At 73.4% G+C, this 57082-nt stretch carries 46 protein-coding genes and 1 pseudogene (1 of these 47 cut by a window edge); 22 read left to right on the plus strand and 25 right to left on the minus strand.

Going from position 1 to position 57082, the window contains the following annotated elements; translation table 11 throughout:
• A partial coding sequence (locus tag AQJ66_RS12505) for a TetR/AcrR family transcriptional regulator (protein WP_061920240.1) occupies window positions 1-587 on the minus strand: 587 nt, incomplete at its 3' end.
• A 144-nt stretch (window positions 588-731) separates the two neighbouring features.
• On the opposite strand from AQJ66_RS12505, the gene AQJ66_RS12510 reads away from it, so the two are divergent.
• Window positions 732-1751, plus strand: coding sequence for an aldo/keto reductase (locus tag AQJ66_RS12510; RefSeq protein ID WP_061920241.1), 1020 nt, complete (start codon window positions 732-734; stop codon window positions 1749-1751).
• Between the two features lie 107 nt (window positions 1752-1858).
• Window positions 1859-3181, plus strand: a complete 1323-nt coding sequence (locus AQJ66_RS12515; RefSeq protein ID WP_061920244.1) for a DUF1266 domain-containing protein — start codon at window positions 1859-1861, stop codon at window positions 3179-3181.
• Window positions 3182-3232: 51 nt separating this feature from the next.
• On the opposite strand, the gene AQJ66_RS12520 is transcribed toward AQJ66_RS12515, so the two are convergent.
• The 9 genes from AQJ66_RS12520 to AQJ66_RS12555 form a co-directional block, all read right to left on the minus strand.
• A complete protein-coding gene (locus AQJ66_RS12520; RefSeq protein WP_061920862.1) occupies window positions 3233-3631 on the minus strand; it encodes a MarR family winged helix-turn-helix transcriptional regulator in 399 nt (132 codons plus the stop codon).
• A gap of 527 nt (window positions 3632-4158) precedes the next feature.
• On the minus strand, window positions 4159-4908 hold the full coding sequence (locus tag AQJ66_RS12525) for a glucose 1-dehydrogenase (RefSeq protein ID WP_061920865.1): 750 nt from the start codon (window positions 4906-4908) through the stop codon (window positions 4159-4161).
• Window positions 4909-5401: 493 nt separating this feature from the next.
• Complete coding sequence (locus tag AQJ66_RS38815; RefSeq protein WP_159052556.1) at window positions 5402-5545, minus strand: hypothetical protein; 144 nt, start codon at window positions 5543-5545, stop codon at window positions 5402-5404.
• 104 nt (window positions 5546-5649) lie between these two features.
• Window positions 5650-6171 (minus strand): hypothetical protein, encoded by a 522-nt coding sequence (locus AQJ66_RS12530; protein WP_061920245.1) that lies wholly within the window; start codon window positions 6169-6171, stop codon window positions 5650-5652.
• Between the two features lie 81 nt (window positions 6172-6252).
• Window positions 6253-7818, minus strand: a complete 1566-nt coding sequence (locus AQJ66_RS12535) for an AAA family ATPase (protein ID WP_061920247.1) — start codon at window positions 7816-7818, stop codon at window positions 6253-6255.
• A 76-nt stretch (window positions 7819-7894) separates the two neighbouring features.
• A complete protein-coding gene (locus tag AQJ66_RS12540; RefSeq protein ID WP_061920249.1) occupies window positions 7895-8446 on the minus strand; it encodes a hypothetical protein in 552 nt (183 codons plus the stop codon).
• Complete coding sequence (locus AQJ66_RS12545; protein WP_061920251.1) at window positions 8443-8946, minus strand: hypothetical protein; 504 nt, start codon at window positions 8944-8946, stop codon at window positions 8443-8445. Before AQJ66_RS12545 ends, AQJ66_RS12540 begins: the two co-directional genes overlap by 4 nt.
• Window positions 8943-11012, minus strand: coding sequence for a hypothetical protein (locus AQJ66_RS12550; RefSeq protein ID WP_244162810.1), 2070 nt, complete (start codon window positions 11010-11012; stop codon window positions 8943-8945). The genes AQJ66_RS12545 and AQJ66_RS12550 overlap by 4 nt, the downstream gene beginning before the upstream one ends.
• A gap of 102 nt (window positions 11013-11114) precedes the next feature.
• Complete coding sequence (locus AQJ66_RS12555; RefSeq protein ID WP_061920253.1) at window positions 11115-11651, minus strand: hypothetical protein; 537 nt, start codon at window positions 11649-11651, stop codon at window positions 11115-11117.
• A 130-nt stretch (window positions 11652-11781) separates the two neighbouring features.
• Here AQJ66_RS12555 and AQJ66_RS12560 point away from each other — a divergent pair, with 130 nt between their 5' ends.
• Window positions 11782-13572 (plus strand): caspase family protein, encoded by a 1791-nt coding sequence (locus AQJ66_RS12560; protein WP_061920255.1) that lies wholly within the window; start codon window positions 11782-11784, stop codon window positions 13570-13572.
• 21 nt (window positions 13573-13593) lie between these two features.
• Here AQJ66_RS12560 and AQJ66_RS40615 read toward each other — a convergent pair whose 3' ends face one another.
• The gene (locus AQJ66_RS40615; protein WP_061920257.1) at window positions 13594-18447 is read right to left on the minus strand and encodes a CHAT domain-containing protein; all 4854 of its coding nucleotides are present in this window, start codon (window positions 18445-18447) and stop codon (window positions 13594-13596) included.
• A gap of 131 nt (window positions 18448-18578) precedes the next feature.
• Between AQJ66_RS40615 and AQJ66_RS12570 the strand changes: the two genes are divergently transcribed.
• The gene (locus tag AQJ66_RS12570; RefSeq protein ID WP_061920259.1) at window positions 18579-19856 is read left to right on the plus strand and encodes an alanine racemase; all 1278 of its coding nucleotides are present in this window, start codon (window positions 18579-18581) and stop codon (window positions 19854-19856) included.
• A gap of 14 nt (window positions 19857-19870) precedes the next feature.
• Window positions 19871-21481 carry an N-acyl-D-amino-acid deacylase family protein gene (locus AQJ66_RS12575; RefSeq protein WP_061920261.1) on the plus strand — a complete coding sequence of 537 codons (1611 nt, stop codon included), beginning with the start codon at window positions 19871-19873 and terminating at the stop codon, window positions 21479-21481.
• Between the two features lie 39 nt (window positions 21482-21520).
• Here AQJ66_RS12575 and AQJ66_RS12580 read toward each other — a convergent pair whose 3' ends face one another.
• Together AQJ66_RS12580 and AQJ66_RS38820 are read right to left on the minus strand one after the other, a co-directional pair.
• Entirely contained in the window at window positions 21521-22366 is an 846-nt protein-coding gene (locus tag AQJ66_RS12580) for a S1 family peptidase (RefSeq protein WP_061920263.1), read from the minus strand.
• Window positions 22367-22566: 200 nt separating this feature from the next.
• Entirely contained in the window at window positions 22567-23184 is a 618-nt protein-coding gene (locus tag AQJ66_RS38820; RefSeq protein WP_061920265.1) for a hypothetical protein, read from the minus strand.
• 256 nt (window positions 23185-23440) lie between these two features.
• Here AQJ66_RS38820 and AQJ66_RS12590 point away from each other — a divergent pair, with 256 nt between their 5' ends.
• Window positions 23441-24652 carry a pyridoxal phosphate-dependent aminotransferase gene (locus AQJ66_RS12590; protein ID WP_061920267.1) on the plus strand — a complete coding sequence of 404 codons (1212 nt, stop codon included), beginning with the start codon at window positions 23441-23443 and terminating at the stop codon, window positions 24650-24652.
• 117 nt (window positions 24653-24769) lie between these two features.
• Complete coding sequence (locus AQJ66_RS12595; RefSeq protein ID WP_061920269.1) at window positions 24770-25189, plus strand: SCO4983 family protein; 420 nt, start codon at window positions 24770-24772, stop codon at window positions 25187-25189.
• Between the two features lie 375 nt (window positions 25190-25564).
• On the opposite strand, the gene AQJ66_RS12605 is transcribed toward AQJ66_RS12595, so the two are convergent.
• Window positions 25565-27376, minus strand: coding sequence for a phosphoenolpyruvate carboxykinase (GTP) (locus tag AQJ66_RS12605; RefSeq protein ID WP_061920273.1), 1812 nt, complete (start codon window positions 27374-27376; stop codon window positions 25565-25567).
• A gap of 326 nt (window positions 27377-27702) precedes the next feature.
• Here AQJ66_RS12605 and trhA point away from each other — a divergent pair, with 326 nt between their 5' ends.
• The 3 genes from trhA to AQJ66_RS12620 all read left to right on the plus strand — a co-directional run bounded on the left by trhA (window position 27703) and on the right by AQJ66_RS12620 (window position 29919).
• Entirely contained in the window at window positions 27703-28413 is a 711-nt protein-coding gene (gene trhA, locus AQJ66_RS12610) for a PAQR family membrane homeostasis protein TrhA (RefSeq protein WP_061920274.1), read from the plus strand.
• A 108-nt stretch (window positions 28414-28521) separates the two neighbouring features.
• Entirely contained in the window at window positions 28522-29154 is a 633-nt protein-coding gene (locus tag AQJ66_RS12615; protein WP_079060197.1) for a TetR family transcriptional regulator, read from the plus strand.
• A 33-nt stretch (window positions 29155-29187) separates the two neighbouring features.
• On the plus strand, window positions 29188-29919 hold the full coding sequence (locus AQJ66_RS12620) for a Mut7-C RNAse domain-containing protein (RefSeq protein ID WP_061920278.1): 732 nt from the start codon (window positions 29188-29190) through the stop codon (window positions 29917-29919).
• Here the strand turns inward: AQJ66_RS12620 and AQJ66_RS12625 are convergent.
• Together AQJ66_RS12625 and AQJ66_RS12630 are read right to left on the minus strand one after the other, a co-directional pair.
• On the minus strand, window positions 29916-32324 hold the full coding sequence (locus tag AQJ66_RS12625; protein ID WP_061920280.1) for a galactose oxidase early set domain-containing protein: 2409 nt from the start codon (window positions 32322-32324) through the stop codon (window positions 29916-29918). The genes AQJ66_RS12620 and AQJ66_RS12625 overlap by 4 nt on opposite strands.
• Window positions 32325-32654: 330 nt before the next feature.
• Window positions 32655-34708: pseudogene (locus AQJ66_RS12630) on the minus strand (thioredoxin domain-containing protein).
• A 223-nt stretch (window positions 34709-34931) separates the two neighbouring features.
• Here AQJ66_RS12630 and AQJ66_RS12635 point away from each other — a divergent pair.
• Together AQJ66_RS12635 and AQJ66_RS12640 are read left to right on the plus strand one after the other, a co-directional pair.
• Window positions 34932-36191, plus strand: coding sequence for a glycosyltransferase family 4 protein (locus AQJ66_RS12635; RefSeq protein WP_079060199.1), 1260 nt, complete (start codon window positions 34932-34934; stop codon window positions 36189-36191).
• Window positions 36188-36787: a phosphatase PAP2 family protein gene (locus AQJ66_RS12640; RefSeq protein ID WP_063804040.1), complete on the plus strand. Its 600-nt coding sequence runs from the start codon at window positions 36188-36190 to the stop codon at window positions 36785-36787. Before AQJ66_RS12635 ends, AQJ66_RS12640 begins: the two co-directional genes overlap by 4 nt.
• Before the next feature lie 36 nt (window positions 36788-36823).
• Here AQJ66_RS12640 and AQJ66_RS39685 read toward each other — a convergent pair whose 3' ends face one another.
• Window positions 36824-37519 (minus strand): ArsR/SmtB family transcription factor, encoded by a 696-nt coding sequence (locus AQJ66_RS39685; RefSeq protein ID WP_061920286.1) that lies wholly within the window; start codon window positions 37517-37519, stop codon window positions 36824-36826.
• Window positions 37520-37655: 136 nt separating this feature from the next.
• Between AQJ66_RS39685 and AQJ66_RS38830 the strand changes: the two genes are divergently transcribed.
• Window positions 37656-38036, plus strand: coding sequence for a hypothetical protein (locus AQJ66_RS38830; protein ID WP_061920288.1), 381 nt, complete (start codon window positions 37656-37658; stop codon window positions 38034-38036).
• Between the two features lie 77 nt (window positions 38037-38113).
• Window positions 38114-41317: a tetratricopeptide repeat protein gene (locus AQJ66_RS12655; protein ID WP_061920291.1), complete on the plus strand. Its 3204-nt coding sequence runs from the start codon at window positions 38114-38116 to the stop codon at window positions 41315-41317.
• 11 nt (window positions 41318-41328) lie between these two features.
• Here the strand turns inward: AQJ66_RS12655 and AQJ66_RS12660 are convergent, their stop codons facing one another.
• Both AQJ66_RS12660 and mca read right to left on the minus strand, forming a co-directional pair.
• Window positions 41329-41592 (minus strand): hypothetical protein, encoded by a 264-nt coding sequence (locus AQJ66_RS12660; protein ID WP_079060202.1) that lies wholly within the window; start codon window positions 41590-41592, stop codon window positions 41329-41331.
• Window positions 41585-42466, minus strand: a complete 882-nt coding sequence (mca, locus tag AQJ66_RS12665) for a mycothiol conjugate amidase Mca (RefSeq protein WP_061920294.1) — start codon at window positions 42464-42466, stop codon at window positions 41585-41587. The genes AQJ66_RS12660 and mca overlap by 8 nt, the downstream gene beginning before the upstream one ends.
• A 156-nt stretch (window positions 42467-42622) precedes the next feature.
• Between mca and AQJ66_RS12670 the strand changes: the two genes are divergently transcribed.
• Entirely contained in the window at window positions 42623-43021 is a 399-nt protein-coding gene (locus tag AQJ66_RS12670) for a DUF4307 domain-containing protein (protein ID WP_061920297.1), read from the plus strand.
• Window positions 43022-43193: 172 nt separating this feature from the next.
• Complete coding sequence (gene greA / locus AQJ66_RS12675) at window positions 43194-43694, plus strand: transcription elongation factor GreA (RefSeq protein ID WP_061920299.1); 501 nt, start codon at window positions 43194-43196, stop codon at window positions 43692-43694.
• 91 nt (window positions 43695-43785) lie between these two features.
• On the opposite strand, the gene AQJ66_RS12680 is transcribed toward greA, so the two are convergent.
• From AQJ66_RS12680 to ilvA, 3 genes are all read right to left on the minus strand, one after another.
• Window positions 43786-44652 (minus strand): ABC transporter permease, encoded by an 867-nt coding sequence (locus AQJ66_RS12680; RefSeq protein WP_061920301.1) that lies wholly within the window; start codon window positions 44650-44652, stop codon window positions 43786-43788.
• The gene (locus AQJ66_RS12685) at window positions 44649-45641 is read right to left on the minus strand and encodes an ATP-binding cassette domain-containing protein (protein ID WP_061920303.1); all 993 of its coding nucleotides are present in this window, start codon (window positions 45639-45641) and stop codon (window positions 44649-44651) included. Before AQJ66_RS12685 ends, AQJ66_RS12680 begins: the two co-directional genes overlap by 4 nt.
• A 185-nt stretch (window positions 45642-45826) precedes the next feature.
• Window positions 45827-47056 carry a threonine ammonia-lyase gene (gene ilvA, locus AQJ66_RS12690; RefSeq protein ID WP_061920305.1) on the minus strand — a complete coding sequence of 410 codons (1230 nt, stop codon included), beginning with the start codon at window positions 47054-47056 and terminating at the stop codon, window positions 45827-45829.
• 161 nt (window positions 47057-47217) lie between these two features.
• Here ilvA and AQJ66_RS12695 point away from each other — a divergent pair, with 161 nt between their 5' ends.
• From AQJ66_RS12695 to AQJ66_RS12705, 3 genes are all read left to right on the plus strand, one after another.
• Window positions 47218-47727, plus strand: a complete 510-nt coding sequence (locus tag AQJ66_RS12695; RefSeq protein WP_208611362.1) for a MarR family winged helix-turn-helix transcriptional regulator — start codon at window positions 47218-47220, stop codon at window positions 47725-47727.
• 132 nt (window positions 47728-47859) lie between these two features.
• Window positions 47860-48363, plus strand: a complete 504-nt coding sequence (locus AQJ66_RS12700; protein ID WP_061920308.1) for a sigma factor-like helix-turn-helix DNA-binding protein — start codon at window positions 47860-47862, stop codon at window positions 48361-48363.
• A gap of 25 nt (window positions 48364-48388) precedes the next feature.
• Window positions 48389-48637 carry a hypothetical protein gene (locus AQJ66_RS12705; RefSeq protein WP_061920310.1) on the plus strand — a complete coding sequence of 83 codons (249 nt, stop codon included), beginning with the start codon at window positions 48389-48391 and terminating at the stop codon, window positions 48635-48637.
• Window positions 48638-48643: 6 nt separating this feature from the next.
• Here AQJ66_RS12705 and AQJ66_RS12710 read toward each other — a convergent pair whose 3' ends face one another.
• Window positions 48644-49804 (minus strand): cystathionine gamma-synthase, encoded by a 1161-nt coding sequence (locus AQJ66_RS12710; RefSeq protein WP_061920871.1) that lies wholly within the window; start codon window positions 49802-49804, stop codon window positions 48644-48646.
• A gap of 141 nt (window positions 49805-49945) precedes the next feature.
• Here AQJ66_RS12710 and AQJ66_RS12715 point away from each other — a divergent pair, with 141 nt between their 5' ends.
• Both AQJ66_RS12715 and AQJ66_RS12720 read left to right on the plus strand, forming a co-directional pair.
• Window positions 49946-51064, plus strand: coding sequence for a hypothetical protein (locus AQJ66_RS12715; protein WP_061920312.1), 1119 nt, complete (start codon window positions 49946-49948; stop codon window positions 51062-51064).
• A 129-nt stretch (window positions 51065-51193) separates the two neighbouring features.
• Window positions 51194-51937, plus strand: coding sequence for a type 1 glutamine amidotransferase family protein (locus AQJ66_RS12720; protein WP_061920314.1), 744 nt, complete (start codon window positions 51194-51196; stop codon window positions 51935-51937).
• Between the two features lie 71 nt (window positions 51938-52008).
• Here AQJ66_RS12720 and AQJ66_RS12725 read toward each other — a convergent pair whose 3' ends face one another.
• Complete coding sequence (locus AQJ66_RS12725; RefSeq protein ID WP_061920315.1) at window positions 52009-53052, minus strand: NAD(P)-dependent alcohol dehydrogenase; 1044 nt, start codon at window positions 53050-53052, stop codon at window positions 52009-52011.
• A gap of 172 nt (window positions 53053-53224) precedes the next feature.
• On the opposite strand from AQJ66_RS12725, the gene AQJ66_RS12730 reads away from it, so the two are divergent.
• A complete protein-coding gene (locus AQJ66_RS12730; protein WP_061920317.1) occupies window positions 53225-54127 on the plus strand; it encodes a helix-turn-helix domain-containing protein in 903 nt (300 codons plus the stop codon).
• A gap of 81 nt (window positions 54128-54208) precedes the next feature.
• Here AQJ66_RS12730 and AQJ66_RS12735 read toward each other — a convergent pair whose 3' ends face one another.
• A protein-coding gene (locus tag AQJ66_RS12735) for a S8 family peptidase (RefSeq protein ID WP_061920319.1) crosses the window boundary here: on the minus strand, window positions 54209-57082 show its 3' portion. The gene runs 366 nt beyond the window's last position; the window shows 2874 of its 3240 coding nt (coding positions 367-3240); the start codon falls outside the window, past its right edge — the gene reads right to left on this strand; the stop codon is at window positions 54209-54211.

The raw sequence follows: 57082 nt of genomic DNA on the forward strand, positions 1-57082 counted from the left end.
TCCAGGCGCCGCAGCCCCGCGACCAGCAGTTCCACCAGCCGGCGCGCGTCGTAGCGGGGGTCGCTCTCCGCGCCGACGCACAGGTTCCCGACGCCGCGCATCAGCTCGTACGCCGTCAGGTCGGAGCGGATCTCGCCGGCGGCGGCCGCGGCGTCCAGGAGGTCGGTGCAGACGGGGACCAGGCGGTCGAGGAAGTAGGCGTGCAGTGTCTCGAAGCCGGCGTTGTCGGACTGCAGTACGGCCGCGAGGCCGTGCTTGGTGACCAGGAAGTCGACGAACCGGTTGATCCACTCTCCCAGCGCGGCGCAGGGGGACGCGCTGGTCTCCAGCAGGGCCGGGCCCGCCTCGGCGCAGGCGTCGACCTGGTGCCGGTAGACGGCGATGATGAGGTCCGCCCGCGTCGGGAAGTGGCGGTAGATCGTGCCCAGGCCGACGCCCGCCCGGGCCGCGATGTCGCGCACCGGCGCCTCCACGCCCGACGCGACGAAGACCGCGGCGGCCGCGTCGAGCAGGGCCTCCTTGTTGCGCTGGGCGTCCTTCCGCCGGGACGGGGCAGCGCGCCCGGTGCCCTCCTCGCTGTCCTTCACCGCACATCTCCTTCCACTGACCCGCTGACCGCCGACTCGCTTGCCAAAGCGGAACAGTGTTCCGTATCGTCTTTTCCGGAACGGCGTTCCGCTTTCTCATCATGTCATCCCACCCCGCTCCACTCGCAACGAGGAGACACGGTCATGCAGTACCGCACTTTGGGCCGCACCGGTGTGCAGGTCAGCACCCTCGCGCTCGGCGCGATGAACTTCGGCCGGATCGGACGTACCACCCAGGACGAGGCCACCGCCCTCGTCGACGCCGCCCTGGAGGCGGGGGTCAACCTCATCGACACCGCCGACGTGTACAGCGGCGGCGAGTCGGAGGAGATGGTCGGCAAGGCCGTCGCCGGCCGCCGCGACGACATCGTGCTGGCGACGAAGGCGACCATGCCGATGGGCGACGAGCGCAACCACCGCGGCAGTTCGCGGCGCTGGCTGGTCACCGCGCTGGACGACAGCCTGCGCCGGCTCGGCGTCGACCACGTCGATCTCTACCAGATCCACCGCTGGGACCCGCGGACCAGCGACGAGGAGACCCTGTCGGCCCTGACCGACCTGCAACGGGCGGGCAAGATCCGCTACTTCGGCTCCTCGACCTTCCCCGCCCACCGCATCGTGCAGGCCCAGTGGGCCGCCCGCGAGCACCGGCTGGGCCGCTACGTCACCGAGCAGCCCAGCTACTCGATCCTCCAGCGCGGGATCGAGACCCACGTCCTGCCCGTGACCGAGGAGTACGGACTCGGTGTGCTGGCGTGGAGCCCGCTGGCCTCCGGCTGGCTGTCGGGCGCGATCCGCGCGGGTCGGGACATCACCACCAGCCGCTCGACGTTCATGCCGGACCGCTTCGACATCAGCCTCCCCGCCAACCGGGCCCGGCTCGACGCCGTGGAGCGGCTGGCCGGGATCGCCGACGAGGCCGGCCTGACGATGATCCAGCTCGCCCTGGGCTTCGTGACCGCGCATCCCGCGGTGACCAGTGCGCTCATCGGCCCCCGCACGCCGGACCACCTGCGCGCGCAGCTCGCCGCCGCCGACACCGTGCTCTCCGCCGACGTACTCGACGCGATCGACGCCGTCGTCGCGCCGGGCACCGACCTGGCCGCGCACGAGAAGCACGACACCCCGCCGTCGCTGCTCGACCCGGCACTGCGGCGCCGCTGAGCGGACCGGAAGGTGGGCGGCCCCGCCCGACGGGTTCTCGCCCGGTCGCATAACATGATCAGGCGAGTCAAGTTGCCTCAGACGGCCACAAGTTGAAAAGGGCAAACATGTCGTTCGGTCCTCCGCCCGCAGGGTTCGGGCCCGCGATTCCGCCGCCTCCGACGCCGTCTGCCGCGACACCCCCGGCCCCCGCTCCCCCCGCCGCCACGCCACCGCCGCCTGTCTGGACTCCCCCGACCGGCGTCGAGCAGGCCCTGCTGGAGGCCAGGACGCGCGAGGACTGGACGGGCTACTTCGACGTCCTCGCCGACAGCCGCCTGTACTTCGAGATACGGCGCGACGCGGCGGACGCCCGGCCGAGCAAGATCGTTCCCCTCTTCGGGTACGACCCCCGGGTGGCCGGCGGCCGGATCTGGGCCGTGTACACGGAGGGCATGCTGCCGGCGCCGGAGCCGCAGCGGGTGTTCGACTGGCAGAAGCTCGACTGGTTCGCGCGGGTGTGGGCGCCGAGCGATCCGGCCGTGATCGTGGTCAACCCGGGCACGCCGTGCGAGGCGTTCCTGCCCGGCGCGCCGCCGCACTCCGCCGCCTGGGCGCGGCACGGCGAGCGGGCGAAGGCTCCGCTGAACCGGACGCGGGTGCGCACGCTCCGGCTCGGCGGGCCGCTGGAGGGACCCGTCGCGCGCGGACTGGCCTGCGGCGCGCCGCTGTTCGTGCGGTACGGGCAGCCGTGGAACGCCATGGCGTACCACGGCAACGGGTATCCGGCGGAACGTCAGCAGTTGCGCGAGTGGTGGGGGGTCACCGGCCGGGAGGAGTGGCAGGAACAGCAGCGGGCCCTGCTCGACCCCGACGGTGCCAACCCCGTCTGGGAGTTCGCCCTCGGGCTGCGCCGGACGATCGCCCGCGACTTCGGCGGCCACGTCGACACCACCTACTGGCGTGACGCGGTCGCCCGGGTGCTGCGCGGCCGCGCGGGCGGGGAGACCGTCATCACGCCCGACGGGGTCACCACCACTCCCACCGCGCCGGAGGCCGAGACCGAGGCGCGCATCAAGGGCGTCCAGCACCTCGTGGGGCGCATCACGCGGTACGAGGCCCGCTTCCGGGCCGACGGCATCCTCGACGAGAACCGGTTCGTCACCTCCGTGGACGCCTGGAACTTCGGGCGCGCCTCCGGCATGGCCCGCTGGGGACTGGGCGCCCGGTACTGCTCGCTGCCGGAGGCCGAGTCCGCCGTCGTCGAGGCCGGCCGGGCCGCCGCACGGTCGTACAAGTCCTGGCAGGACTTCGCCGCCGGGTACATCCTCGGGCGGTGCCTGCACTTCGACGACGAGGAGTTCGGGAGCTGGTACACGGACATGGTCGACGTACACCGGGTCCTGATGTCCGAACCCGACAGTCCTTGGCTCACCGTCGCGTTCCAGTGAGCGGCCGGACCGCCTCGGTCACTGCGGTACCGCGGCGGTTTCGCCGGAGTGCTACTGCGGGTCGATCTTCTCGATGACCGTGTCGGTGATCTCCGCCAGCAGGGCGGTCTGAGCGGGCGTGAGGTGGTCCAGGAACAGGCGGCGGACGTCCTCGACGTGGCGTGGCGCCGCCGCCCTCATGGCCGCGCACCCGGCCTCGGTGACCACGACGTACGCCCCCCGTCGGTCATCGGCGCAGTCCTCGCGGGTGACGATTCCGCGCTTCACCATGCGCGCGAGATGGTGCGACAACCTGCTCTTCTCCCACCCCAGTACCTGGGCGAGGTCGCCCATGCGCAGGCGGTCGTCCGGCGCACGGGTGAGCTCGGCCAGGACGGTGTAGTCGGCGGCGGACAGGCCGAACCGGCTCTGCAGTGACCGCCCGGCCTGCTGGACCAGGAGATCGTGCATGCGCAGGATGCCGCGCCACGCCCGTTCCTCGACGGGAGTGAGCCAGCGGGGTGCCTCAGTCATGCGTCCACCCTAGGGAATGGTTGACGCTTCAGTCATCTTCCGGACATCCCCGGTCCGGCCGTCGGCGGCGCGGAACCGGGCCCTGCCCCGCCGTCGTCAGCGGGCCGGCGGGACGGGCTCCCGCACACTGCGTGCGCGGCAGTCCCTCGTCGGAGCCGATGGCGTGCAGGGCGACGTGGGTGGCGCCGGCGTCGAGGCGGGCCTGGACGCGCTCGCCGATGGTGTCGACGGTGCCCCGGGCGACGAGGGCGTCGGCGGTCCCTGCCGCCGTCGGCGATGTCGTCCTGCGCGAAGCCCTGGCGCAGCAGGCTCTTCGCGTAGTGCCCCACGCCGAGGAACGGGCCGACGCCGCTGCGGCGAGTGGCGCCAGATACGCGGGGGTCGAGTCGCTCGTGTCGAGTGCCGGTGGCGGGGCCGCGTGCCGGGTGCCGCGGCCCCTTCGCCGCCGGTGCGGGTGGTGCGGGTCAGACCTGGTTGGCGCCGCCGTCGACGAAGATCTCGGTGCCGGTGATGAAGCTGGACGCGTCGGTGGCGAGGAAGAGCGCGACGGAGGCGACTTCCTCGGGCCGGCCCATGCGGCCGAGCGGGACGGTGCCGACCAGCGTGTCGCGCAACTGTGCGGCCTGCTCGTCGTCGGGGGCGAGTCCGTTGAGCCCGGGCGTGGTGATGGGTCCGGGGGCGATGGCGTTGACTCGGATGTTGCGGGTGCGCAGTTCGTTGGCCCAGGTGCGGGCGAAGGAGCGGATGGCGGCCTTGGAGGCGCCGTAGACGCCGAAGGCCTCGTTGCCGACGCTGCCCGCGGTGGAGCCGGTGAGGATGACGGAGGAGCCGTCGTTGAGCAGGGGCAGGGCCTTCTGGACGGTGAAGAGGACACCCTTGACGTTGGTGTCGAAGGTGCTGTCGAAGTGCTCCTCGGTCACCTGCTCGAGAGTGGCGAACTCGCCTCCGCCGGCGTTGGCGAAGAGGACGTCGACGCGGTGGCCGTGTGCGGCGATGGTGGCGTACAGGCGGTCGAGGTCGGCCAGGTCGGCGCTGTCCGCCTGTACGGGGGTGACGTTTCCGCCGATCTCCTCGGCGGCCCTGGCGAGGGTTTCCTTGCGGCGCCCGGTGATGTAGACGTGGGCGCCCTCCTCGCGGAAGCGGCGGGCCGCGGCCAGTCCGATGCCGCTGGTGCCTCCGGTGACGACGACCGTCTTGCCGTCCAGCTGTCCCATGATCTTCTCCTTGATCGGGTGGCCTCGCGGGACCACCATTCTTTCTGTTCAACTTTCAATGACCGTACATTCAGATAGGTGATGTGTCAACTACTTGCCCGGGGTGCCCCGCCGTGAACGTCATGCGGGGTGCCGGCCATGTCGAAATCTTGGACGAGGCCGTCGAACGTCGGGCTCCTCGACACGCTCCGCCCGCTCACCGAACGACCCGGTACGGCGGAAGCGCCCGCAGGGGACAGGTGAGGGGGCCGTCAAGAAACCCACGAGGGCAAGCAGCGTCCGGCCGGTCCGATCGGACGGGGGCGGAACAGGCGGACAAGAACCTCGTCCACTTCAGCGCCGGACACCGCCGCGCTCTTCGTGGAGGAGTGAGTCACGGGCGTACGCCCGGCTCGTCGGGTGAGGGGCACCGGCCGCGCCCGCGCTCACATCGACGTGATGGGCAGCGAGTTGTACGGGCCGCCCTGGCAGACGTACACGCGGGGAGCCGTGTTCACCACGTCACCACCGTGATCCACGCACTGCTGCCGGCCGATGCGGGGACGGGCGGCCCCTGGGACGCGGCGGCGTCGGCGAACCCGCGCCCGCCGAGGGCGGCCGCGGTGAGGACGGCGGCGGGGACGCGGCGCATGGACATGACACTGCTCCTTGCGGCGCTCGATCAAGCGTTCCTGGAGTCCCCTTCCCCAGGTTCACCCGGACGGCCTACACCCGCGTCCCGGGCCGCACCCGCCCCACGTCCTAGGCGGAGCCCTCCTCGAAGTACGCGTCCAGCACCGCGTCCAGCTCCGACTCCCACTGCTTGAAGCTGCTGCGGGCCGGGGCCTCGATCTCGATCGGGTACCAGCGGCGCTCCGGGGTGTGGACCGTGATCGTGAAGCGCTTGCCGAAGCGGGGGGACTCCGTTTCGACCGCCGCGATCTCGTCCCAGCCGAACTCGCAGGACTCCTCGTCGAGGCTGAGGCGGACGCCGCGGTGGTCGGCGGCGAACTTGGCGCGGCGGTCGCCGGCTTCGAAGACCGGGCCCTCGGGGGGCGTCGCCGCCAGGTCCGCCGGCTCGTCGGTCGCCGCCTCGGCCGTCGGGTCGCCCGGTGTCCCGGTGGCCGGCTCCGGCGCGTCCTGCGGCACGGCATCCTGCGGTCCGGCGTCCCGCGGCTGAGCCGCCGGGGCCGTCAGGCCGGGAATGTAGGCCGGGTCGAAACCGGCGCCCTTGACGGGCTCGCCCTTCAGGGGCTCGCTGCTCGATCCTATGCGCTGCTCCACGGCGGCAGTATGGACGACGTTCCTGTGTCGGAACCAGTCCGACCACCGATCCCCGGGGCCACTTGCGTCACTTGTCTCGCGTCACTCGTCCATGAAGACGATGCGGCGGGTGCGGCCGCCGTCGCCGGGTACCGGGGTCACCGCCGCGCGGCCCGCCGGCACCGCGCGCTCGCGGCCCCAGGCGCGGATCTCCTCGATCTGCTCGGGGTTGCTCACGCTCAGCGGGCGCACCTGGGCGAAGGTGTCCATGACGTAGGAGTCCTTCAACCGGTCGATGCCCCCGCGGCGGACCACCTCCTCGCCCACGTCGTGCAGCGCGGCCTCGATGTCGGAGCCGGCGAAGCCCTCGGAGAGGTCGACCAGGCGGTCGAGCTGCTCGGGGTCGGGGTGGGCCTGGAGGTAGCGGTGGTGGTAGATGCGGATGATCTCCTTGCGGTCCTGGGCGTCGGGCAGGTCGACGAAGAACAGCTCGTCGAAGCGGCCCTTGCGCAGCAGTTCGGGCGGCAGGCTGCGGATGTCGTTGGCCGTGGCGACGACGAACGCGCGCGACTGCGACTCCTGGAGCCAGTAGAGGAACTGGCCGATGATGCGCTGCGGGACGCCGGACATGTCGTCGCGGCCCGCCAGGCCCTTCTCGATCTCGTCGATCCACAGGACGCAGGGAGCCACCCGGTCGGCCATGGCGAGGGCCTCGCGGAAGCGGCCCTCGGACTCGCCGAGGTACTTGCCGTGGATGCTGGCCATGTCCAGCCGGTAGAGCGGCAGTTGCCAGTCGTGGGCGATCGCCTTGGCGGACAGGGACTTGCCGCAGCCGGGAACGCCCACCAGCAGGACGCCGCGCGGCGGACGCAGGGCCGTGTGGCGCAGGTCGCGCGAGATCATGTCGTGCTTGCGTTCGAGCCAGGTGCGCAGGCCCGTCAGGCCGCCGATGGCGTAGTCGCTCTGCTTGAGGTGGACCCGCTCCAGGCCGGTGAGGTCGCTGAAGATGCGGTCCTTGGCCTGGGCGAGGCCGAGGACGTCCTCGCGGCGGATGGCGCCCTTGGCGGCGATGGTCGCCATCAGGTTGACGCACTCGGCCTCGGTGACGCCGCTGAGGAACTCGGCCGCGCGGCGGGCGTCCTCCTCGGTCCACTCGATGGGGATGTGGCCGTGGTGGTCGCCGAGGAAGCCGCTGAGGATGCCGTACATCTCCTCGGAGTCGGGCAGGTCCAGGCGCAGGCTCATGCCGAGGCGCTGCAGGCCGCTCCAGATGGGGGTGTCGGTGATCAGGACGATGCTGCCCATGTTGCTGTCCGCCAGGCGGGCCAGTTCGGCGAAGTGGCGGGTGACCGGGGTGTCCGACTCGAGTTCGTCGGGGTCCACGAACACGATCGTGGCGTTGGGGCGGCTGCCGAACTGGGCGGCGGCGAAGTCCATCGCGCCGGCGAGGGAGCGGTCGTCCTGGACCGGCGCGTTGGTGCGCAGGTCGCGCAGGCCGGTGGCCCGGGTGTAGATCCAGAACGGCATGCTGCTGCGCCGGGACTGGGTGGCCGCCTCGCGCAGCAGGCGCAGGGCGCGCTGCTGCTCGATGGTGCGCATCGCGATGACCGGGACGCGGGCGGAGATGTAGCTGTCGAGGTGGCTGAGGCTCTCGGCGTAGTTCGACATTCGGGGTACGGGCCTTCTCGGGCTGCGGGGAGGGTGGGTGCGGGGCGCTGTGCGGGCGGCGGGGCCCGCGTCGGCCTCACTCGGGCACGATGCGCCGTCTCGGGGGCGCGGCGGGGTCATAGGCCCACGCGTCCGGGGCCGGGCGCACCGTGAAGGTCGCGGTCAGGTCGTTGTCCCGCAGGGTGCGGCGGCGGCGCTCGACGAGGCGGGGGTCGGTGCCGCGCCGGATCTCGTCCTCCAGGTTCCGCTCCAGCTGGGCCTGCACCTGGGTGATCTGGTCGTCGACGAGTTCGGCGAGGCGGCCGCGCAGGGACTCCGGGAGGCCGGGGTGGGCGGCGAGGGCGCGGACGGTGTGCAGGCCGGTGCGGGCCTGGGCCAGCTCGCGGCCCCAGCTGAACTCGTCCCGCGTCCCGTTCAGGGCGCGCACGAGGTGCTCGGCCCAGGTGACCAGGCGGGTGTTCAGGGCGCTGGTGAGGTGTTCGGTCAGCCGGACCCAGGTGTCGCTGTCGTACTGCTCCTCCCGCAGGGCGGGCAGGCCGGCCGGGTCGGCGGGTTCCAGGGCCGCCCAGCGGCGCAGGAAACCGACCCAGGCCTGGTAGGGGCCGCCGTCGCCCCAGAGGCCGGTCATACGGTGCTGCCCGGCCGTCGGACGAGGGTCTCGCCGGGCGGCAGCGGCTCCCAGTCGGGCAGCCCCTCCACGACCCGCCGGAGCCTGCTGGTGACCCGCTCCTGCTGCGGACGGCGCTGCGCGGCCCAGGGGGAGGCCTGCGCGCGGGACGCGTCCGCGGAGGCGGCCCAGGGGGAGGCCGCCGACCGGGGGGCGGGCTGCCGGGGCGCGGCGGGCTGGGGCGTGGCCGGCTGGGGCTGGGGGGCGGGCTGCGGGGCCGCCGCGGCCCACGGGTTCTGCGAAGGCTGCGGGGCGGCGGGTGCGGCCTGCCCGGGCGGGGGCGCCCACGGGGACGAGGGGTCCGCGACCGGTCCGGCCGCCGCCTGCGGCGGAACGGTGGCTCCGGTGGCCCCGGCCTGCTGCGCCGCGGCCGCCCCCGGGTTCCCGTCCGGTGCCGCGCCGGGCGCCTGCGGGGCGGTGTCGTGGGCAGGCTGGTGGGCGGGCGGTGGTGGCGTGCTCATCGGGCGCTGTCCTCCTGGGTCTCGGGCGCGGTCTTGGTCTCCTCGGCGTCCTGGGCCGGGATCCAGGGCTGCTTGGCGTCCTGGGCGGCGGCCGGGACCCGGGGCTCCTCGACGCCGTGGGGCTCAGCCGGGACCCGGGGCTCCTCGGCGTCCTGCGGCTCGGTCGCGGGCTCCTTGGGGGCCCGGTCCCCGGGGACGAACGTCCCGCCGTCCGCCGCGTCACCCGTGGGCCTCCGGCCGGCCGGCGACTCGCCTGCGGGCTCCCAGCCGCCCCGCGGCCCGGTCGGCGCCCCGGCCCCGGCGGCAGCCTCCTTGCGTACCACCCGGCCCTCGAACGGCGACGCCCCGCCCCCGGCCGTCGGCAGGGTGGCGATCAGTTCGCGGACCTTCGCCTCCGCCTTGTCGGCGGCGGTGAACTTCTCGTACCAGTCGGTCAGTTCGGCGGACGCGCCGCGCAGCTGGTGCAGGGACTCGGTCTTGGCGCGATCCAGCAGTTCGCGGGCCGCGTCCTGGGCGCGCTTGGCGGTCTGGGCCTGCTGGCGCAGGACCAGGCCCCAGACGAGGCCGACGATCGCGGCGGAGCCCAGCGCCAGGAAGGGCCAGTTGCCGACGAGGAAGAGCAGGATCGCGGCGACGACGCCGACGAGCGGGGCCACCTTCTTCAGCCAGGGGAAGGCGAGCGCGTCGACGAAGGGGCCGATGTGGTGGTCCCAGTGGTCGCTCAGCGACTTCTCCAGCGCGGCGAGCGGCTGGGTGAAGGAGCCGACCCAGCCGGGCAGCTGGAACAGGCGCGAGCCGACGGAGTGCGAGGTGGCGAACTGGGCCTGCACGTCCTGGGGCACGGCGGCCCGGTAGTCGCGGGTGTGGGCGGCGTGCGCCTGCTGGAACCACTCGTGGCAGGCGGCGACGGACAGCCGCTGGGTGGCCGGTGAGGTGCCGATGGCGCCCGGGTTCAGCGCGGCCGTGGTCTGCACGGTGAGGTAGTCCAGCGTCTCCTCGTACGAGGCCGCGTCCGCGTCGGCGGTCCGGCGGGCGGCGACGAGGTCGCCGTCGTGGTCGACCACCGCCTGGTTGAAGGCGAGGTCGCGGCGCAGCGGCAGCTCCTCGTTGTCGTACTCGGAGACCAGCCGGTCGAGGATGTCGTCGACGGCGTCCTCGATGCGCTCGGACGGCTGGAACTCCCGTTCCATGATGGCGCGGTACTTGTCCAGGACGGCCTGCTGGCCGCGTGCGGAGGACAGGACGCCGTCGAGGGTGACCCACTGCGGGGAGACGGCGGCCAGCCGCGGGAACTCGGCCGGCTGCGAGGGCGCGCGCAGGGACTCAAGCTCCTCGCGCCAGCGCCGGACCTGCCGGGCCTGGGCGTCGGCGCTGTCCATCAGCTGGGAGCGCCACCCGGCGAGCGTGCGGTCCAGCAGCTCGCGGCCGACCGGGCCGAAGGCGCCCTGGGCGATGGCCTCCAGGATGACCGCGAACTCGCGGCCGAGGGCGGCCGGGTCCTGGTTCAGCAGGTAGTGGCGCAGCCAGCGGACGGCGGCCTCGGAGCGGCCCTGGCGGCGCAGGACGAGGGCGAAGAAGAGCGAGGTGCGGTCGGGTGAGCGGCGGAACGCCTCGTCGACGGCGCGCTCGCACAGGCCGGGGTCGTCGGCGGACCAGGAGGCGAGGGCGACCAGGGCGGGCGCGAGCCAGTAGCGGGGGGTCTGGAGCATCAGCTGGTCGCCGACCATCCGGACGTTGTCCTCCGACACCAGGCCGACGTCGAAGGCCTGCAGCATGCCGACCGCGGTGCGGCGGACCGTCTTGTGGTGGCCGTACTCGTGGTCGATCTTGTCCTCGATGACGCCGATGCGGGTCTCGGCGCGCTGCACGTTCGCGGTGGCCTGCGCCTGCTGGGCGAAGGCGAGGAACTCGTCGCGCAGCTGCTGGAGTTCGGTTCGGGTCTGCTGCTGGTTGGCCTCGACGGTGGCGACCTGGCCGGAGACGGAGCCGACCCTCTCGCTGAGTCTGATGACGAGGTTGCTGACCTCCTGCACCTGCCGGCGCAGTGTGTAGTCGACCTCGGACATGCGGAACTCCGTTCGCGTGCTGCGTACATGGCGGGCTGCGGATGGACGGGCTGCGGGATGACGGGCGCTGGGGGACGACGGGCCGCGGCCGGGGACCGGGTGTCAGGGGCGGACGACGGTGCCGTCGTCCAGGACGGGCAGGAGGAGGCCGTCCTCGTAGACCTCGACGCAGGCGTAGCCGCCGGAGCGGGCGAGCATGCGGGCGGCCGAGAACGGCTCCGGCATCGGTTCGGCGGGAGGGAAGTGCCGGACGATGACGTGGAACAGGTTCAGCTGGTGGTCGACGTAGGGCGGGCCGAGGTAGCAGCGGGCGACGAAGCCGAGCGGGACGGCGCCGTACGACGTCGCGTACTCCTCGCGGACCCAGTCGGCCAGCGCACCGCAGGCCCGCTCGTCGAGGCCGGCGTCGAGCCGTCCCACCGCGTCGAGCAGCTTCCGGGAGCGGGGCGCGTACCGCTCCGGGCCGACGGCGGCGGACGGCGGGCGGGCGGCCGCGCCGGCTGCCGGGTTCGGCGGTGCCGTGCCCGGGCGGGCGGCCGGGCCCTGCCACGGCGCGGGCCCCGGCGCGGGCCCCGGCCGGACGACCGGGCCGGGCTGGGCCGGCCCCACGATGCGGCGCGGCCGTTCGGTGTACCCCATGTGTCCCCCGAGAGTCATGGGTGGTGAGCGGTTGTGCGATGCACGGAAGACAAGGTTAGTGACGCTACGTCAAGAGTGCGACGCGTAACGCCGATTCGTCATCTGGTTTGCCTTTGGCAAACTCTGGGGCATGGCGAGAATCAAGGCGCTCCTGGTGGGCATCGACGACTATCCGGCCTCCGTGGCGCAGCCGTTGGGCGGCTGCCGCAACGACGTCGCCGAGGCGCACCGGCTGCTGACCGACCTCGCCGGTGAGCGGGCCGACGTGCGCGTGCTGCTGGACGCCGAGGCGACGGTGGGCGCGGTGACGGACGCGGTGCTGAACCATCTGGGCGCGGCGGGCGAGGGCGACGTGGCGCTGCTGTGGTTCTCCGGGCACGGCACCCAGGAGGTGGCCACCGGCGGCGACCTGCTGATCGAGGCGACGGGGCTGAACCAGGCGCTGGTGTGCGTGGACGGTCCGCTGCCCGACAAGCGGCTGGGCGCGCTGCTGGACCGGGTGGCGGCGGGCGGTGCGCAGGTCACGGCGGTGCTGGACTGCTGCCACTCCGGGGGCGCGACGCGGGAGGCGGAGCTGACCGCGCGGTACGCGCCGCCCCGGCCCGGCTGGGACCTGAGCGGCGCGCGGGCGGCCGGCGGGCCGGCCCGGCACGTGCTGCTCGCCGCGAGCCGGCTGGACGAGCCGTCGTACGAGGGCTGGTTCGACGGGCGCCGGCACGGGGCGTTCACACACGCGCTGATCGGCGCGGTGCGCGCGGCGGGGCCGGCCGCCACCTGCCGGGAGCTGCTGGCGGGGGCGGCGGCGCGGGTGCAGCGGGCGGGCAGCACCCAGCATCCGGTGCTGTGGCCGGACCTGCCGGGCGGCGGCGCGGACCGTCCGCTGCTGGGCGGCGGCGGTACGGTCCGGGAGGCGGCGCTCCCGCACCTGCTGCGGTGCGGCGCCGACGGCTGGGAGGTGGACTGCGGTGCCGTCCACGGGCTGCGGGAGGGTGCCGCGGGGGCCGAGGGCACCGCGTTCGCGGTGCTGGACGAGGGGCCCGGGCGGGGTGTCGTCCGGGCGCTGGAGGTGTCGGCCGCGCGGACGCTGGTGGTGCCGGTGGACTGGGAGCCGGAGCCGGAGCGGGTGTACCCGGTCGCGCTGTCGGCGGTCGCCCTGCCGCCGGCCAGCGTGACGGTGGACGGCTCCCCTCAGGACGTGGCGGCGCTGGCGGCGGCGCTGGGGCCGCTGGTACGGCTGGTGGAGGGGCCGCAGGAGGCGCGGGGGCTGCACTTCCGGGTGCGGGTGCGCGACGGGTGGGCGCGGGTGCTGCGGCGCGACGGTACGGAGTTCACGCCGGCGCTTCCGCTGCGCGCGCCGGTGGACGCCGAACGGGTCGCGGACTGCCTGGACCATCTCACCCACTGGCACCAGCTGCGCGACCTGACTCCGCGGCCGTCGCTGCTGGACGGGCTGGTGGAGCTGGAGATCCGCCGGTGGGACTCGGGCGAGCCGCTGCGGCCGGACGCCGCCGGGGAGATCGTCTGCCCGTACGGCGCCGACGGGCGCCCGCCGTGGGTGTCGATCCGGCTGCACAACCGCTCCCCCGACCGCACCCTGTGGTGCGTCCTGCTGGACCTGACGGACGGTTACGCCGCCGACCCGGTGCTGTTCCCCGGCCACTTCATCGGGCCCGGGCACACGGGGTACGCGCTGGACGGGGACCCGGTGCGACTGTCCCTGCCCGCCTCCCGGCCGGCGGTGCCGGGGGCCGAGGCGCGGGACTGGCTGAAACTGGTCGTGGCAGACCGGGAGCTGAACACCCGGCCGTTCCGGCTGCCGCCCTGGCAGGCGGCCACCGGCCGCCGGATCCTGGGCCCGGTGCTGGGCGCGGCGGGCCGCTGGACGACGGTGACGGTGCCGGTGCGGACGCTGGTGCCGTAGGGGTCTCCTCCTGTCCGGGGGTCAGCGGCCGAGGTGGGTGAAGCCGGCCCAGGAGCTCAGGTCGTGCGGGTCGATGCGGCGGGCCCGCTCGGCGAGGAACTCCGGCATCTCGGAAGGCAGTTCGCGGTCGGGGTTGAGCATCCACAGCTGGGCGCGGCGCAGGGCGCGGGCCGGGGGTTCGCCGTGGGTGCGCAGGAAGTGGTGGGTGAGGAACATCAGCACCGAGGTCGCCTCGTCCGGGACCGGCCACAGGGAGCCGACGACCGAGCGGGCGCCGGCGGTGAGGAAGGCCGTGGCGAGGCTGTAGGCCTCGTTGTGGCCCCGGCCCGAGACGTGGCTGCGGCAGGCGGCCAGCAGGACCAGGCCGAGGCGGTCGCCGCCCGCCCCGGTGATCTCCTCGGCCGCGAGCGGGCCGTCGTGCAGGGCGAGGTAGGCGCTGCGGCGGGCGTTCTCGGCGACGGACGCGTGGCAGGCGAGGTGCAGCACCGCCCCGTCGTACGGCGTCTCGCGCAGCCAGCGCAGCACCTCGCCGGGGGTGCCCGGGCCGTCGGTGGGGCCGGTGGTGCGGCGGCCCAGGTAGCGGGCCTCGGGGTAGAAGGCGCGCTGGACGGCGTCGGCCTCCTCACCGGCGTGGCGCAGGTCGCCGGTGGGGTTGCCGACGATCAGGGCGGCGCCGGTGTGCTCGGCGGCGGGCCGGGCGGCCACCTGGCAGAGCAGGCGGGCGGAGGCGGCGTAGGAGATCTCGGCGGCCTGCAGCGCGTACTGCCGGCCGCGCGGCCCGCCCGGCTGCCACGCCGCGTGCCAGGGCACGAGCCCCAGCTTCCCCATCGGCACCAGCACCAGCCTCGGCAGCCGCCCCGCCGGCATCTCGAACGCCTCCAGCAGCGGCCGCATCGCCGCGTACCAGGCCCAGCCGCAGAGCCGGTCCAACTGGGCCCGCAGCGAGTGCGGCACGGCGGGCCGCAGCCCGGGGACGGGGCCGAGGTCACGCCCTGGGCCGGCGAAGACGGTGCCGTCCGGGTCGGCTCCCGTCGACCGGTCCGCGCCGACGGCCTCGTCCTCGCCCGGCCGCCCCGCGGGGGCGTCCCCGCCCGGCCGCCCGCCGCGTTCCGCGGGCACACCGTCCTCCCCCTGCCGCCCGCCCCGACCCCCGAGAGCGCCGTCCGACGGACCAGGAGCCGCCCACGAACGACCGCCACCGGAAACCGGCCCCCCGAGAGATCCCCCCGCCGGGGCCTGCGACGGACGACCAGTGACGACGGCCTCGTCCTCCCCCTGCCGCCCGCCCCGACCCGCGAGGGCGCCGTCCGACGGACCAGGAGCCGCCCACGAACGACCGCCACCGGAAACCGGCCCCCCGAGAGATCCCCCCGCCGGGGCCTGCGACGGACGACCAGTGACGACGGCCTCGTCCTCCCCCTGCCGCCCGCCCCGACCCCCGAGAGCGCCGTCCGACGGACCAGGAGCCGCCCACGAACGACCGCCACCGGAAACCGGCCCGCCGAGGGATTCCCCCGCCGGGGCCTGCGACGGACGACCGGTGACGACGGCCTCGTCCTGGCCCTGTCGCCTGGTCCGGGCCGCTGGGAAGCCATCCGACGGACCGGTGCCCGAGTTCAGGCCGCCCAGTGAGCCGCCGCTCAGGGCGCCCTGTGCCGGCCCGTCGTCGCCGGGGGTCGCGCCCGGCGGGGCGGCCGCCGCCGGCGTGGTCCGGGACGGTCCCTCCGCCGGGCCGTACTCGCGCAGGGGGGCCGCCTCCTCCGTCAGGGTCGGCAGGGGGATGGCGTGGACCGTGGCGCCGGAGGTGACGACGAGGGCGGTGCCGGGGGTGTCCTCCGTGGCGGGCAGGAGGTAGACGAGGGCGTCCTTGGTGAGGGTGCGCAGGGCCTCGGCGATCTCCTCGGGGCTCGGCGGGTCCAGCAGGCGGGCCTGGTGGGGGGCGTCGGTGCCGGTGAGGGCGGCCAGGACGCGGCGGCGCAGGGCGCTGGGGACGGTGAGCGGGGCGCTGACGGCGCTGAGCGGGTCCGCGGGTTCCTCCGCCCCGGCGGAGCGCCACTCGGCGGCCAGCGCGGTGTTCCCGGTCGCGGTGAGCAGGTCGGGGACGGTCACGGAGGTGAGGGCGGCGTGCAGGACCAGGCCCCGGCAGGCGTCCAGCGCCTGGAGGGCCTCCTCGGGGCGGTCGTCCTTCAGGCACCAGCCGGCCACCTCCAGCGCGGCCCCGGTGGCCTGCGCCGCGGCGACGGTGGCGTGGTCGGTGCCGGACTGCAGCAGCGCGGCCCAGGCGTGGCCGCGCAGCGACTTCAGGCCGAGGGCGCGGGCCGTGGCCCGGTCCCGGCGGTGCAGGTCGTCGCGGGAGCGGTGGGCGCGGGCGAGGGCCAGGCCGGTGTCGGCGTAGAGGCGGTGTTCGGGGCCGCCTGCCTCGGCGAAGGCGCCCTCCAGCAGGGTGATGCCCTTGGCCAGCCGCTCGCGTCGGCGCACCCGGTCGATCTCCAGCTCGGACAGGGCGCAGTGGGCGATGCCCAGGCTGTTGGCGTAGCGCAGCCGGCTGTCGCTGCCCGGCTCGCACAGCTCGTGGGCCTCGCGGAGCAGGCCGATGGCGGCCGCGATGCCCGGCCCGTCCCGGTGCTCGACGGCGCGTACGAAGCGGGTCATGCCCATGTCGCCGAGCACCCAGGCCCGGTGGTCGCGCGGCAGCCGGCGTGCGTGGCGGCGCAGTTCGTCGGTGCCGGGGCGGCCGGTGAGCGGGGGCAGCGGGGGGACGCCGAGGTGCCGGGCGAGGTTGTCGCGGCCCATGCGGGCGTTCTCCAGCAGGACCAGGATCTCGATGCGGGAGGGGTCCTCGTCGCTGAGCGCCGCGTGCCCCTCGGTGAGCGTGGCGATGTTCCGGTCGGCGTCGGCCAGGTCGCCGCGCCGGACGGCGGAGTGCGCGTCGAAGCCGGCCTGCTGGAGGTCGACCATGCGGCGCAGGTGGGCGGGCATCGCCGGGTCGGAGCGCAGCCGCCGCCAGGTCGCGGCGCCGGCCTCCATGTCGTCGCCGGCGCCGCCGGTCTGGCCGCGCTGGGTCTGGGCCATGAACCGGGCGAGGGTGAGGCTGTACTCGTTCGGCGCGCTGCCGAGGCCGCCGCCGTCCTCCGCCCGGTCGAAGTGGGCGAGCACCTCGTCGAGTCCGGCGCCGGAGCCGGCGCTCATCTCCTCGTGCAGCCGGGCCATGCCGGTGACGGCGTGCGCCCTGCCCCGCCAGGCCGGGTCCGACTCGGCCCGCTCGAGCACCGCCTGCATCAGCTCCTGCCGGTGCTCGGCGGTGACGAAGGCGCCCTCCGGGTCCACGAGGACCAGGTTGCCCAGCATCATCGTGGCCAGTTCGGCCCGGCCGGGGCTGCCCGGTTCGAGGGCGCGCAGCCGGGCCAGCGACTGCTCGAAGCTCTGGATGCGCCGGTGCTGTCCGGTCATGTCCCGGCCCATGCCGCGCAGGAACTCCTCCTCGCCGAAGTCGACGTAGGCGCGGCCCGCGTGGAAGTCGTCCAGGATGGCCGTCAGGGTCTGCCTGAGCCGCTCGGTGTCGAGTCCTTCGGGGTGTCCGTCGGTCCTGGGCAGGACACCGTGGTCGGCGAGGGTGTAGCGGGCCCAGCCGTCGAGCATGCGGGCGGACTGCGCGAGGCCGTGCGGGTCGTCGGCGGCGGCGAGGATCAGCCCGGTGGCCCGCAGGACGTCCTGGGCGCGGGCGGGATCGGGGTCGTCGTGGTGGCGGGCCTGCTGGAAGACGGCGAGGAACATCGCGGTGGGGGCGGGGTCGCCGTCGTGCTCCGTCTCCCACTGGTCGAGGGCCCGGCGCAGCAGGGCGATGCCCCGGTCCCGGCCTTCCGCGTCGTCGCGGGCGGCGGCCCGCTCGTAGAGCAGGCGCCCGAACATGTCCAGGTGCTGCGTCAGCAGCCGTTCCTCGGCGCCGGGCCGCGCCAGCAGGCCGCGCACCTCGACCTCGGCGGCGAGGCTCTGGCCGAGGTCGTGCCAGGTGGCCCAGACGAGGGTGCGTATGAAGACGGCGTTGGCCTCGGCCTCGAACGCCCAGTCGGGTTCGGGGCCGCCGGCCCGGCGCAGCTCGGTGAGGGCGGTGCCGAAGGCGTCCCGGGCGGCTTCCAGTTCCTCGCGGTCGGCGCGGGCACGTCCGTGCACCATGGTGGCGAGGCCGAGGCTGAAGTGCAGCTGCGGGAGGTCGCCGGGCGGGGCGGTGCCGAGGAGGGCGCGGTAGTGGCGGGCGGATTCCTCGGCGGCGTCGGCGTCGCCGTGGCGCAGGGCCCGCTGGAGGTGCAGGTAGCCCGCTCCGGCCCGCAGGTCGGCCTCCTCCCCGCTGCCGGGCTCGGCGTGCCGGAGGGCGTCCGCGTGCCGCCGCAGGGCCTCCTGGAGCAGCTCGGCGGAGTCCGGGGCGGCGAGGCTGCGCAGTTTGGCGCACAGGGCGACGACGTACCGCCCGAACTCCCGCTCCCACGCGAAGTCGGGGTCGCCGCCGGGCAGGCCGCGCTCACCCTCGACCAGTAACTCCCACGAGAGTTGCAGCAGTTGCTCGCCCCCGCCGGCCTCGTACTGCACGCCCCGCAGGTGGCCGTACCGGATCCGCCAGGACGCCCACAGCGGATCGTCGCCGGGCGAGCGGAAGGCGTGCTCGAACGCCTCGACGGCGAGCGCGAGTTCGTCGTCCCGGCCGGTGTCGTCGCGCAGCAGGTAGAGCCGGTGGCTCAGCTCACCGGCGTACCCGCACAGCTCGGCGGCCTCCGGGTCGCCGGCGGAGAGCTGCGCCAACCGGTCGAGCACGGCGTCCCGTTCGGCGGTGAGTTCGTCGAGGAGGCGGTCCGGCTGGGCGGAGAGGTCGGAGGAGGTCACGTCCCCATAGTGCCCGCGGACCAGCGGCGTTTCCGCCGAGTTCGGCGAGCACGGCGGGCACGGCGATCAAGCCGGGTGGCGGATGTGCCCGGACCGTTGCACCATGCCTACGTTCCGATCAGGAGGTCCCCATGCTCCATGCCGGCGGTACCGGACCGCTCGACCGTCTCGCCGAGGAGCGGGTCGACCACCGCTTCAAGGGGCTGCCGCCGGACGCCGCGGGGCTGACCGTCGGCGAGCTGGCCGGGCAGCGGCGCAACCTCTTCGACGGCGGCTTCACCACGCCCGTCCTCGCCCTGTCCGCCGAGCGGCTGGAGCACAACCTCGCGCTGATGGAGGCGTACGCCGCACGGCACGGTCTGGCGTTCGCGCCGCACGGGAAGACCTCCATGGCTCCGCAGCTCTTCCACCGCCAGATCGAGCACGGCGCCTGGGGCATCACCCTCGCCGTCCCCCACCAGGTGTGGGTGGCGCGGGCCTTCGGGATCCGGCGGATCTTCCTGGCCAACGAGCTGGTCGACCCGGCGGCCCTGCGCCGGATCGCCGCCGACCTGGCGGCCGACGCCGGCTTCCGCTTCGTCTGCCACGTCGACTCGGTGCGCGGGGTCGAGCTGATGGACGCGGCCCTGCGCGGCGCCGCCCGCCCGGTGGACGTGGTCGTGGAGCTGGCCGCGGGCGAGGGCGCGCGGACCGGCGTGCGCACCGAGGCGCAGGCCCGGGCCGTCGCCGACGCCGTGGCGGGCGTCGGGACACTGCGGCTGGCCGGTGTGGCGGGCTACGAGGCGCAGGTGCCCGGCGCCTCCCCGGAGCGGGTGCGGGAGTGGCTGGAGCGGCTGGTGGCGCTCGCCGTGGAGTTCGACGGGGCCGGGCGATTCGCGGACGCCGGGGAGATCGTCGTGAGCGCCGGCGGCAGCGAGTGGTTCGACGCGGTCGCCGCCGTCTTCGCCGCGATCCCGGACCTGTCCCTGCCGGTGCTCAAGCTGCTGCGCTCCGGGGCGTACGTCTCGCACGACGACGTGCACTACAGCCGGCTGACCCCGTTCAACCGGGTGCCCGAGGAGGGCGCGCTGGAGCCCGCCTTCCGGTTGTGGGCGCAGGTGGTCTCCCGGCCCACCGCGACGGAGGCGTTCGTCAACGCCGGCAAGCGGGACGCCCCCCACGACCTCGACCTGCCGGTGGCCCGGGCGGTACGCCGGGACGGCGCCGAGCGCCCGGCGGCCGGCATCGAGGTGACCGCCCTGTCCGACCAGCACCTGTGGCTGCGCACCGCCGCGGAGGCGGACGTCGAGGTCGGCGACTGGATCGGCTTCGGCCTGTCCCACCCGTGCACGACCTTCGACAAGTGGCCGCTGATCCCGGTCGCGGAGGCGGACGGCACGGTGGTCGACTACATCCGTACGTTCTTCTAGCCGGCGGGGGCGCCATGGAGGAGCTGGTCATCCGGGACGCGGACGTCGTCGACGGCAGCGGCGCGGACTCCTACCGCGCCGACGTGGTGGTGGACCGCGGACGGATCGTCTCGATCGTCAAGGAGGCCGCCGCGGCAGGCTGCCAGCGGCCGCGCGCCAGGCGGGAGCTGGACGCGGAGGGGCTCGTGCTCTCCCCCGGCTTCGTCGACATGCACGCCCACTCCGACCTCGCCCTGCTGCGCGACCCGGACCACAGCGCGAAGCTGGCGCAGGGGGTCACGCTGGAGGTGATCGGCCAGGACGGGCTGTCGTACGCGCCGGTGGACGACCGCACCCTGGAGGAGGTCCGCCGGGCGATCACCGGGTGGAACGGGTACGGCGAGGACGTCGACGTCGACTGGCGGACGGTCGGCGAGTACCTGGACCGGCTGGACCGCGGGATCGCCGTGAACGCGGCCTACCTCGTCCCGCAGGGCACGGTCCGCGCGCTCGCCGTCGGCTGGGAGGACCGCCCGGCCACGCCCGGGGAGCTGGACCGGATGCGGCGGCTGGTCGCGGAGGGCCTGGAGCAGGGCGCGGTGGGGCTGTCCTCCGGGCTCACCTACCCGCCGGGGATGTACGCCGACGACGCCGAACTGACCGAGCTGTGCCGGGTGGTGGCCCGCTACGGCGGCTACTACTGCCCGCACCACCGCTCCTACGGCGCCGGCGCCCTGGGGGCCTACGCCGGGATGGTGGCCGTGGCCCGGGAGGCGGGCTGCCCGCTGCACCTGGCGCACGCGACGATGAACTTCGGCGTGAACGAGAGCCGCGCGCCCGAGCTGCTGGCCCTCCTCGACCGGGCGCTCGACTCCGGGGTGGACCTCACGCTGGACAGCTACCCGTACACCCCGGGCAGCACCACCCTGGCCGCGCTGCTGCCGGGCTGGGCGAGCGCGGGCGGCCCGGAGGCGGTCCTGGCCCGGCTCGCCGACCCGGCGACCGCCGAGCGGATCCGGCGGGAGCTGGAGGTGACCGGCTCGGACGGCTGCCACGGGGTGCCGGTGGAGTGGGCGACGGTCGAGGTGTCCGGGGTGGCCGACCCGGCCCTCGCGGACCACGTGGGCCGTACCGTCCGCGAGCTGGCGGACCGGCGGGGCGAGACGCCCTGGGCGGTGGCCCGCCGGCTGCTGGTGGCGGACCGGCTCGGCACGACCGTCCTCCAGCACGTCGGGCACGAGGAGAACGTCCGCGCGATCATGCGGCACCGGGCCCACACCGGCGGCTCCGACGGCATCCTGCGGGGCGCCCGGCCGCACCCGCGCGCCTACGGCACGTTCCCCCGCTACCTCGGCACCTACGTCCGGGAGTTGGGGGTGCTGACGCTGGAAGAGTGCGTCGCCCACCTGACCGGGCGGCCCGCGGCCCGGCTGCGGCTGCCGGACCGCGGTCTGGTGCGCGAGGGGTACCGGGCCGACCTGGTGCTCTTCGACCCGGCGACGGTGGCGGCCCGCGCGACCCTCGCCGAGCCCCGCGCCCTGCCGGCCGGGATCCCTTACGTCCTGGTCGACGGCCGTTTCGCCGTCGAGGACGGCCGCCGCACGGACGTACTGGCCGGCCGGGCGGTCCGCCGCACACCGGTGTGACCGCCCGGTCCGGCGGGACGGCGGACCGCGGGCCGCGGGTTACGGCTTGGGCAGGGTGCAGCCGGACGCGGCGAGGTTCAGCTTGTTGCCGGTGGTGAAGCAGGCCGGGATGTTGTACGTCTCCTCGGCGTAGTTGATGCCCTGACGGACGGTCACGTTGCCGCTCTCGTCGACCTCGCAGGGGTTGTTCTCGGTGCAGCGCTCGCCGTCCTCGTTGCCCGTGTTGTTGACGGCGACGACCTTGCCGGTGGCGGTGTCGATCACGGGCGAGCCCGAGGTGCCGCCGATGGTGTTGCAGGAGGAGGTGTAGCGGACCGAGTCCTTCCAGGTCCAGTCGCCCTCCTTCAGCCGGTACACGAAGCCGTCGACGTCGCAGCTGTAGGTCCGCTTCCAGTACCCGGAGACGACCTTGATGGCGGTGCCGGCCACCGGGTGGGTGTCCTGCACGGTGAGCGGGCTGATGCCGTACGTGCTCCTGATCGCCGCGTACGTGGTGGTGGTGCGGTAGATGGTGACGTCCGTGTCCGTCATGGTCGAGTAGACGACCTGGTTGGCGCGGAGCGTGCCCACCCGGGAGCCGGACGCGTTCAGCAGGCCGAAGCTGCGGCTGGACGACTGGCCGGTGATGACCTCGCCGGGTGCCGGGAAACCGGTCTCCAGGCAGTGGCCGTTGGTCAGCACGAGCGCGGGGTCGCTGTCCGCGGAGCCCGGGAAGCGGATGACCGAGCCGGAGCAGTTGCTGAGCGAGACGGTCCCGGCGAAGTTCACGGTCACCGCGGCGGCCTTGGCGCTGTGCGGCGCGCTGTGCGGCGCGGCGACCGCGGGGGCCGCACCCACCCCGGCGATGGCCAGGGAGGAGATAGCGGCCAGGAGAGGCTTGTTCATGTGGGGGTCCCCTCTTACGACTTGGGCGACCGGAGATCTTCCGGTCACCGCGCGTCTTTGTCATGGACATTCTCATGAGAGGGGCGTGCGGGGGCAAGGAGTCGTATGCGACAGCCACGGCGCGCAGGGGCATACGTGCCCCCTGCCGGGCGGCGCACACCAACGCACCGCCTGTTGGGCCCATTTGAGGTGGTACGCGGCTACCTGGGCCGCTTCGTCGCCCCGTGGCCGTGCCCCCGGCCGCTCGGGAGGCTCTCGTTCCCGGAGGCCGTCGGGCTGGGCGCCGGCGCGGAGGTGGCCGGCGCCGTGGCGGCCGGGGAGGTGGGCGCGTCGGTGGCCGCCGCGCGGGTGGTGCGGGCGGCCGTCGAGGGGGTCGCGGCGGGGGTGGGGGCGGCGGCGGACGCCGCCGCGGGGAGGCCGGCCGTGGTGGCCGGGGCGGCCGTCGTGGGGTCGTGGGAGTCCGCGGAGCTGCTGTTGGTGCCGGGGGCGCGGGCGGGCCCGTCACCGGCGGGACCGGACGGGGAGGCGTCCGGCCAGGCGAGAGCGGCGATCAGCGCGACCGCGCCGGCCGTGCCGAGCCCCCCGGCGAGGACCGCCGTGCGGCGGCGGGTACCGCGCCTGCGCTCCTCGCGCCGCCCCCTGCGGCCGCCGTCCGGCCGGACGGCGGGTGGCTCGTGCGGGTCGGGCGGGCCCTGCGGATCGGCGGCCGCGGCCGGCAGCTCGCGCGTCTCGTCGTAGGCGTTCTCCCAGCCGTGCGCGGCCGCCGGATCGGCGTACTCCGCGTACGAGGGGGCAGGGGGCGGCTGCGGGAGGTACACGTTCGGGCGAACCTCCGGCTCGCCGCCTCCACCGTGCGCGTCGTACAACCCCGCTCGCCCCTTCGCATCGCCTTCCCCGGCGCCGCACCCCTCCGCACCAGGGAAGTCAGCAGACCGGACGGAGCGGCACCGCCGCGCATTCTAGGTACGCAAGTGGCCGGTGAGACAGCTACGGGCGATATCGAGGCAAACCACGCCGTCTCACGTGGCGGAAAACACGAGCCAGGAGCCGTTACCGGGCCGTAAGCTCACGGACATGCAGGTGATCCAGTCGACGAAGCTCGCCAACGTCTGTTACGAGATCCGGGGCCCGGTTCTCGAGGAGGCGATGCGCCTCGAAGCGGCCGGTCACCGCATCCTGAAGCTCAACACGGGCAACCCGGCCGCCTTCGGCTTCGAGTGCCCCCCGGAGATCCTGGAGGACATCCTCCGCAACGTCTCCTCCGCGCACGGCTACGGCGACGCCAAGGGCCTGCTGGCCGCCCGCCGCGCGGTCGTGATGCACAACCAGACCCTCGGCATCGAGACGGACGTCGAGCACGTCTTCGTCGGCAACGGCGTGTCCGAGCTGATCGTGATGGCCATGCAGGGGCTCCTCGACGACGGGGACGAGGTCCTCGTCCCGGCGCCGGACTACCCGCTGTGGACGGCGGCCGTCTCCCTCTCCGGCGGTACGGCGGTGCACTACCGCTGCGACGAGCAGTCCGACTGGATGCCGGACCTCGCCGACGTCGAGCGCAAGGTCACCGACCGCACCAAGGCGATCGTCATCATCAACCCGAACAACCCCACCGGCGCGGTCTACGACGAGACCGTGCTCAAGGGGCTGACGGACATCGCCCGCCGGCACAACCTGCTGGTCTGCTCCGACGAGATCTACGACAAGATCCTGTACGACGACGCCACGCACACCCCGACCGCGAAGATCGCCCCCGACCTGCTGACCCTCACCTTCAACGGCATGTCCAAGGCCTACCGGGTGGCCGGCTATCGGGTGGGGTGGATGTCGATCTCCGGTCCGCGCGCCCACGCCGACTCCTACATCGAGGGCCTGACGATCCTGGCGAACATGCGGCTGTGCGCCAACATGCCGGGCCAGCACGGCGTGGTGGCCGCGCTCAGCGGACGCCAGACGATCAACGACCTGGTGCTGCCGGGCGGGCGGCTCAAGGAGCAGATGGACACCGCCTACGACCTGCTCACCCAGATCCCCGGCGTGAGCTGCGTACGGCCCCGGGGCGCGCTGTACCTCTTCCCGCGCCTCGACCCGCAGGTGTTCAAGATCAGGGACGACCGGCAGATGGTCCTGGACCTGCTGCGCCAGGAGAAGATCATGGTCGTCCAGGGCACCGGCTTCAACTGGCCCGAGCCGGACCACTTCCGGGTGGTGACCCTGCCGACGGTCGGCGACCTGCGGGACGCGGTCACCCGGATCGGCACCTTCCTGGACGGGTACGGCCAGCCGTGACGGGCGGCGGGCCGGTCGCGGACCGGGACCGGCGGACCGCAGTCCGTGACTCGGCTCAACTTTAGACGAAATCCAAGCTAGGATGGCTTCCTGTCAGAGCACAGGAGGCCGTCCCCCATGTACGAACCGATCCGCACCAAGTCGGTCCACAGTCCGGTGGCCGGCACCTCCTCCGACTTCCCGCACCGGTCGCGCGAGGAGGAGCTGGACATCCAGCTCGCCGGGCACCTCGCCGCCCTGCTCGCCGTCACCGACGACCTGCGCGGGCTGGCCCCGTCCGAGGACCTGGACGCGGCCGCCGAACGCCTCGCCGGGCAGGTGACCCGGCTGCGCGGCGGACATGCTCCGCTGCGGGCGGCGCCGGCCGCGTCCGGGGCGCCGGAGCCGCTGCACCGGCGGGCGCACGCCCTCGCCGGCCGCGCGCTGGTGGTCGCCGCCTCCCGGGCGGACACCGCCGCCGCGATCCTCGCGGCCGAGCGGATGGACGCCCACGCCGCCGCGCTGGCCGGCCCGAAGGAGCTGAGCAGCGCACACTGACCCCGCCCCCCGGAGGTCGTCCCACGATCGGCCCCGGTCCGCGTGCACCCGCGGTGACGCGCGGACCGGGCGCCACACACCGCATGGCCGGAGGTGCGTGGCCGCGGCACGCGTCAGATGAAGACGAAGAACAGAATCAGGATCACGGCCGCGATGACGAGCCACCAGATCCACGTGTGCCGGTGACCGGTCCGCGGCCGGTCCTCGAAACCACCGCCACGGGGCCGGTCCTCGGCCGGTTTCGGGTTCTCCGGCCACGCACGGCGAAGGCCCCGCACGTCGTCGTGCGGGGCCCTCGACGCCGTCACCGCGGCCGGTCGTGACGATCGCTGGTCAGGGCACGGCGACCGGCCGCGGAGTCCTCGGGGTGGCGGCTCAGCCCAGGCGCTCCACCAGCGCCCGGTACTGGTCCCACAGCTCCTTCGGGGTGTGGTCGCCGAAGGTGTTCAGGTGGTCGGGCACCAGGGCGGCCTCCTCGCGCCAGACCTCCTTGTCGACGGTCAGCAGGAAGTCGAGGTCCGAGTCGGACAGGTCGAGGCCGTTCGTGTCCAGGGCCTCCTTGGTCGGCAGGATGCCGATCGGGGTCTCCACGCCCTCGGCCTTGCCCTCCAGCCGCTCCACGATCCACTTCAGGACGCGGCCGTTCTCACCGAAGCCGGGCCAGACGAACTTGCCCTCGTCGTTCTTGCGGAACCAGTTGACGTAGTAGATCTTCGGCAGCTTGGACTGGTCCTTGTCCTTGGCCACGTCGACCCAGTGACCCATGTAGTCGCCCATGTTGTAGCCGCAGAACGGCAGCATGGCGAACGGGTCCCGGCGCAGCTCGCCGACCTTGCCCTCGGCGGCGGCGGTCTTCTCGGAGGCCACGTTGGCGCCGAGGAAGACGCCGTGGTTCCAGTCGAAGGACTCGGTGACCAGCGGCACCGCGCTGGCCCGGCGGCCGCCGAAGAGGATCGCCGAGATCGGCACGCCCCGCGGGTCCTCCCACTCGGGCGCGATGATCGGGCACTGGGCGGCCGGGGTGGTGAAGCGGGCGTTGGGGTGCGCGGCGGGCTCGGGCGACTCGGGGGTCCAGTCGCGGCCCTTCCAGTCGGTCAGGTGGGCCGGGGTCTCCTCCGTCATGCCCTCCCACCACACGTCGCCGTCGTCGGTGAGGGCGACGTTGGTGAAGACCGAGTTGCCCCACAGCGTCTTCATCGCGTTGGCGTTGGTGTGCTCACCGGTGCCGGGCGCGACGCCGAAGAAGCCGGCCTCGGGGTTGATCGCGTACAGCCGGCCGTCCTCGCCGAAGCGCATCCAGGCGATGTCGTCGCCGATGGTCTCCACGGTCCAGCCGGAGATGGTCGGCTCCAGCATGGCGAGGTTGGTCTTGCCGCAGGCGCTCGGGAAGGCGGCGGCGACGTACTTGGACTCACCGGTGGGCGGCGTGAGCTTGAGGATCAGCATGTGCTCGGCCAGCCAGCCCTCGTCGCGGGCCATGACGGAGGCGATGCGCAGGGCGTAGCACTTCTTGCCGAGCAGCGCGTTGCCGCCGTAGCCGGAGCCGTAGGACCAGATCTCGCGGCCCTCGGGGAAGTGCGAGATGTACTTGGTGGAGTTGCAGGGCCACGGCACGTCCTCCTGGCCCGGCTCCAGCGGGGCGCCGAGGGAGTGGACGGCCTTGACGAAGAAGCCGCTGTCGCCGAGCTCGTCCAGGACCGGCTGTCCCATGCGGGTCATGGTGCGCATGGAGACGGCGACGTAGGCGGAGTCGGTGATCTCCACGCCTATCGCGGACAGCGGGGAGCCGAGCGGGCCCATGCAGAACGGCACCACGTACATGGTGCGGCCCTTCATCGCGCCGCGGAACAGGCCGTCCTCGCCGCTGAAGATCTCCCGCATCTCGGCGGGGGCCTTCCAGTGGTTGGTGGGACCGGCGTCCTCCTCCTTCTCGGAGCAGATGAAGGTCCGGTCCTCGACGCGGGCGACGTCGGTGGGGTCCGAGGCCGCGTAGTAGGAGTTGGGGCGCTTGATCGGGTCGAGTTTCCGGAAGGTGCCCTTCCGGACGAGCTCTTCGCACAGCCGCTCGTACTCGGCCTCGGATCCGTCACACCAGACCACGCTGTCCGGCTGGGTCAGTTCGGCGATCTCGTTGACCCACGAGATCAGTTCCTGGTGGTTGGTGGGAGCCGAGATGTCGCGCGCCACGGTTGCTCCTAAATGAAGGGTTTTTTGTCCTTGCCGCCCCGTGGGGGCTGCGACCCGGATGCTTCCTGCCGCTCATCCGGTGCCGACTGCACTCATTTGATCATCCGACGTAGGCGCCCATCTGTCCAGAGGGCCTCACAAGTGAGCGACGTGAGGAATACCACGGTTTTCCAGGCGGCTTTACGTCTCTTTTGCGGGCACCTTGAGTTCGCCTGACGGACTCTTTGCGTCCGACTCGGCACCCCTCCGTGAGACGATGACCACTCTCCGGCCGTCGGGCGCCGTACTGACGCGTAACTTACGGTTCCGTAGGTACCATGCGGGCCATGACTGCGTCCGTCCCCGATGCGCCCACGGACCCGCCGGCCGCCGGCCTCGGCCCCGTCGCGCGCACCCTGCACCCGGTCAAGCCCCGGCTCCGCGGCTGGCTGCACCTCGGCATGTTCCCGGCCGTACTCATCGCGGGCCTCGTACTCACCGCCCTGGCCGACTCCACCAGAGGCCGCATCGCCTGCGGGATCTACGTCCTGACGGCCTGCCTGCTCTTCGGTGTGAGCGCCCTCTACCACCGGGGCGACTGGGGCCCCCGCATGGACGGTGTCCTGCGCCGCCTCGACCACGCCAACATCTTCCTGATCATCGCCGGCACCTACACCCCGCTGACCCTGCTGCTCCTGCCCGGCAGCAAGGGCCGGTGGCTGCTGTGGGGCATCTGGGGGGCGGCCGCGGCGGGCATCGTCTTCCGGGTCTTCTGGGTCGGCGCCCCGCGCTGGCTCTACACCCCCTGCTACATCGCGATGGGCTGGGCGGCCGTCTTCTTCCTGCCCGACTTCATGCGCACCGGCGGCATCGCCGTCCTGGTCCTCGTCGTCGTCGGCGGCCTGCTCTACAGCGCCGGGGGCGTGGTCTACGGCATCAAGCGCCCGAACCCCTCACCGCGCTGGTTCGGCTTCCACGAGGTGTTCCACCTGCTCACCCTGGCCGCGTTCGTCGTCCACTACGTCGGCATCTCGCTGGTGGCGTACCAGCACGCCTGAGACCCGTCCGTCCCGCCTTCCGGCCACGGCTCACGAGCCGTGGCCGTTTCCTCGTGCGCCGGCCGGCTGGTTGGCGACCCGTACGGCCGATGCCGGACAATGACCCGCATGACGGCCGCACGCTCCCCCTCCTCCCCCGCCGACCGCCCACGACCGGGACTGCGGGAGCGGAAGAAGACCAGGACGCGTGAGGCGATCCGCGCCGCGACCTACGCGCTGGTCGAGGAGCAGGGGTACGACGCCACGACGATCGAGCAGATCGCCGACCGGGCCGAGGTGTCGCCGTCCACCGTCTTCCGGTACTTCCCGACCAAGGAGGACATCGTCCTCACCGGCGCGTACGCGCCGCTCCTGCTGGAGGAGCTGCGCGCCCGGCCCGCGGACGAGCCGTGGCTGGACTCCGTCCGGCACGTGCTGGGCGAGGCCCTCGAACGGAGCGGGCGGGAGGACCCCGAGGTGCTCCGGCTGCGCGCGCGCCTCGGCGCCGAGGTACCCGCCGTCCGCTCCCGGATGTTCGAGAGCATGGCGGAGACCGGGCTGCTGCTCCGCCGGGCCGTGGCGGACCGCACCGGCCGCGACCCGGAGAGCCTGGACGTCCGCGTCTTCGCGATGTCCCTCGCCGGCGCCCTGACGGAGGTCTCCCTGTACTGGGCGGAGAACGGCTTCACGGGCGACCCGGGCGAGCTCGTGGGGCGGGCGCTGGACGTCGTGGAGCACGGCCTCCCCCGCGAAAACCACTGAGGTACGCGGCACCGCCCGTGCCATCCTGACCGGGTGAACGGTCCCGAGATCCGCGTCGACGTCGCCCCCGGCCTGCACCTGTTCGTGCCACCCGCCCGGCGCGCCGGCGCCACCGCCCTCACCACGGACGGCGCCGCCACGCTCGGCCATGTGATCGAGTCCCTGGGCGTCCCGCTCACCGAGGTCGGCGCCCTCGTCGTCGACGGCCGCGAGGTGCCGCCGTCCCACATCCCGGCGGCGGGCGAGCACGTCGCCGTGCGGGCCGTGACACGCCCCCAGCGGGTCCCAGGAGCCCCCTTGCGCTTCCTCCTCGACGTCCACCTCGGCACCCTGGCCCGCCGGCTGCGCCTGCTCGGCGTGGACACGGCGTACGAGTCGACCGACATCGGCGACCCGGCGCTCGCCGCCCGCTCGGCCGCCGAGAAGCGGGTCATGCTCAGCCGTGACCGCGGCCTGCTGCGCCGCCGTGAACTGTGGGCCGGCGCCTTCGTCTACAGCACCCGCCCGGAGGAGCAGCTCCGCGACGTCCTGGACCGCTTCGCCCCCGAGCTGCACCCCTGGACCCGCTGCACCGCCTGCAACGGCCTGCTCCGCCGGGCCACGAAGGACGAGGTCGCCGACCAGCTCGAGCACGGCACCCGGCGCACGTACGACGTCTTCGCCCGGTGCACGGCCTGCGGCCGCGCCTACTGGAAGGGCGCGCACCACGACCAGCTGGAGGCCATCGTGGAACGCGCCCTGTCCGGGTCCGCCGAGCGCGGCTAGCGCCTGCTCACGTCACCCTTCCCGCAGGCGGTCCCGTCGCGGTCGCGATCCAGGCCGAGCGGGTCGTCGCCGCCGTTGACCTCCAGCCGGCCGTAGTGGTTCTGCCTCAGCCAGCGGCAGCGGGCGGCGGCCGTCTTCCCCACCTGCGGCGGGAAGACCGTGGGCACGCACACGTTGATCGAGCCGTAGTGCCGGTCGCAGCCGGAGAGGGTCGGGCCGACCTGCTGCGCGGCGCGCTTCTCGCCGGGTCCGGAGACCTTGCCCCGCAGGGATCCGGCGAAGGCGTGGATGTGCGGGGAGGCGGTGCCGCTCAGGGCCGCCGGTCCCGTCAGGTGCACCCACTTGGCCACCGACGGCACCCCGTTGGCGTCCACCGTGAACAGCATGTACCAGCCGGGCGGGGCCAGGTTCGGGTTGCTGGTCACGTCGAGGTCGACGTTGTTGCCGGAGACGCTCAGCGGCAGGTCCACGAACCGCTGGTTCGGGTCCGAGGAGTGGGTGACCGCGGCCGGGCGGATCAGCTCGGCCTTCGCGATGGGCCGGTCGACGGTGATCCGCTGCGTGTCGCCGTACTTCCACTCCTGGTTGATCAGCGAGGTGATCTTCGGGCGGCTGCTCCGGTAGACGTAGGGCGGGCTGTAGATCGACACGTTGTGGTTCCAGGTGCCGTTGCCCGGGTTGTCGCCGGTGGCCATCACCCGGCCGTCGGGCAGCAGGAACGCCGAGGAGTGGTACCCGCGGGACTCGGGGTCGGCGGCGACGGGGTCGAAGGTGTTGGTGCCGGGGTCGTAGAGCGAGGACTCGTACACCGGGTCGGCGCGGTTGTGCAGGGCGCCGCCGGTCTCGAGGACCTTGCCGTCGGGCAGCAGGACGGCGGAGACGTACATCTTGCCCTGGCCGCCGGTCTCGGCGACCTTGCCGGCCCCGAGGTCGACCGTGCCCTGCGGGATCGGCGGCCCGGCGACGTACGACGGGTTCGCCTGCTTGAGGTCGATCAGGTCGGTCAGGCGGTTCGCGTCCGGGTTGGAGTCGATGTTGCCGCCGCCGATGGTGAGGACCCGCTGGCTCTGGGCGGGGGGCAGCAGCACGCTCGCCGACTGGTCCCGCTCGTCCTTGTTCTGCAGGCCGGGTATCTGCGTGATGGTGTTGGCGTCGTAGTCGTAGACCGCCGAGCCCGTGCCGGGGATGTTGTTGCCGAAGACGTGGCTGCCCGTGTAGAAGAGACGGCCGTCCTGCATCAGGATCATCGACGGGTACAGGCCCCAGTACGACCAGGTCTGGTGGACCTGCGACACCGGCAGCCACTGGTTCTGCGCGGCACTGAACCTCTCGGCCGTCACCGACCCGGTGGAGTCCTCGCGCAGCCCGCCGAAGCTGACGACGTCGCCGTTGCCGAGTTCGGTCGCCGACGGGTACCAGTGGCCGTCGTTGAGGTCGTTGGTCTTGGTGTAGGTCTCGGTCTTCGGGTCGAAGACGTAGGAGTCCTTGAACCCCTCGTAGCCGTGCCCGCCGGCGACGGGGTAGGCCTTCATGCCGCTCATCACCAGGACCCGGCCGTCCTGCAGCTGCACGTGCCCCCCGCAGAACAGGTCCTTCGGCGTCGGGATCACCTTGTACGTGCCCTTCACGGGGTCGTACACCGCGGAGGTGAACGTGCCCGCGTTGAACTGCTCCTCGCTGTTGCCGGAGCCGGCTATCAGCAGCACCTTGCCGTTGTTGAGCACCACCGAGTGCATGGAGCGGACCGGGTTCTGCGTCGGCAGCACCGACCAGCTGCCGTCGGCGCACTGGTCCTTCGTGCCGGTGCACCAGACCGGCCAGCGGGTGTGCGGGACCTGCCTCATGGTGTAGTCGTCGGTGGTCGCCGACCCGGTGCCGTACACCGACACGCCCCAGGAGACGCGGTCGGTGTGGGCCGGGACCGCCGGGGTGCGCACCGTCGCCCGCGTCCAGGCCGACGCCATGGACAGCGTCTTCAGGTCGGTCCAGTACTGCCAGCCGGCGGTGGTGTCGTGCCGGAAGAGGGTGATGCCGGCGTCGGGTGTCGTGGTCTTGTACCAGAGCCCGAGGTCGTACTGCCTGCCGACGCCCACCGCGGGAGCGCAGGAGCTCGACTCGGTGATCAGCGCCTTGCGGTCGCCGTCCACCCGGCGCGTCAGCGTGACCCGCATGGCCTTGCTGCCGGAGTGCGCGCCCGGGACGGTGGCGAAGCTGAAGTCGTTGTCGCCGCCGCCGGACTTCTCCCAGCAGGACGGCATGCCGTTGGTCCCCGCGGTCTCGAAGCCAGGGTTCTTCACCAGGTTGGCGATCGTGGCGGACTCGGCGGACTCGGGGGCGGACAGGAGCAGACCGGCGGTCAGGGCTCCCACCCCGACCAGCGCGATGCGTCTGCGGCGTCTGTTCACACGGCTCTCCTCGTGGTCGTACGGCTGCTGCGGCGGCGCGGGAGGCGGACCGGCGCTCCGGTCCCCGCGCGCCCGTGCCGAACCGGCCCACCGGCAGGGCGACCACTGGGATGCGCAGCGAGTTCCGGCACGACCCTGGAGCCGAGCGGCCCGAGGACGACGGCTCCGGCAGCCGCCGGCGAGTCCGGCCCGGCGGCGCCCTCGACGGACCCCCTGTGCACGCGACGGTGTGTCACCGTGGCGCGCCACCGTGCAGAGATTAGGGGGGATCTGTGAAAAGTGGGAGCTGTTCCGATAAAGAGCTGGTATCGGAACGGCGGTGGGGCCCGCTCAGCGGGTTCCCACCACCGTGCCCAGCCGTTCCGGATCCGTCGTCGGGGCGTCACAGGTGAAGTCGCGGCAGACGTACGCCGCCGCTCCACCGCCGACGAGCGGGCGGCCGGCGAGCAGCGGGAACTCGTCGCTGTCCACGGTCCCCACGGCGACGACCGCTCCCGGGGCGGTGCCCAGAAGTGCCGTACGGTGCAGGGCGGTTGTCCGCTCCTCACCGAGCGCGGGGCCGACGACCGCGATCTCCCTGGGGCCGTCGAGCAGCGCCTCGGCGACCGCCAGCCCCCACCCGATGAACCGGGGCACCCGCGGCCCGAGCGCCTTCACGACGCCCAACGCCCGCTCGGCGGCGGTCCGGTGGGCCTCGGAGCCGGTGTGCGCGGCGTAGCTCAGCAGCGCGCCGGCCGCCGCCGTCCAGCCGGACGGGGTGGCGTTGTCGGTGGGGTCCTGGGGACGGCGGATGAGCCGCTCGGCGTCGGAGGCGGTGTCGTACAGGGCGCCGCTGCCGGGGTCGGTGAAGCGGTTCAGCACGTGGTCGAGGAGCAGGCCGGCGAAGTCCAGCCACACGCCCTCGCCGGTGACGGACGCGAGCGCCAGGAAGCCCTCGGCGACGTCGGCGTAGTCCTCCAGCACCCCGGCGTTGGGGCCGGTCCGGCCGTCCCGGCTGGTGCGCGCGAGCCGGGCGTGCTCGTCGAGGTGCACCCGGACGAGGAGGTCGGCGGCCCCGACGGCGGCCTCGACCAGGTCGGGCCGGCCGAAGTAGGCGCCGGTCTCGGCGAGCGCGGCGATCGCGAGCCCGTTCCAGGCGGCGACGACCTTGTCGTCCCGGCCGGGTTCGGGGCGCTGCGCGCGCCGCGCCAGCAGGCGGTCCTTGACGGACGCGATCCGCTCGGCGTCGAAGGCCCCTTCGCCCTGCGGGAGTTGCAGCACCGACCGGCCGTGCTCGAAGGTGCCCTCCTCGGTGACGCCGAAGTACTGGGCGGCGAGGGCCGCGTCCTGCTCCCCGAGGGTCTCGCGGAGCTCGGCGGGGGTCCACACGTAGTACGCGCCCTCGACGTGCCGGCCGGTGCCGTCGTCGCTGTCGGCGTCGAGCGCGGAGGAGAACCCGCCCTGGGCGGTGCCCAGTTCGCGGACCATGAAGTCGGCGGTCTCCAGGGCGACCCGGCGCGCTAGGTCCGACCCCGTGGCCCGCCACAGGTGGGCGTAGACCCGGCACAGCAGGGCGTTGTCGTACAGCATCTTCTCGAAGTGCGGCACGATCCAGTCGCGGTCGACGGAGTAGCGGGCGAACCCGCCGCCGAGCTGGTCGTAGATGCCGCCCCGGGCCATCCGCTCACAGGTGTCCCGGGCCATCTGCAGGGCGCCCTCGGCGCCGGTGCGGGCGTGGTGCCGCAGCAGGAACTCCAGCACCATGGACGGCGGGAACTTGGGCGCGCCGGCGAATCCGCCGCGCTGCGGGTCGTACTCGCGGGTGAGGCCGAGCAGCGCCTGCGCGAGCTCCTGCTCGCCGGGCGGCTGGGCGCCCTGGTGGGCGATCTCCCGCTGGGCGAGGTCGCGCACGATCTTCCCGGCGACCTCCCCGACCTCCGCGCGCCGGTCCGCCCAGGCCTGCCGGACCCCCTCCAGCACCTGCCGGAACGAGGGCAGGCCGTGCCGGGGACTCGGCGGGAAGTACGTGCCGAAGTAGAAGGGCTCGGCGTCCGGGGTCAGGAACACGGTCATGGGCCAGCCGCCCTGCCCGGTGGCCGCCTGGACGGCCTCCATGTACACGGCGTCGACGTCGGGGCGTTCCTCCCGGTCGACCTTGACGCTGACGAAGTGTTCGTTGAGGTAGTCGGCGGTGGCCCGGTCCTCGAAGGACTCGGCGGCCATGACGTGGCACCAGTGGATCAGCGGAAGCCTAAGTGACAGGACGCATAGCCCACACTCAGGAGAATGGGCACGTCCCGCCGCTTCGCTTCCGTCATCGCCTCCTCTCCCCATGGCCACCAATCCACCGGATTGGAGGCGTGCTGGAGCAGGTAGGGCGACTGGGAATCGGCCAGTCGGTTCATACCGGCATCGTCGCACGGCCGGGTCCGTCCGGCCCAACCGCCCGGCCGGGCACGCGGGGAACCGAACCTTCATGGTCCCTTCATCCGTCTTCCCTAGCGTGCGAAGCGTCGGAGGGTCCGCGGGGCTGAGGGCCGAGACCGCCAACCGGGCCGAGCCCGGACCGGACGCGCACCGTATCTCCTCTCAGCACCGCGCTGTGAAAGACGAATGGGAGCCCGCCGGGTGAAGATCACGTTCCTGATACACAACGTCTACGGAATCGGCGGCACCATCCGCACGACGCTCAATCTCGCCGCGGCCCTGGCCGACCGCCACGAGGTGACGATCGTCTCCATGCTGCGCCAGCGGGCCCGGCCCCGGTTCGCCGTCGACCCGCGGGTGCGGATCGTGCCCCTGGTCGACCTGCGCGAGGGCTCGGCCGACACGGCGGATCCCCTGCTGGGCCGGCCCGCCGAGGTCTTCCCCGCCGCCGAGAAGCGGTACCGGCAGTACAGCCGGCTCACCGACCGGCGGGCCGAGGAGTACCTGCGTGCCTGCGACGCGGACGTGATCATCGGGACGCGGCCGGGCGTCAACGTCTACCTGGCCCGCTTCGGCCCGCCCGGCGCCCTGCGCATCGCGCAGGAGCACCTCACCCACGACACGCACAGCAGGAAGCTGCTCGGCAGCCTCGCCCGCCACTACCGCGCCCTGGACGCGGTGGTCACGACCACCGAGGCGGACGCGGCCGTCTACCGCGCGAAGATGCGGCTGCCGGGCGTGCGGGTCCTCGCCGTGCCCAACGGCGTGCCCGACCCCGGGCTGCCGCCCGCCGACCTCTCCGCGAAGGTGGTCGCCGCCGCCGGGCGCCTGGTGCGCGGCAAGCGGTTCGACCTGCTGATCGAGGCGTTCGAGGAGGTCGCGGCCAAGCAGCCCGACTGGTCCCTGCGCATCTACGGCGCGGGCGCCGAGAAGGAGCGGCTGCAGCAGTCGATCGACGGTCGCGGTCTCGCCGGGCAGGTGCGGCTGATGGGGACCCGCTCGCCGATCGAGCCCGAGTTCGCCCAGGCGTCGATCGTCGTGAGCGCCTCCGAGGCCGAGTCGTTCGGCATGACCCTCGTGGAGGCCATGCGCTGCGGCGTCCCGGTGGTCAGCACCGACTGCCCGCTCGGCCCCGCCGAGATCATCCGCCACGGCGTCGACGGCCTGCTGGTCCCCGTCGGCGACCGGGAGGCGCTGACCGCCGCGCTGCTGGAGCTCATCACCGACGAGCCGGCCCGCCGGCGCATGGGCGAGGCCGCCCGCGCCGCCGCCCGCCGCTTCGACCCCGCCCCCGTGGCCCGCAGCTACGACGACCTGTTCGCCGAACTGGCCGGTTCACGGCGTTCCCGTGCCTGGCAGCGCGGTCTGGGCTCGGCGCGCGGGCGGCTGGGTTCGGTGCGCGGCAGGCTGGGTTCGGTGCGCGGCCGGCTGGGCCGGGTGCTGCGCGGGGCCGGACGGTGACCCGCGTGGTGCTCGCCTTCGACGGTTCCTGGTTCACGTCGGTCACGGACTTCGCGCGGCACACGCCCTGGCTCAACGGCGCGGCCGAGGTGTGGACCGACTACGGCCTGGGCGTCTTCGCGACGCTGATGGCGGCCGGCTGGTGGTCGGCTCGGCGGTCCGGCGCGCGGGCGATGGCGGTCGCCCTCGCGGCCCCGGTCTGCGTCCTGGTCGCGTTCGCCGTCACCGAGGTCGTCAAGTCCGGCGTCGGTGAGCTGCGGCCGTGCCGGTCGATGCCGCACGCGTTCATCGTCGAGACGTGCCCGCCGGCCGGCGACTACGCGTTCCCGAGCGGCCATGCGACGGTCGGCGCCGCGACGGTGGGGGCGCTGTTCCTGCTGGACCGCCGGCTCTCGGCCGTGGCGGCCGCCTTCGCCGTGGTGGAGGCCGCTTCCCGGGTCTACGTCGGCGCTCACTACCCCCACGATGTCGCGGTCTCGCTGGTCATCGGCTTCGTGGTCGCACTGCCGGCGAGCGCGGCCGCGCGCCGGCTGGGGACGCCCCTCGTCACCGGCCTGCGGTCAGGCCGCCTGCGCCCGCTGCTGGCCACGGGCTGAACGCCCCCTCCCTCCGGGGAGCAGGCAGGGGGCGGGTCAGCGTTCCGCCGTCTTCCGGGGGCCGGGTCCGGGGCCGGGCTCGGGCTTGGGGCGGGGCTCGTGTCCGGGGCCGGGTCCGGATCTGGCCCCGGACGCGGGCTCTGATCCGGATCCGGATGCGTACGCGGGCTCGGACCCGGGCTCCGGCACGGCGTAGAAGCGCAGTGACACCGGACGCGCCCCCTCGGGGGCCTCTTCGCGCAGGTGGCTGTAGCGGTCGAGCAGGGCGTGGTAGTCGCGCAGGAAGGCCAGGAGCTCCTCCCTGGTCATCCAGGTGCCGTGCCGCTGGACCTGGGCCCAGCCCTCGGGGCCGCGGTACTCCTCGTGGGCGCGGCGGAAGAGGGCCGTGTCGACCTCGATCTTGAGATGGGCGAGCCGGGCTGCGGCCGCGTACTCCTCGGGCGACATGGTGGCCGGGTCCGGGGTGGTGTGGCTGAACGGCAGCACCCGCCACCAGCGCTCCCGGCCGCCCGACTTCTCCGGGATCTCCTCGATGAGCCGCTGCTCGGCGAGCTTGCGCAGGTGGTAGCTGGTGGTGCCGGAGCTCTCGCCGAGTTCCCGGGCGAGGACGGTGGAGTTCGCCTCGCCGTGCCGGCCGAGGTACTCGAGGATCCGGCGGCGCAGGGGGTTGCCGAGGGACTTGTAGAGAGCGGTGCGCTCCAGGCTGGTCATCTCGGACATGCCGTCGGTCATGCGGTCACCGTAACCCTGAGAACCCCGAGTCGTCCCCGAGTTCCGCCGAATTTTCTTTGCAGAAGTTTCTCTGCGTTTTACGGTGGTAGCCGTAGAGCCGTACGTGTCGTGCGGCCGGAGCGAGGGGGACTGGGTGATGAGACGCTGGACACGCTGGACACTGATCGTGCTCGGTACGGCTTCGGTGCTGCTCGTGCCGTGGATGATCGTGCTGGCCGTGACCCTCCCGGGCAGCACGGAGGTGCGGCACTGGGCGCTGGCCTGGATCGGCCTGGACGTCCTGATGGCGGCGGGCTGCGCCACCACGGCGCTGCTGGGCCTGCGCGGCGACTCCCGGGCCCGGCTCACGGCTTCGGCGACGGCCTCCGTCGCGGTCCTGGACGCCTGGTTCGACATCACCACCGCCCCGGCCGGCGCCGAACTCGCCCAGGCGTTGGGCTGCGCGGTGCTGGAGGGCGCCCTGGCGGGGGCGTGCGTCTACCTCGCCCTGTCCCGGCGGGTCCTCGCCGGGAGGTGATCGAGACCCTCTCGCCAACGCGGCCCGTCCCAAGGACACTCGGGGGCAGGAGAGTTGACGCCGGAGGGGGACGGGACATGCGGGACGGCCATCGGGCGGAGGCCGAGCGGCTGCTGGTGCGGGCCGTGGAGGAGGAGGTACGGCGCTCCGGCGGCCGGACCGACGGTCAGGTGCTGCTGACGCGGGCACGGGACGCGCTGGACTCCATGGCGCGGACGGCCGCCGAGGAGTACGAGGCCTACACCCGGGCGCTCGACGAGAGCGAGGCCGGCCGCGTCACCTTCGGCCAGCGCTACGCCCGCGCGGGCGCCGGTACGGCGTTGCTGGTGGCCGCCGTCGCCGCGGCGGCCGCCGCCGTCGCCGACCTGTCCCTGGGCACCGGTCCCGGTACGGCCGTCGGCGCGGGCCTCACCGCCGCGGTGGCCGGCGCCGCCGCCACGGTCGTGAAGGTGGCCGGCTCCCACCTGCCCGCCGCCCACCACCGCGCGGGCGCGGCCGGCCAGCCCGGCGGCCCGGAGCAGCTGCGGCTGCAGTGGCTGACCGCGCTGGAGGTGCGCGGCGTCCGCCCCTTCTTCGACCAGCAGCGGGTGCTCAGCGCCTCCACCGGCCCGAAGAAGACGGCCGGCCCGGCGCTGCGCGGCGCGGACAAGAGCGCGGCGGCCCGCAGGCGCACGATGCTGGAGCAGTCGTTCGGCCAGCTCCCCGAGCCGGACGGCCCGTTCGCGGGGCGCCGTCAGGAGCTGGCGCGGATCCGCCAGTGGGCGCAGGCGGCCCGGGCGGCCACGGAGACCCGGCCGACGGTGGTCGTGCTGCACGGGGAGCCCGGCTCGGGCCGGACGGCTCTCGCGGTCCGCGCGGCGCACGACCTGAGGGACCACTTCCGCGGCGCGGTCGTGGTGGACCTGCGCGGCGGCAGCCGGGAGGAGCCGCCCCTGACCACCCGGGACGCCCTGCTGCACCTGCTCAACCGGCTCGGCGCGCCCCGCGAGCAGCTGCTGTTCCGCGAGCGGTCCTCCCCCGACCAGCAGGTCAAGCGGCTCGGCGAGCTGTACCACCGGCACCTGGCCGGGCTGCCGGTGACGATCGTGCTGGACGACGCCCCGGACCCCGAGCAGGTGCGCGCCCTGGTGCCGGAGCGCTCCGACAGCCTGGTGCTGGTCACCACCCGCGACCCGCTCGCGCTGCCCGCGGACCTCGCCGCCTGGGTGCACCACCTGCCCGTCGCGCCCCTCGACGCGGCGGGCGCCGAGGAACTGCTGGGCACGGCCGCCCAGGACGCCTCGGCGCCGTACGACGCCGAGTCCGCCGACCGGGTCCGGGAGCTGTGCGGCGGGCTGCCGCTGGCGCTGCGCGTGGCGGGCTCCGCGCTGGGCCCGCGCTCGGCCCGGCAGCTGGCCGCGGACCTCGCCGCGTACGGCCCGGTGGAGCCGGTCGAGCGCGCCCTGTGGCTGCGCTACAGCGACCAGCCGGAGACCACGCGCCGCCTGCTGCGCCGGCTCGCGCTGGCCGGCCGGGCCTCCCTGGGCGGGGCGGCGGCCGCCGCCCTGCTCGGCACGGACGAGGCGGAGGCCACCCGGCAGCTGACCGCGCTCGCCGGGGCCGGTCTGCTCGACCACGTCCGCGGCAGCCGCTACCGGCTGCACGACCTGGTGCGCTCCTTCGCCCAGGCCCGGCTGCTGGACGAGGAGGACCCGGCCGAGCGGACGGCCGCGCAGGAGCGGCTGATCGTCAACTACGCGGAGCTGGCCGACTCGGTGCTGCGGCTGGTCGACGGCAACATGTCGACCCGCTCGGACCGGTTCGGCCCGCACGGCTTCACCTCGCTGGACGAGGCGCTGCGCTGGCTGGACGACGAGTCGAGCTTCATCACGGCCACCCTGCGCCACGCCGAGGGGGTGGACCAGTCGGCCGTGCTGAACCTGCTCGGCGCCCTGTGCGACTACTGCCTGCTGCGCGGCGACCTCTACCGTCTCGGCGAGATCAGCGAGCTGGCCCAGGCCGTGGACCAGGGGCTGCTGGTGCGCTCCGTGCAGTGGCGCACCGGCATCGCGGCGCGCCAGCTCGGCGAGCTGGACAAGGCGCGCGCCACGCTCACCTCCGTGGTCGACCTGTACCGGGAGGCCCACCACGACGCCGGTGCCGCCCGCGCCCTGACCTCGCTGGGGATCACCCTGCACCACCAGGGCAACCTCACCGAGGCCGCGGCCCGGCTCCAGGAGTCCCTGGACCTGCAGGCCGCGCCGGAGCTGGCCACCGACCGCGCCTGGACGATGCACGCGCTGGCGGCGGTGCAGCGCGACCGGGCCCGCCTGGCGGAGGCCCTCGACCTGCTCACCCGCTCCCTGGTCCTGCACCGCGAGGGCGGCTCGGTGCACGGTGAGGCCTGGGCGCACTTCCAGCTCGGCCAGCTGGCGCTGCGCATGGGGGACGTCCCGCGCGCGGAGACGGAACTGGCGGCCGCCCTGGAGCGGTACGGCCGCACCCGCGACGCCCGCGGGGAGGCCTGGGCGCTGACCCAGCTGGCGCGGGCGCGGCTGGTCGACGGCGACGCCCTGCCGGCCGTGGAGGGCCTGCGCCGGGCGGCGGCCCGGCATGTGGAGAACGAGGACGCGCGCGGCGAGGCGTGGACGCTGTACTACCTCGGGCAGGCGCTGGAGGAGACCGGCGAGCTGGACCGGGCGGTGCGGGAGCTGGAGCGCTCGCGGCAGATGTTCTCCCGGATGCGGGACGTGTACGGTCTCGCCTGCGCCCGGCACCACTCGGCCCGGGTCACCCGCGACCAGCGGGCCGCGCAGACCGGGTCGCTGCGCAACTCCGGCTTCGCCCGCCAGCTGCTGGTCGACGCCCGCGCAGACTTCCAGCGCATCGGTGTCGCCCACGGCGAGGCGTGGACCTGCCTGGAGCTGGCGGTGGTGGACGCGGGCAACGCCCGGTTCCCGCAGGCGCTGGGCCTGTGCGACGAGGCGCTCGCCCTCTTCACGTCCTACGGCGACCGCCGCGGCGAGGACTGGGCCCGCTTCCTGCGCTGCACCCTGCTGCCGTACGCGGCGCCGGGCGGGGTGGAGGTGGGCACCGCGGTCGCCCAGGAGGAACTGGCCCGGCTGGCCGGGGCCGGCCATCCGCTGCGCGACGAGAAGCTCGACGACTGCGTCCCGGCCTACGCCCTGCTGCTGGAGCGCGGCGTCGAGCTGGAGGCGGGGTGGCAGGCCTGGCGGCTGCGCATGACGCCGGACCGCCACGCCCGGGAGGTGATGGGAGTGGCGGTGCCGGCACGGGACTGAGACCGCCGGGGTCAGCCCCGGGAAGCCCCGGAGTCGGTCTTCTGCCCGGCGTTCTCCCCGGCCTTCTGCTCCGCCGCGGGGTCCGGGGCCTCCTTGAAGTCGACCTTCTGCATGTGCTTGCTCATCGACTTCATCAGGCCCCACACCGCCAGGGCCATCACCGCGAAGACGATGAAGCCGAGGACGCCGGGGGTGACCTTGTTCTGGTCGACCTCCTTGGCGAGGGGGGCGAGGTGCGTCACTGCCAGACTCAGGCTTGCGCTCATGTCAGACATTGTCCCGGATGCCCGCGAAGAGGTCGTCCTCGGGGAGGGAGGTGTCGACGAGGGACTTCGCCAGCTCGTACTCCTCCGTCGGCCAGACCTCCTTCTGCAGGTCCATCGGCACCTTGAACCAGCCGCCGTCGGGGTCGATCTGGGTGGCATGGGCGATCAGGGCCTTGTCCCGGATCTCGAAGAAGTCCGCGCACGGCACGTGCGTGGTCAGCGTGCGCTCCTTACGCTCGAACTCCTTCCACCGCTTGAGCCAGTCCCCGTAGGGCGACTCCAGGCCGCGGGCGAGCATCGCGTGGTGCAGGGCCTCGGTGCGGGGGCGGTTGAAGCCCTGGTTGTAGTACAGCTTCAGCGGCTGGTACGCGGGGCCGAACTCCGCCTCCGGGTACTTCTCGGTGTCCGCCGCGCCCTCGAACGCCACCATGGAGATCTTGTGGGTCATGATGTGGTCGGGGTGCGGGTAGCCGCCGTTCTCGTCGTAGGTGGTGATCACCTGCGGGCGGAAGGAGCGGATCTGCCGCACCAGCTCGCCGGCCGCCTTGTCGACGTCCTCCAGGGCGAAGCAGCCCTCCGGCAGCGGCGGCAGCGGGTCGCCCTCGGGCAGGCCGGAGTCGACGAAGCCGAGCCACTCCTGCCGGACGCCGAGGATCTCCCGGGCCTCGTCCATCTCCTTCTTGCGCACCTCGTGGATGTGCTCCTCGATGTACGCGTCGCCCTGGAGCTTGGGGTTGAGGATGGAGCCGCGCTCTCCGCCGGTGCAGGTCACCACCAGCACCTCCACCCCCTCGGACACGTACTTCGCCATGGTGGCCGCGCCCTTGCTCGACTCGTCGTCGGGGTGCGCGTGGACGGCCATCAGTCGCAGCTGGTCAGTCAAGACTCATTCCTCGTCGGTCGGCGCCCCGTGTCTTCGGGTGCGGTTCACAGGTGTCGTCCCGCAGGGACGTCGTTGAGGGGCGGTGGTCGGGCGGCGGGCGGGCGGCTTCTATAGTGACGGACTTGGGGGGCTGAAAATTCCGCGGGAAGGACGATCATGGGTACGGCGAGCACGCGGCTGCCCGAGGGCCGCTACGGTCGCTCCTCGGACGAGCGTGCCGACCGCAAGCTCAAGATCGCCGGAACGGTGCTCGGCGCGGTCCTGCTGGCGCTGGTCGGCTACTTCGCCTACCACTACGTCGCGCAGAACGAGATCAGCGCCCAGGTGATCACCTTCCAGGCGTCCGACGACGCGGTCAGGGTGCACCTGGAGGTCCACAAGGACTCCGGCGTCTCCGGCTACTGCACGCTGCGCTCCCAGTCGGCGGACGGCGCCGAGGTGGGCCGGGCGGACTTCCGCTTCACCGGGCCGGCCTCGAGCATCGACAAGGTCGTCACCCTGCGGACGACGGCCAAGGGCACCACGGCGGAGCTGCTCGGCTGCCACGCCGGCTGATCGCCGGCCCGGAAACCGCATGCCGCGACCTGCGCCGATGTAATTCTGGTGGCTTATGTCCTCCCCTTGAGGGCATCGAATTGTTAGGCTCGTGGTTTCGCCCATCCAAGAGGGAACATTCTTCTGGGTAGGGCGATGCTTTTGTATTCCCAGTACCGACGAGGAGCACCCTGTGACCCAGACCAGCGAGAACGTCACCTGGCTGACCCAGGAGGCGTACAACAAGCTCAAGGACGAGCTTGAGTACCTTACTGGTCCTGCGCGCACGGAGATCGCCGCCAAGATCGCGGCCGCGCGCGAGGAGGGCGACCTGCGTGAGAACGGCGGATACCACGCGGCCAAGGAGGAGCAGGGCAAGCAGGAGCTGCGGGTGCGGCAGCTGACCCAGCTCCTGGAGAACGCCCAGGTGGGCGAGGCCCCGGTCTCCGCGGACGGTGCCGTCGCCCCGGGCATGGTCGTCACGATCGCCTTCGACGGTGACGAGGACGACACCATGACGTTCCTGCTCGCCTCCCGCGAGTACGCCAGCGCCGACGTCGAGACGTACTCGCCGCAGTCCCCGCTGGGCACCGGCGTGATCGGCCACAAGGTCGGCGAGGACGTGGAGTACGAGCTGCCCAACGGAAAGAAGGCCTCGGTGCGGATCCTGAAGGCCGAGCCGTACTCGGGCTGACCGCGCCGCCCCGTCCCCTTCGAAGCCCCCGGTGTCCGCGTGATCCACGCGGACACCGGGGGCTTCGTCATGCCGTCACCGCGTCACGCCGTCACGCCGTGGCCGAGCGGTACTTGCGGACCGCGAGGGTGCGGAAGACCAGGATGATCGCGACCGACCAGATCAGCGAGGCCCACACGGGGTGCTGCATGGGCCAGGCGTCGGACGCCTGGAAGCCCGGGGGGAGGTTGCCGAACAGCTCGCGGCACGCCTGCACGGTGGCGCTGAAGGGGTTCCACTCCGCGATGTGCTGCAGGAAGGCCGGCATCTTGTCCGCGTCCACGAACGCGTTCGAGATGAACGTCAGCGGAAACAGCCAGATCAGCCCGCCCGAAGTCGCCGCTTCGGGGGTGCGCACGGACAGGCCGATGAGCGCGCCGATCCACGAGAACGCGTACCCGAGCAGCAGGAGCAGGGCGAATCCGGCGAGCACCTTGCCGGCGTTCTCGTGCGTGCGCCAGCCGACCAGCACGGCGACGACCGCGAGGACGAGCAGGGTCAGCGCCGTCTGGACCAGGTCGGCGAGGGTGCGCCCGGTGAGGACCGCGCCGCGCGCCATGGGCAGGGAGCGGAAGCGGTCGATGAGGCCCTTGTGCATGTCGTCGGCGATGCCCGCGCCCGCGCCCGCCGTGGCGAAGGTGACGGTCTGGGCGAAGATGCCGGCCATCAGGAACTCGCGGTAGGCCTGCGTGGAACTCGACGAGCCCACCTGGATGGAGCCGCCGAACACGTAGGTGAACAGCACCACGAACATGATCGGCTGGATCAGCCCGAAGATGAGCATCTCCGGGATCCGGCGCATCCGGATCAGGTTCCGGCGGGCGATGACCAGGGAGTCGGCCACGGCGCGGCCGACGGGATTGCCGGGCGCCGCGGCCTGCGCGGTGCCGGCCTGTGCGGTGTCGCTGACGGCGCTCATTTCACGGCCTCCTTGCCGTTCTTCCGGACGGCCTGCCCGCCGGTCTCCGTCTCGGCGGCGTGTCCGGTCAGGGACAGGAAGACGTCGTCGAGGGTGGGGCGGCGCAGTCCGATGTCGTCCATCTCGATGCCCCGGGAATCCAGCTCCCGGATGACCTCGGCGAGCAGCTTGGCGCCGCCGGTGACGGGGACGGTGAGCTTGCGGGTGTGCTCCTCGACCGTGGTCTCGCCCTTGCCGAAGCCGCGCAGCACCTCGGCGGCGTCCCGGATGTGGTCGCGCTCGTGCACGACGACCTCGACGCGCTCGCCGCCGGTGCGGGCCTTGAGCTGGTCGGAGGTGCCCTTGGCGATGACGCGGCCGTGGTCGACGACCGCGATCTCGTGGGCGAGGTGGTCGGCCTCCTCCAGGTACTGCGTGGTGAGCAGCAGGGTGGTGCCACCGGACACGAGCTGCTTGATGACCTCCCACAGCTGCTGGCGGTTGCGCGGGTCGAGGCCGGTGGTCGGTTCGTCCATGAACATGACGGGCGGCGAGACCACGAGAGCGGCGGCGAGGTCGAGCCGGCGGCGCATGCCGCCGGAGTAGGTCTTGGCGGGGCGGTCGGCGGCGTCGGCGAGGTGGAACTGCTCGAGCAGTTCGGTCGCGCGCCGCTTGGCCGCCTTGGCCCTCATCTGGTAGAGCTGCCCGACCATCTGGAGGTTCTCCCGGCCGGTCAGGTACTCGTCGACCGCCGCGAACTGGCCGGACAGGCCGATGGAGCGGCGCACGGTGTCGGGGTGCTCGAGCACGTCCACGCCCGCGACGACCGCCCGGCCGCTGTCGGGTCGCAGGAGGGTGGTCAGGCAGCGGACCGTCGTCGTCTTGCCGGCGCCGTTCGGCCCGAGCAGGCCGAGGACGGTGCCCTCGGGGACATCGAGGTCGACGCCGTCCAACGCCCTTACGTCGCCGAAGGTCTTCACCAGGCCTTCGGCATAGATGGCGCCTGGCATAGGGGTCTCCACGTCGTTGGGGATGTGTCGGAAAGGCAAAAGGCTAGGCAGGCCCGCCGGATTCCGCCCGTGGTTTTCCGGCGCCCGCACGACACACCATAACGCGATGTATCGCGTCTCTCAACGGGTTTCACCGATCCGGGTGACAAGGTTGCGGCAGGGGTCTTCCCTCCCGGCCGGCGGCCTCAGTCGATGACCGTGTAGCCCGCCTCGCGCAGGGCCTGGCCGACCTCGACGCAGTGCACCGGCCCCTTCGTCTCCAGGTGCAGCTCCACCTCGGCCTCCGTGAGCCCGAGCCGGGGGTCGGTCCGTACGTGGCTCACGTCGAGGACGTTGGCGTCGACCACGGACAGCACGCCGAGGAGCGTGGCGAGCGCGCCCGGCCGGTCGGTCAGCCGCAGCCGCACGGCCAGGTAGCGGCCCTGCGCGGCCATGCCGTGCCGCAGCACCCGCTGCAGCAGCACCGGGTCGACGTTGCCGCCGGACAGCACCGCGACGACCGGCCCGGGGAAGGCGCCGGGATCGCCGAGCAGGGCGGCGACCGGGCTCGCCCCGGCCGGTTCCACGACCAGCTTGGCCCGCTCCAGGCACAGCAGCAGCGCGGCCGACAGCTGGCTCTCGCTGACCGTGCGCACCTCGTCCACCAGGGCGTCGACGATCTCGAACGGCACGACGCCGGGCCGTCCCACCTTGATGCCGTCGGCCATGGTCGCCGGGTTCTCCACCGTCACCGGGTGCCCGGCGGCGAGCGAGGGCGGGTAGGCCGCCGCGCCCTCCGCCTGCACGCCGACGACGCGGACCTCCGGCCGCAGCGCCTTCACCGCCACCGCGATGCCGGCCGCGAGCCCGCCGCCGCCGATGCCGACGACGATCGTGCGCACCTCGGGGCACTGCTCCAGGATCTCCAGGCCGACCGTGCCCTGACCGGCGATGACGTCCGGGTGGTCGAAGGGGTGGATGAACACCGCGCCGGTCCGGGCCGCGTACTCCTGCGCGGCGGCCAGCGTCTCGTCGACCACCTGGCCGTGCAGGCGCACCTCGGCGCCGTAGTCCCGGGTCGCGCTGATCTTCGGCAGCGGTGCGCCCTTCGGCATGAACACCGTCGCGTGCACCCCGAGCAGCGCGGAGGCCAGCGCCACGCCCTGCGCGTGGTTGCCGGCGCTCGCGGCCACCACCCCGGCGGCCCGCTCCTCCGGCAGCAGCCCGGCGATCCGGACGTACGCGCCACGCAGCTTGAACGAACCCGTGCGCTGCAGGTTCTCGCACTTCAGCAGCACCGGTGCGCCGCTCAGCTGGGACAGGTGCCGGCTGCCCTCCATCGCGGTCACCCGGGCCACGCCCGAGAGCATCTTCTGGGCTCCGCGCACATCGTCGAGGGTGACGGAGCGCAAGGAGTCAGCCGTGCGGTAGCTCATGACGCAAGTCTCGCAGTTCACGGTCGCGTACGACGGGTGTGACCAACCTCCAAGACGGGATTGCGCAGCGCCGGTACGGCCAGACCCCGGGCCGCGTACCCTGTCCCCCAACCAGCAGCCCTTCATGAAGCGAGCCTCCGGCCATGCCCACAACACCTGAAATGTCGATGGACATGACGACCGTCGGTGACGACACCGGTCTCCTCGACGTCCTGCAGCACGAGGTGGCGGTGTTCGCCCGCCGTGCCGAACAGACCCGGCTCGGCGGCGTCGGGCAGGTGCGCAACTCCATGGACCGCGCCGCCTACCTGCTGCTGAACCGCCTCGACATGGAAGGCCCGATGGGCGTCAAGGCGCTCGCCGCGAGCATGGGGATCGACTCCTCCACGGTCACCCGGCAGGTGGCTCCCCTGGTCGACACCGGGCTGGTCAAGCGCACCTCGCACCCGGAGGACGGGCGGGCCGTGGTGCTGCAGCTGTCCCCGCGCGGTGCCGCGCGGCTGGAGGAGGTGCGCTCCTCCCGGCGTCAGCTGATGGCCGAGCTGACCCACGACTGGGCGCCGAAGGAGCGCGAGCAGTTCTGCGCGCTGCTGACGCGCTTCAACGGCGCGCTCTCCGCGCGGATGTCGGTCCCGGGGGCACCGGCGGCGGACCAGCAGCCCGCCGGCTGAGGCCCGCGCCGCACGGGTGGGGTCCCGGGTCTTGACCCGGAGGCCGCCGCTGGCCTCATATGAGACCGGGTCCTGCGTGGTGCGCGACGCAGCCGTCGCGTACCGGACAGGACCACCGCAGGGGGAGGTGCGGTGCGTGATCGGCAGGCATCCCGCGAAGCCCGCCGGGCCCGGGAGTTCGAGGCGTTCGTCGCGGGCGCGGCAGGGCGGCTGCTGCATGCCGCCACGCTGCTCACGGCGGAGGCGCCGGACGACAACCCGCGCGCGCGGCGCCTGCTGACCCCGGCGCTCGCCCACACCTACGCCCGCTGGGACCGGCTGCACGGCGAGGACCCCTACGACTGCGCCCGCCAGTACCTCGCCACGCGCTTCGCGCGCGAGGCCTGGCACCACTACGGCGGTTTCGCCCAGAGCCGCCCGCATCCGCGCAGCCCGCTGGCCGAGCTGGCCCCGCGGGAGCGGCTGATCCTGGTGCTGCGGATGTACGAGGGTGTCGCCGAGGAGCAGACGGCGGCCCTGCTCGGCCTGCCCGTGGAGCGGGTGCACAGCATCTGCGACCGGGCGGCGGCCACCGTGCTGCACCCGACCCGGACGCCGGTCCCGGGCGCGGCCGGCGCGAAGGCGGTCCCGTCGTGAGGCGGCGGCCGGACGGGAGGCGCCGGTGAACCGGCCGCAGCGGGAGGCCGCCGTGCGGCGGATCCTGGAGCGGACACAGCCTCCGGTGCCACCGGAGCTGTGGGGCGAGGCCGTCCGCCGCGGCGACCGCCTGCTGCGCCGGCGGCGGCTGGTGCACCGCGTGCTGTGGCTGCTGCTGTGCGCCGCCGTGGTGGCGTTCGGCGTGTGGGCGGCCGGCGCGCACCCGTGGGTGGAGCCGCCGTCGCAGACGACTCCACCGGTCACCGGCTGGTGACGGGCGCTACTTGGCGCCCAGGGCCTGCTGCAGGTCCTCCAGCAGGTCGTCGACGTTCTCGATGCCGACGGACAGGCGCACCAGGTCGGCGGGCACCTCGAGGGCGGAGCCGGCCGCCGAGGCGTGCGTCATCCGGCCGGGGTGCTCGATGAGGGACTCCACGCCGCCCAGGGACTCGCCGAGGGTGAAGACCCGGGCGCGGTTGCACACCTCGACGGCGGCCTCCTCGCCGCCCTCGACCCGGAAGGACACCATGCCGCCGAACGCCCTCATCTGCTTGGCGGCGACCTCGTGGCCGGGGTGCTCGGGCAGCCCCGGGTAGAGCACGCCGGTCACGCGCGGGTGCCGGCTGAGCATGTCGGCGATCTTCGTGGCGTTCTCGCTGTGCCGGTCCATGCGCACCGCGAGGGTCTTGGTGCCGCGCAGCACCAGCCAGGAGTCGAAGGGGCCGGCGACGGCGCCCATCGCGTTCTGGTGGTAGGCCAGCTCCTCGCCCAGCGTCTGGTCGGAGACGATCAGCGCGCCGCCGACGACGTCCGAGTGACCGCCCATGTACTTGGTCAGGGAGTGCACGACGACGTCCGCCCCGAGCGACAGCGGCTGCTGGAGGTAGGGCGTGGCGAAGGTGTTGTCGACGACGAGCCGGGCGCCCGCGTCGTGGGCGACCTGGGCGACGGCGGCGATGTCGGTGATGCCGAGCAGCGGGTTGGAGGGGGTCTCCACCCAGACCGCCTTGGTCCGCGGGGTGATCGCGGCCCGTACGGCGGCCGGGTCGCTGGTGTCGGCGACGGACCACTCCACGCCCCACCGGGTGGCGACCTTGGCGAACAGCCGGAAGGTGCCGCCGTAGGCGTCGTTCGGGATCACGACGTGGTCGCCGGGGGTGAGCAGCGTGCGCAGGAGGGTGTCCTCGGCCGCGAGGCCGGACGCGAACGCCAGGCCGCGGCGTCCGCCCTCCAGTGCGGCGAGGTTCTCCTCCAGGGCAGTCCGGGTCGGGTTGGCGCTGCGGCTGTACTCGTAGCCGCCGCGCAGGCCGCCGACGCCGTCCTGCTTGTAGGTCGAGACCTGGTAGATCGGCGGGACGACCGCGCCGGTGAGGGGATCCGCGGTGTTGCCCGCGTGGATCGCGAGGGTCTCGAAGTGCTGACTGATGTGCCTGTCGCTCATGTGCACCGAGCGTAGTGCGCCCGGCCGCCAGGTGGCGTCCGGCGGGCTCGCGGGCGGTTCCCGGCGCGGCCAGGCGGAGGTTTTCCACAGGCCGGGCGGCGAGGTTGGCCAACTGTCGGCGGTGTCTGGTTCGCTTGGTGCATGGCGATTCTCTGGCTGCTCATGGCGCTGGTAATGCTGAGCATGGTGCTGGTCCCGGTCCTGCGGCGCAGGCGGGGCGCGGTCGGGCTGGTCCCGCCGGGCCACCCGGACGCGGCCGACCCCGCGGCGTACGGGTTCGTGCGCCAGGAGGAGCTGGACGTGCGCATGCCCGGACCCGACCAGGACCTGCTGGACGTCCTGGACCTGGTGCAGCGCACCCAGGACTACCGGGCGGCCGCCCAGCTGCTGGCCGGCACGGAGGCCGAGGGCGAGGTGCGCTGGCAGCGTGTGCAGGCGTTCGCCGGGGCGGCGGCGCTGGAGCTGGGGCAGCGGCCGGGCGGGGTGCACGAGACGCCGGGCGCGCAGTGGCTGCGGGTGTGGCGGGCCGAGCGTCCCAAGGACGCGGGGGCCGCGGCCGTGCACGCCGAGTTCCTGGTTCAGCAGGCCTGGCGGACGTCGACGCCGGGCACGGACGAGTTCCGGATCATCATGGAGGAGGCCCGGCGGGCCTGCGGGGAGGCGGCGCTGCTGGCCCCCGGCGACCCGGTGCCGTACATCGTGGAGCTGTCCGCCGCGCGGGGTCTGGCCTGTTCGCAGCCGGAGTTCGAGAAGCTGTGGATGAACGTCCTGGACCGGGCGCCCCACCACATGGGGGCCCATCTGGCCGCGCTGCACTACTGGTGCGAGAAGTGGCACGGCTCACGCGAGCAGGCGTACGCCTTCGCCGAGGCGGCCGCGGCCCGCGCCCCCGAGGGCTCGCTGCTCGCCGCGCTGCCGCTGTTCGCGGTCTTCGAGCACCTGCCCGAGGTGAACCTGGTCCGCGGCTTCTACCGCAGCGAGGTCGTCACCAGGGCGATGCACGGCGCGCTGCACGCGGTGCACGCGGCGGCCCCGGACGACCCGGTGCTCGCCCACGTCCGCCACCTCCTGGTCTTCTTCCTGGTCCGCGCCGAGCGCTGGGCCGAGGCCATGGACCAGCTGATACACGTCGACGGCCACGTCGGGGCGCTGCCCTGGTCGCTGTCCGACGACCCGGCCGCCGACTTCGCCCTCTACCGCGCCCTGGCGGTGGCCGGCTACGAGGCCAACGGAGGCAGCCCGGCGACCCTGCCCGGCTGAGCCGCTCACCGGACGGCGGGAGGCGGGGCGCGTCCGTCCGCCGGGTAATCGGCGCGACGGTGCCCGCCCCCTGCCCGTAGATTCACCCCTCGCGCGTCTCGCGCGCCCAAGGGGAGGGATGGAAACCGGATGAGCAGTCGTACGTTCCTGGTGGGGGGCGGGTGGGACGCCCCGGAGGTGTACGAGCCGTTTCTGCGGGTGGCGCGCGGACGGAGCGGGGGTGTGCCGCGGGTCGGGTGTGTGATCGTCGACGAGGGTGACGGGCCGGCGCAGTTCGAGCGGTACGCGGAGGCGCTGCGGAAGTCCGGGGTGGAGTGCGCGCCGGTGGCGCTGCTGGTGCCGCTGGGCGGACGGTTCGAGCCGGAGGCCGCGCTGGAGGGGCTGGACGGGCTGCTGGTGTGCGGCGGGCTGACGCCCGCCTACCAGGAGGCGTTCGCCGGGTGCGTGGACCGGCTGGCGGGGCTGCTGGCCGGCCGCGGGGTGCCGTACGCGGGCTTCTCCGCGGGTGCCGCCGTCGCCGCGCGGCGGGCCGTGGTCGGCGGGTGGCTGCTGGACGGGGTGCCGGTGTGCTCCGAGGACACCGCGGAGGACCTGGAGGAGATCGAGGTGCGGCCGGGCCTGGGGCTCGTGCCGTTCGCGGTGGACGTGCACGCCGCGCAGTGGGGCACCCTGGCGCGTCTGGTGGCGGCGGTGGAGCAGGGCCGGGCGCCCTGCGGTGTCGCCGTCGACGAGAACACCGTGGTGGAGGTCCGCGACGGCGGGGGCCGGGTGGCCGGGCGCGGGCGGGTGCACGTCGTACGGCCCGGCGGAAACGACGGCGGGGGTGTGGCCGTGCGGTCCTACCGCGCCGGGGAGTCGTTCGACCTCGCCTGAAGCGGGCGAGACAGGCGGCCGCCCGCCGGCCCGGTGGGCCGGCGGGCGGTCGCCGCTCGGGTGGTGGCCGGTCAGATGGTGGCCGTGTCGATGACGAAGCGGTAGCGGACGTCGCTGGCCTGGACGCGGTCGTACGCCTCGTTGACCTGGTCGGCGCGGATCACCTCGATCTCCGCGCCCAGCCCGTGCTCGGCGCAGAAGTCCAGCATCTCCTGGGTCTCGGCGATGCCGCCGATGCCGGAGCTGCTCAGGCTGCGGCGGTTGCCGAACAGCGACTGAAGGACGATCTGCACCGGCTCCTCGGGGAGGCCGACGTTCACCATGGCGCCGTCCGTGCGCAGCAGCGACAGGTAGGCGGCGAAGTCGAGCGGGGCCGAGACGGTGTTCAGGATGAGGTCGAAGGTGCCCGCCAGCTTCTCGAAGGTCTCCGGGTCGCCGGTGGCGTAGTAGTGGTCGGCGCCGAGCCGCAGGCCGTCGTCCTTCTTGCGCAGGGACTGCGACAGGACGGTGACCTCGGCGCCCAGCGCGTGCGCGATCTTGACGCCCATGTGGCCGAGGCCGCCGAGGCCGACGACGGCGACCCGCTTGCCGGGGCCGGTGTTCCAGTGCTTGAGCGGGGAGTACGTGGTGATGCCCGCGCACAGCAGCGGCGCGGCCACGTCCAGCGCGAGCCCGTCGGGGATGCGGACGACGTAGTTCTCGTCGACGACTATCTTCTCGGAGTAGCCGCCGTAGGTCGGCTCGCCGTCCTTGCCGGTGTCGTTGTAGGTCCAGGTGGGGCCGCCGTTCAGGCAGTACTGCTCCAGACCGGCCCGGCAGTTGTCGCATTCGCGGCAGGAGTCCACCATGCACCCGACGCCGACGCGGTCGCCGAGGGCGAACCGGGTGACACCGGAGCCGACCTCGGAGACGACGCCCGCGATCTCGTGGCCGGGCACCATCGGGAAGGTGCCGGGGCGCCAGCCGTCCTGGGCCTGGTGGATGTCGGAGTGGCAGATACCGGCGAACTTGATGTCGATCAGGACGTCGAATTCACCGACCGCGCGCCGCTCGATGGTGGTCCGCTCCAGCGGGGCCTTCGGGGCAGGCGCGGCGTACGCAGCAACAGTGGTCATGCCGAGGGTTCTCCTAGCGGGGGGTGGTGTGCCCGGCTGCCTTTCGTCCGGGTACGCGTTCCACCTTTGCGCATGCCCCGTCCGCCACCCAGTGCACGCCTTTGCGTACGCCCACCGTGCGTACCACTGGCGGGGTCAGGTTCCGGTGCGTACGACCACGGATACTGGACGCATGGACGAACAGCCCGATGCCGCGGTGACGGCCGGCCGGCCCCTGGACCGGCGGGCCGAGCTGAGCGAGTTCCTGCGCAGCCGGCGGGCCCGGCTGAAGCCGGAGGACGTGGGCCTGCCCGACTTCGGGCGGCACCGCCGGGTGCCGGGGCTGCGCCGCGAGGAGCTGGCGCAGCTGGCCGGGGTGTCGGTGGCGTACTACACGCGCCTGGAGCAGGGCAACGGGCGGAACGTCTCGGCGGAGGTGCTGGGCTCCATCGCCCGGGCGCTGCGGCTGACCGACGCGGAGCACGCCCACCTGACCCACCTGGCGAAGCCGAAGGCGCACAAGAAGAAGCCGGTGGCCCGGCAGCAGCACGTGCGGGCGACGCTGCGGCAGCTGCTGGACGCGATGGACGCGGTGCCGGCGTACGTCGTGGGCCGGCGCTCGGAGATCCTCGCCTGGAACCGGATGGCGGCCGCGGTCTTCGGCGACTGGTCGGTGCTGCCGGCGGCCGAGCGCAACTGGGCGCGGCTGGTCTTCCTGCGGCCCGAGTACCGCGACCTGTTCGTCGACTGGGAGCAGAAGGCGATCGACATCGTCTGCGGGCTGCGCATGGACGCGGGCTGCCACCCGGACGATCCGCGGCTGTCCGCCCTCGTCGGTGAGCTCTCCGTCAAGAGCGAGGAGTTCCGCCGGCTGTGGGCCACGCACGACGTCAAGGAGCAGAACCACGGCGTCAAGCGCCTGCACCACCCGCTGGTCGGCGACCTGTCCCTGAACTTCGAGGGCTTCCGGGTCACGGGTGACACCGACCAGGCCCTGGTGACCTACCACGCGGAGCCGGGCTCCCCGTCCGCCGAGTCCCTCCGCCTGCTGGCCAGCTGGGGCACGGACGCGACACGGGCGGTGCCGACGGCCTGATCCGGCGGCCCCGCGCACGCGAAGGGCACCCGGAGACCGTTCTCCGGGTGCCCTCCTCCGTGACTACGTGCGGCTACCGGCTCACTTGCCGAAGTAGGCGTCGTAGATCGTGATCGTCGACGTGTTGCCCTTCTTGTCGGTGATCTTGGCACGGAACGACAGGGACTTGTTCTTCGCCGGGTTCTTCACGGTGATCTTGCCGCTGCGGACGGTGACCTTCTTGAAGGTCTTGCCGTCGTAGGAGACGTACACCGCGAGGGACTTCAGGTTGCGGCCCGCCGCCGCGCCCTCGACGGTGACCGGGAAGGTCGTCTTCCTGCCCGCCTCGACGCGGCTGTCCAGCCCGGTCGTGGCGCCGAAGTGCAGGGCCGACACGGGGAGCGTGGCGGTGCCGCCCGACGGCTTCTTGGAGCGGAAGGTCCAGCTCGCGTCGATCCGGGAGGAGGCCTTGGAGACCGTGGCCGACCGCCGGACCGAGGTGGTCAGCCTGTAGGCGGCGTCACCGGCCGGGACCTTGAAGGCCTCGCCGAACAGCGGGTCGTCGTTGGAGCCGACCTTGGTGCCGTCGCGGTACAGGGTCGTGGTGACCTTGGAGAACAGCGACGAGCCCGCGTGCTTGGCGCCGTCGGCGAACAGCGGCAGGAATCCGTAGATGTCGTTGCCGTCCCGGAATACGCCGTAGTCGGCGTTCAGGTGCGGGCCGAAGACCGCGGTGTTGAAGGTCTTCGTGTAGGACTTGCCGGCCTTGAAGGACAGGTTGCCGGCGCTGTAGCCCGCCTCCGCGATCGGGAAGCCGTCCTGGTCGACCCCGCCGTCCTGCTCGAAGTCCAGCTCCCACTTCACGCCGCCGGTGGCGGACAGGTGCAGGGTGCGGGTGCCGGGCAGCTTCTGCGGGATGCCGATGGACGAGGAGCCGGAGGCGCCGGGCAGCCAGCCGGCCGCGCTGACGGAGCCCTTCTTGCCGCTCGCGGCGGCACCGAGCCGGGCCTTGACCGTGGCCAGCTCGCTCGCCTTGTAGTGCTTGGTGTAGCCGGTGGCGAGCTTCTTCACCGGGCCGCCGGAGGTGACGTCGTACTCCTCGGTCGCGCCCTTGGACCAGTGGCCGTCCCACTGCTGGGTCAGCGTGCCGGACGGCAGCTCCGGGCCGAGGTGGGCGGTGCGGAAGTTCTTGTACGACTCCAGGAACCAGCCGTAGCCGTACTCGCCGTCGCCGATCGTCACGTCGAAGCCCGGGGAGGCGAACTCGGACCTGGTGTGCGAGGCCGGGACGGTGATGTCCACCGGCTTGGCCTTGCGCGCGTCGATCGTGATCGTCTGCTTCTTGGCGACGGTCAGCTTCGGCTGGGCGATCCAGTCGATGCCCTTGGCGGCGTCGTTCGGGTTCACCGAGACCGAGGTGTTGAGGATGTACGTGCCCTTCGGCGCGCGCACCTTCACCGTGCCCGACTTGTCGTACGGGTTCATCCACTGGCCGTTGGCCAGACCGGCCACGCCGGTCAGGTCGGCGTCGTAGTACGGGGCCGGCTTGCCGTCGCGGCCGATGAACTTGAGCGTGACGTCGTACGACTCCACCTCGCGCTGCACCGCGGCGGCCGTGCGGACGGTCTGCCCGTCGCCGGTCGCGGTCACGTAGGAGGAGTAGGCGCCGTCGAGGGTGCCGCCCAGCTTGGTGTCGACGGTGAGGTCGACGGAGGCCGTGCCGTGCGCCGGGACGGTCACCGAGGTCGCGCCGAGCGTGAAGAAGCCCGCCGGAGCCGCCTGGCCCTTGGGGTCGGTGGCGGTGCTGGACAGGGCGAGCGTGACGTCCTTGTCGCCGAGGTTGCGGTACGTCAGCTTCTTGGTGACCGGCTTGTCGTCCGTGTGCGGCCACTGCTGGGTGCCGAAGCTGAGCGAGACCGGCTCGGCGACCACGGACTGCTTGATGGCCTTGTCGACCGCGATGCGGCCCGAACCCTGCTGGAACGGCGTGTACTTGCCGCCCTTGGCGGAGCCGGTGAGCGCGCCCTTCAGCTCGGCGTAGCCCCAGTCGGGGTGCTCCTGCTTCAGGATCGCGGCGGCGCCCGCGACGTGCGGGGTGGCCATCGAGGTGCCGGAGATGGTCAGGTAGCCCTCGGGCTTCTCGCCGACCTCCTGGTCGATGACGCTGCCCTTGGCCGCGGCGGCGGTGATGTCGACGCCGGGCGCGGTGACGTCCGGCTTGATGGCGCCGTCGCCGACGCGCGGGCCGGTGGAGGAGAAGTCCGCCAGCTTGTCCTTCTTGTCGACGGCGCCGACGGTGAGCGCGGCGTCCGCGCTGCCCGGCGAACCGATCGACTGGGGGCCGTCGTTGCCCGCGGCGATCGCGAACAGCACGCCCTTCTCGGCGGAGAGCTTGTTGACCTCGGCCTCGAGCGGGTCGACCTCGGGCGTGTCGTACCCGCCGAGGCTCAGGTTGATGACGGAGGCGCCCTGGGCGGCCGCCCACTCCATGCCGGCGAGGATGCCGGAGTCGTCGCCGGAGCCGGTGTCGTCGAGCACCTTGCCGTTGAGGATCTTGGCGTCCGGTGCGACGCCCTTGTACTTGCCGCCCGACTTGGCGCCGGTGCCCGCCACGATGGAGGCGACGTGCGTGCCGTGGCCGAAGTGGTCGGTGGCGTCGGCGGCGGAGGTGAAGTTCTTGGCCGCGATCACCTGGTCCTTCAGGTCCGGGTGGGTGGCGTCCACGCCGGTGTCCAGGACGGCGACCTTCACGCCCTTGCCGGTGTAGCCGGCGGCCCAGGCGACCGGGGCGCCGATCTGCGGCACGGACTTGTCGAGGGCGGCCTTGCGGACGCCGTCGAGCCAGACGTGCGCGATGCCGGAGGCGGCCTGGTCGCCGTTGGTGACGGCGTCCCACAGCCGGGTCGTGTCCTTGGCCGGGGTCTGCACGGCGTCGGCGTTCAGCGCCTTGAGGCTGCGGCGCAGCAGGCCCGCGTC

Source organism: Streptomyces bungoensis (assembly GCF_001514215.1).
Classification (GTDB): Bacteria; Actinomycetota; Actinomycetes; order Streptomycetales; family Streptomycetaceae; genus Streptomyces; species Streptomyces bungoensis.

What these genes read in the sequence shown, in the direction of transcription:
- AQJ66_RS12510 (WP_061920241.1), top strand. Translation starts at nt 732, where the DNA reads ATGCAGTACCGCACTTTGGGCCGCACCGGTGTGCAGGTCAGCACCCTC.
- AQJ66_RS12515 (WP_061920244.1), top strand. Translation starts at nt 1,859, where the DNA reads ATGTCGTTCGGTCCTCCGCCCGCAGGGTTCGGGCCCGCGATTCCGCCG.
- AQJ66_RS12520 (WP_061920862.1), bottom strand. Translation starts at nt 3,631, where the DNA reads ATGCACGATCTCCTGGTCCAGCAGGCCGGGCGGTCACTGCAGAGCCGG.
- AQJ66_RS12525 (WP_061920865.1), bottom strand. Translation starts at nt 4,908, where the DNA reads ATGGGACAGCTGGACGGCAAGACGGTCGTCGTCACCGGAGGCACCAGC.
- AQJ66_RS38815 (WP_159052556.1), bottom strand. Translation starts at nt 5,545, where the DNA reads ATGTCCATGCGCCGCGTCCCCGCCGCCGTCCTCACCGCGGCCGCCCTC.
- AQJ66_RS12535 (WP_061920247.1), bottom strand. Translation starts at nt 7,818, where the DNA reads ATGTCGAACTACGCCGAGAGCCTCAGCCACCTCGACAGCTACATCTCC.
- AQJ66_RS12540 (WP_061920249.1), bottom strand. Translation starts at nt 8,446, where the DNA reads ATGACCGGCCTCTGGGGCGACGGCGGCCCCTACCAGGCCTGGGTCGGT.
- AQJ66_RS12545 (WP_061920251.1), bottom strand. Translation starts at nt 8,946, where the DNA reads ATGAGCACGCCACCACCGCCCGCCCACCAGCCTGCCCACGACACCGCC.
- AQJ66_RS12550 (WP_244162810.1), bottom strand. Translation starts at nt 11,012, where the DNA reads ATGTCCGAGGTCGACTACACACTGCGCCGGCAGGTGCAGGAGGTCAGC.
- AQJ66_RS12555 (WP_061920253.1), bottom strand. Translation starts at nt 11,651, where the DNA reads ATGGGGTACACCGAACGGCCGCGCCGCATCGTGGGGCCGGCCCAGCCC.
- AQJ66_RS12560 (WP_061920255.1), top strand. Translation starts at nt 11,782, where the DNA reads ATGGCGAGAATCAAGGCGCTCCTGGTGGGCATCGACGACTATCCGGCC.
- AQJ66_RS12570 (WP_061920259.1), top strand. Translation starts at nt 18,579, where the DNA reads ATGCTCCATGCCGGCGGTACCGGACCGCTCGACCGTCTCGCCGAGGAG.
- AQJ66_RS12575 (WP_061920261.1), top strand. Translation starts at nt 19,871, where the DNA reads ATGGAGGAGCTGGTCATCCGGGACGCGGACGTCGTCGACGGCAGCGGC.
- AQJ66_RS12580 (WP_061920263.1), bottom strand. Translation starts at nt 22,366, where the DNA reads ATGAACAAGCCTCTCCTGGCCGCTATCTCCTCCCTGGCCATCGCCGGG.
- AQJ66_RS12590 (WP_061920267.1), top strand. Translation starts at nt 23,441, where the DNA reads ATGCAGGTGATCCAGTCGACGAAGCTCGCCAACGTCTGTTACGAGATC.
- AQJ66_RS12595 (WP_061920269.1), top strand. Translation starts at nt 24,770, where the DNA reads ATGTACGAACCGATCCGCACCAAGTCGGTCCACAGTCCGGTGGCCGGC.
- trhA (WP_061920274.1), top strand. Translation starts at nt 27,703, where the DNA reads ATGACTGCGTCCGTCCCCGATGCGCCCACGGACCCGCCGGCCGCCGGC.
- AQJ66_RS12615 (WP_079060197.1), top strand. Translation starts at nt 28,522, where the DNA reads ATGACGGCCGCACGCTCCCCCTCCTCCCCCGCCGACCGCCCACGACCG.
- AQJ66_RS39685 (WP_061920286.1), bottom strand. Translation starts at nt 37,519, where the DNA reads ATGACCGACGGCATGTCCGAGATGACCAGCCTGGAGCGCACCGCTCTC.
- AQJ66_RS38830 (WP_061920288.1), top strand. Translation starts at nt 37,656, where the DNA reads ATGAGACGCTGGACACGCTGGACACTGATCGTGCTCGGTACGGCTTCG.
- AQJ66_RS12655 (WP_061920291.1), top strand. Translation starts at nt 38,114, where the DNA reads ATGCGGGACGGCCATCGGGCGGAGGCCGAGCGGCTGCTGGTGCGGGCC.
- AQJ66_RS12660 (WP_079060202.1), bottom strand. Translation starts at nt 41,592, where the DNA reads ATGTCTGACATGAGCGCAAGCCTGAGTCTGGCAGTGACGCACCTCGCC.
- AQJ66_RS12670 (WP_061920297.1), top strand. Translation starts at nt 42,623, where the DNA reads ATGGGTACGGCGAGCACGCGGCTGCCCGAGGGCCGCTACGGTCGCTCC.
- AQJ66_RS12680 (WP_061920301.1), bottom strand. Translation starts at nt 44,652, where the DNA reads ATGAGCGCCGTCAGCGACACCGCACAGGCCGGCACCGCGCAGGCCGCG.
- AQJ66_RS12685 (WP_061920303.1), bottom strand. Translation starts at nt 45,641, where the DNA reads ATGCCAGGCGCCATCTATGCCGAAGGCCTGGTGAAGACCTTCGGCGAC.
- ilvA (WP_061920305.1), bottom strand. Translation starts at nt 47,056, where the DNA reads ATGAGCTACCGCACGGCTGACTCCTTGCGCTCCGTCACCCTCGACGAT.
- AQJ66_RS12695 (WP_208611362.1), top strand. Translation starts at nt 47,218, where the DNA reads ATGTCGATGGACATGACGACCGTCGGTGACGACACCGGTCTCCTCGAC.
- AQJ66_RS12710 (WP_061920871.1), bottom strand. Translation starts at nt 49,804, where the DNA reads ATGAGCGACAGGCACATCAGTCAGCACTTCGAGACCCTCGCGATCCAC.
- AQJ66_RS12715 (WP_061920312.1), top strand. Translation starts at nt 49,946, where the DNA reads ATGGCGATTCTCTGGCTGCTCATGGCGCTGGTAATGCTGAGCATGGTG.
- AQJ66_RS12720 (WP_061920314.1), top strand. Translation starts at nt 51,194, where the DNA reads ATGAGCAGTCGTACGTTCCTGGTGGGGGGCGGGTGGGACGCCCCGGAG.
- AQJ66_RS12725 (WP_061920315.1), bottom strand. Translation starts at nt 53,052, where the DNA reads ATGACCACTGTTGCTGCGTACGCCGCGCCTGCCCCGAAGGCCCCGCTG.
- AQJ66_RS12730 (WP_061920317.1), top strand. Translation starts at nt 53,225, where the DNA reads ATGGACGAACAGCCCGATGCCGCGGTGACGGCCGGCCGGCCCCTGGAC.